45 protein-coding genes and 1 pseudogene (1 of these 46 running past the window's edge) are annotated in these 57,671 nt (G+C 47.1%); 6 read left to right on the top strand and 40 right to left on the bottom strand.

Going from position 1 to position 57,671, the window contains the following annotated elements:
• The 12 genes from AC58P7_RS24580 to AC58P7_RS24525 all read right to left on the bottom strand — a co-directional run.
• Positions 1-304, bottom strand: the beginning of a protein-coding gene (locus tag AC58P7_RS24580; RefSeq protein ID WP_497347613.1) for an MFS transporter. 1,076 nt of this gene lie to the left of the window's left edge; only the first 304 of its 1,380 coding nucleotides appear in the window; its start codon is at positions 302-304; its stop codon lies off the left edge, out of view.
• A gap of 392 nt (positions 305-696) precedes the next feature.
• Positions 697-1,230, bottom strand: a complete 534-nt coding sequence (locus AC58P7_RS24575) for a TetR/AcrR family transcriptional regulator (RefSeq protein WP_497347611.1) — start codon at positions 1,228-1,230, stop codon at positions 697-699.
• 657 nt (positions 1,231-1,887) lie between these two features.
• Positions 1,888-2,796: a methylisocitrate lyase gene (gene prpB, locus AC58P7_RS24570; protein WP_497347609.1), complete on the bottom strand. Its 909-nt coding sequence runs from the start codon at positions 2,794-2,796 to the stop codon at positions 1,888-1,890.
• Between the two features lie 30 nt (positions 2,797-2,826).
• Entirely contained in the window at positions 2,827-4,275 is a 1,449-nt protein-coding gene (locus tag AC58P7_RS24565; protein WP_497347607.1) for a bifunctional 2-methylcitrate dehydratase/aconitate hydratase, read from the bottom strand.
• A gap of 30 nt (positions 4,276-4,305) precedes the next feature.
• On the bottom strand, positions 4,306-5,424 hold the full coding sequence (gene mmgD, locus AC58P7_RS24560) for a citrate synthase (RefSeq protein WP_497347605.1): 1,119 nt from the start codon (positions 5,422-5,424) through the stop codon (positions 4,306-4,308).
• Positions 5,425-5,554: 130 nt separating this feature from the next.
• Positions 5,555-6,865 carry an RNA polymerase factor sigma-54 gene (gene rpoN, locus AC58P7_RS24555; RefSeq protein ID WP_497347603.1) on the bottom strand — a complete coding sequence of 437 codons (1,311 nt, stop codon included), beginning with the start codon at positions 6,863-6,865 and terminating at the stop codon, positions 5,555-5,557.
• Positions 6,866-7,493: 628 nt separating this feature from the next.
• A complete protein-coding gene (locus tag AC58P7_RS24550) occupies positions 7,494-10,766 on the bottom strand; it encodes a carbohydrate-binding protein (RefSeq protein ID WP_497347601.1) in 3,273 nt (1,090 codons plus the stop codon).
• 17 nt (positions 10,767-10,783) lie between these two features.
• Positions 10,784-12,112 (bottom strand): ABC transporter substrate-binding protein, encoded by a 1,329-nt coding sequence (locus AC58P7_RS24545; RefSeq protein WP_497347599.1) that lies wholly within the window; start codon positions 12,110-12,112, stop codon positions 10,784-10,786.
• Between the two features lie 22 nt (positions 12,113-12,134).
• On the bottom strand, positions 12,135-13,019 hold the full coding sequence (locus tag AC58P7_RS24540; protein ID WP_497347597.1) for a carbohydrate ABC transporter permease: 885 nt from the start codon (positions 13,017-13,019) through the stop codon (positions 12,135-12,137).
• A gap of 5 nt (positions 13,020-13,024) precedes the next feature.
• Entirely contained in the window at positions 13,025-13,930 is a 906-nt protein-coding gene (locus AC58P7_RS24535) for a carbohydrate ABC transporter permease (RefSeq protein WP_497347595.1), read from the bottom strand.
• 19 nt (positions 13,931-13,949) lie between these two features.
• Complete coding sequence (locus AC58P7_RS24530) at positions 13,950-15,224, bottom strand: glycoside hydrolase family 125 protein (protein ID WP_497347593.1); 1,275 nt, start codon at positions 15,222-15,224, stop codon at positions 13,950-13,952.
• A gap of 206 nt (positions 15,225-15,430) precedes the next feature.
• Positions 15,431-15,754, bottom strand: a complete 324-nt coding sequence (locus tag AC58P7_RS24525) for a GntR family transcriptional regulator (RefSeq protein WP_497347591.1) — start codon at positions 15,752-15,754, stop codon at positions 15,431-15,433.
• A 162-nt stretch (positions 15,755-15,916) separates the two neighbouring features.
• Here AC58P7_RS24525 and AC58P7_RS24520 point away from each other — a divergent pair, with 162 nt between their 5' ends.
• Positions 15,917-16,351 (top strand): hypothetical protein, encoded by a 435-nt coding sequence (locus tag AC58P7_RS24520; RefSeq protein WP_497347589.1) that lies wholly within the window; start codon positions 15,917-15,919, stop codon positions 16,349-16,351.
• Between the two features lie 322 nt (positions 16,352-16,673).
• Here the strand turns inward: AC58P7_RS24520 and AC58P7_RS24515 are convergent, their stop codons facing one another.
• From AC58P7_RS24515 to AC58P7_RS24470, 10 genes are all read right to left on the bottom strand, one after another.
• The gene (locus tag AC58P7_RS24515) at positions 16,674-16,859 is read right to left on the bottom strand and encodes a hypothetical protein (protein ID WP_497347587.1); all 186 of its coding nucleotides are present in this window, start codon (positions 16,857-16,859) and stop codon (positions 16,674-16,676) included.
• A gap of 321 nt (positions 16,860-17,180) precedes the next feature.
• Complete coding sequence (locus tag AC58P7_RS24510; RefSeq protein WP_497347585.1) at positions 17,181-19,061, bottom strand: glycoside hydrolase family 43 protein; 1,881 nt, start codon at positions 19,059-19,061, stop codon at positions 17,181-17,183.
• A 176-nt stretch (positions 19,062-19,237) separates the two neighbouring features.
• A complete protein-coding gene (locus tag AC58P7_RS24505) occupies positions 19,238-23,191 on the bottom strand; it encodes a LamG-like jellyroll fold domain-containing protein (RefSeq protein ID WP_497347583.1) in 3,954 nt (1,317 codons plus the stop codon).
• Between the two features lie 492 nt (positions 23,192-23,683).
• A complete protein-coding gene (locus AC58P7_RS24500) occupies positions 23,684-25,315 on the bottom strand; it encodes an extracellular solute-binding protein (protein WP_497347581.1) in 1,632 nt (543 codons plus the stop codon).
• 52 nt (positions 25,316-25,367) lie between these two features.
• On the bottom strand, positions 25,368-26,243 hold the full coding sequence (locus AC58P7_RS24495) for a carbohydrate ABC transporter permease (protein WP_497347579.1): 876 nt from the start codon (positions 26,241-26,243) through the stop codon (positions 25,368-25,370).
• Entirely contained in the window at positions 26,243-27,202 is a 960-nt protein-coding gene (locus AC58P7_RS24490) for an ABC transporter permease (protein ID WP_497347577.1), read from the bottom strand. Before AC58P7_RS24490 ends, AC58P7_RS24495 begins: the two co-directional genes overlap by 1 nt.
• A 204-nt stretch (positions 27,203-27,406) precedes the next feature.
• Positions 27,407-28,831, bottom strand: a complete 1,425-nt coding sequence (locus AC58P7_RS24485) for a response regulator transcription factor (RefSeq protein WP_497347575.1) — start codon at positions 28,829-28,831, stop codon at positions 27,407-27,409.
• On the bottom strand, positions 28,824-30,614 hold the full coding sequence (locus AC58P7_RS24480; protein WP_497347573.1) for a sensor histidine kinase: 1,791 nt from the start codon (positions 30,612-30,614) through the stop codon (positions 28,824-28,826). Before AC58P7_RS24480 ends, AC58P7_RS24485 begins: the two co-directional genes overlap by 8 nt.
• A 161-nt stretch (positions 30,615-30,775) precedes the next feature.
• A complete protein-coding gene (locus tag AC58P7_RS24475) occupies positions 30,776-30,952 on the bottom strand; it encodes a hypothetical protein (protein ID WP_497347571.1) in 177 nt (58 codons plus the stop codon).
• 57 nt (positions 30,953-31,009) lie between these two features.
• Positions 31,010-32,164 (bottom strand): family 43 glycosylhydrolase, encoded by a 1,155-nt coding sequence (locus tag AC58P7_RS24470; protein WP_497347569.1) that lies wholly within the window; start codon positions 32,162-32,164, stop codon positions 31,010-31,012.
• Positions 32,165-32,399: 235 nt separating this feature from the next.
• Between AC58P7_RS24470 and AC58P7_RS24465 the strand changes: the two genes are divergently transcribed.
• Complete coding sequence (locus tag AC58P7_RS24465) at positions 32,400-33,185, top strand: AraC family transcriptional regulator (protein ID WP_497347568.1); 786 nt, start codon at positions 32,400-32,402, stop codon at positions 33,183-33,185.
• 426 nt (positions 33,186-33,611) lie between these two features.
• Here the strand turns inward: AC58P7_RS24465 and AC58P7_RS24460 are convergent, their stop codons facing one another.
• From AC58P7_RS24460 to AC58P7_RS24415, 10 genes and pseudogenes are all read right to left on the bottom strand, one after another.
• Positions 33,612-35,156: a DUF5597 domain-containing protein gene (locus AC58P7_RS24460; RefSeq protein WP_497347566.1), complete on the bottom strand. Its 1,545-nt coding sequence runs from the start codon at positions 35,154-35,156 to the stop codon at positions 33,612-33,614.
• Between the two features lie 162 nt (positions 35,157-35,318).
• Positions 35,319-37,622 (bottom strand): beta-glucosidase family protein, encoded by a 2,304-nt coding sequence (locus tag AC58P7_RS24455; protein ID WP_497347564.1) that lies wholly within the window; start codon positions 37,620-37,622, stop codon positions 35,319-35,321.
• A gap of 38 nt (positions 37,623-37,660) precedes the next feature.
• Positions 37,661-40,183: a glycoside hydrolase family 3 N-terminal domain-containing protein gene (locus AC58P7_RS24450; RefSeq protein ID WP_497347562.1), complete on the bottom strand. Its 2,523-nt coding sequence runs from the start codon at positions 40,181-40,183 to the stop codon at positions 37,661-37,663.
• A 45-nt stretch (positions 40,184-40,228) separates the two neighbouring features.
• Positions 40,229-41,116, bottom strand: coding sequence for a carbohydrate ABC transporter permease (locus AC58P7_RS24445; protein WP_497347560.1), 888 nt, complete (start codon positions 41,114-41,116; stop codon positions 40,229-40,231).
• A 16-nt stretch (positions 41,117-41,132) separates the two neighbouring features.
• On the bottom strand, positions 41,133-42,050 hold the full coding sequence (locus tag AC58P7_RS24440; RefSeq protein WP_497347693.1) for an ABC transporter permease: 918 nt from the start codon (positions 42,048-42,050) through the stop codon (positions 41,133-41,135).
• A 109-nt stretch (positions 42,051-42,159) separates the two neighbouring features.
• Positions 42,160-43,680 carry an ABC transporter substrate-binding protein gene (locus AC58P7_RS24435; RefSeq protein WP_497347557.1) on the bottom strand — a complete coding sequence of 507 codons (1,521 nt, stop codon included), beginning with the start codon at positions 43,678-43,680 and terminating at the stop codon, positions 42,160-42,162.
• Between the two features lie 159 nt (positions 43,681-43,839).
• Complete coding sequence (locus AC58P7_RS24430; RefSeq protein WP_497347555.1) at positions 43,840-45,453, bottom strand: response regulator transcription factor; 1,614 nt, start codon at positions 45,451-45,453, stop codon at positions 43,840-43,842.
• A 17-nt stretch (positions 45,454-45,470) separates the two neighbouring features.
• Positions 45,471-47,210: a cache domain-containing sensor histidine kinase gene (locus tag AC58P7_RS24425; protein WP_497347553.1), complete on the bottom strand. Its 1,740-nt coding sequence runs from the start codon at positions 47,208-47,210 to the stop codon at positions 45,471-45,473.
• Positions 47,211-47,494: 284 nt separating this feature from the next.
• On the bottom strand, positions 47,495-47,623 hold the full coding sequence (locus AC58P7_RS24420; protein WP_497347551.1) for a hypothetical protein: 129 nt from the start codon (positions 47,621-47,623) through the stop codon (positions 47,495-47,497).
• 103 nt (positions 47,624-47,726) lie between these two features.
• A pseudogene (locus AC58P7_RS24415) lies at positions 47,727-48,698 on the bottom strand (Bcr/CflA family efflux MFS transporter).
• Between the two features lie 80 nt (positions 48,699-48,778).
• Between AC58P7_RS24415 and AC58P7_RS24410 the strand changes: the two are divergent.
• Positions 48,779-49,369, top strand: a complete 591-nt coding sequence (locus AC58P7_RS24410) for an IS3 family transposase (protein WP_497347549.1) — start codon at positions 48,779-48,781, stop codon at positions 49,367-49,369.
• Between the two features lie 140 nt (positions 49,370-49,509).
• On the opposite strand, the gene AC58P7_RS24405 is transcribed toward AC58P7_RS24410, so the two are convergent.
• Complete coding sequence (locus AC58P7_RS24405; RefSeq protein WP_497347547.1) at positions 49,510-50,835, bottom strand: UDP-N-acetylmuramoyl-tripeptide--D-alanyl-D-alanine ligase; 1,326 nt, start codon at positions 50,833-50,835, stop codon at positions 49,510-49,512.
• 29 nt (positions 50,836-50,864) lie between these two features.
• On the opposite strand from AC58P7_RS24405, the gene AC58P7_RS24400 reads away from it, so the two are divergent.
• From AC58P7_RS24400 to AC58P7_RS24390, 3 genes are read left to right on the top strand one after another with little or no spacing between them, the layout of a single operon-like run.
• On the top strand, positions 50,865-51,065 hold the full coding sequence (locus AC58P7_RS24400) for a hypothetical protein (RefSeq protein ID WP_497347701.1): 201 nt from the start codon (positions 50,865-50,867) through the stop codon (positions 51,063-51,065).
• The gene (locus AC58P7_RS24395; protein WP_497347691.1) at positions 50,990-51,931 is read left to right on the top strand and encodes a pyridoxal phosphate-dependent aminotransferase; all 942 of its coding nucleotides are present in this window, start codon (positions 50,990-50,992) and stop codon (positions 51,929-51,931) included. The genes AC58P7_RS24400 and AC58P7_RS24395 overlap by 76 nt, the downstream gene beginning before the upstream one ends.
• A complete protein-coding gene (locus tag AC58P7_RS24390; protein ID WP_497347545.1) occupies positions 51,928-52,866 on the top strand; it encodes a 2-hydroxyacid dehydrogenase in 939 nt (312 codons plus the stop codon). Before AC58P7_RS24395 ends, AC58P7_RS24390 begins: the two co-directional genes overlap by 4 nt.
• Before the next feature lie 159 nt (positions 52,867-53,025).
• Here AC58P7_RS24390 and AC58P7_RS24385 read toward each other — a convergent pair whose 3' ends face one another.
• The 7 genes from AC58P7_RS24385 to AC58P7_RS24355 form a co-directional block, all read right to left on the bottom strand.
• Complete coding sequence (locus tag AC58P7_RS24385) at positions 53,026-53,394, bottom strand: hypothetical protein (protein WP_497347543.1); 369 nt, start codon at positions 53,392-53,394, stop codon at positions 53,026-53,028.
• A gap of 156 nt (positions 53,395-53,550) precedes the next feature.
• Positions 53,551-53,793: a hypothetical protein gene (locus AC58P7_RS24380; protein WP_497347541.1), complete on the bottom strand. Its 243-nt coding sequence runs from the start codon at positions 53,791-53,793 to the stop codon at positions 53,551-53,553.
• A 172-nt stretch (positions 53,794-53,965) separates the two neighbouring features.
• Positions 53,966-54,355, bottom strand: coding sequence for a DUF5412 family protein (locus AC58P7_RS24375; RefSeq protein WP_497347539.1), 390 nt, complete (start codon positions 54,353-54,355; stop codon positions 53,966-53,968).
• A 170-nt stretch (positions 54,356-54,525) separates the two neighbouring features.
• The gene (locus AC58P7_RS24370) at positions 54,526-55,011 is read right to left on the bottom strand and encodes a DinB family protein (RefSeq protein WP_060647812.1); all 486 of its coding nucleotides are present in this window, start codon (positions 55,009-55,011) and stop codon (positions 54,526-54,528) included.
• 85 nt (positions 55,012-55,096) lie between these two features.
• Positions 55,097-55,759, bottom strand: coding sequence for a Nif3-like dinuclear metal center hexameric protein (locus AC58P7_RS24365; RefSeq protein WP_497347537.1), 663 nt, complete (start codon positions 55,757-55,759; stop codon positions 55,097-55,099).
• Between the two features lie 146 nt (positions 55,760-55,905).
• Positions 55,906-56,133, bottom strand: coding sequence for a DUF6199 family natural product biosynthesis protein (locus AC58P7_RS24360; RefSeq protein WP_497347535.1), 228 nt, complete (start codon positions 56,131-56,133; stop codon positions 55,906-55,908).
• Between the two features lie 237 nt (positions 56,134-56,370).
• Positions 56,371-57,396: a hypothetical protein gene (locus AC58P7_RS24355; protein ID WP_497347533.1), complete on the bottom strand. Its 1,026-nt coding sequence runs from the start codon at positions 57,394-57,396 to the stop codon at positions 56,371-56,373.
• Between the last annotated feature and the right edge of the window lie 275 nt (positions 57,397-57,671).

Below are 57,671 nucleotides of genomic sequence, written 5' to 3'. Positions count from 1 at the left end.
ACAACAGAAAGGTTGTCAATCCAAATGGTGCTGCACTAAGTATTACCCAGAATCTTGCCTTGCCCATTTTGGAATGGGTAATATTTATCAAATGCCCAACAAAGATATCCGCAATACCATCCAGAAATTTCGAAATCATAAGCAAGGTTCCGACGACAGTCGCACTTAGCCCCAAGGAATCTGTACAGAAATACATGAAAAATGACACAATCAACATATATGCCGCGTTACCGCCAAAACTACCCATGCCATAGGAGAACTTTGTCCACAACGACATTCTCATTTCATTCACTTTACTTTCCATAAAATTACCTCCTCATTTTTCATGACTCTTTAGTTTCTCTACTGATCCTGTGGTAGAATAAACAACACATGCAGAGAATCCTCCGTAGCTTTATAGCGTATTCCATTTGTTTCTCCTTTGAAATTGTAAACGGTTCCAAAAAGTGTCGAAATGATACGGAGGGCGATAAAATTAACAAGTGTGGACGCATGTTGAAAGTGTTTCTTTGGATTTCCTGCCGAGATTGGTTCGAACAAATGAACCGGCCACCAAGCCGAAAATCAGCTGGACGGAAGAAGAAAGAGATTCCTTGAACGATTCAGAACTGTCGTCGAATAGATTTCTTAATTTTCAGACGATTATAGTTTTAAAGTTTATGCAACGCTAGTGCTTGCAGTTAGTTAATGTTTGAGCTATTTTGTCATATTTGATAGGTATTCAATTACTTTTTTTCGAAATTCTTCACTTAAATCACCAATGCCAAATATTTCAGAAACCCATAATCCATCCGTCGCTAATCGGATAACGGTCGCTTGTATTGGGTCAATTCCATCTTTTTCTATTTTTTCTTGAATACCATGATACATATTTTTCCATTCATCAAGCAAATGCGGATTTGTGAACAAAGCCGTAGTCAGTGCTTCATAAATTCCGGCACTTTGTTTACCTTCTTTTAAACTTGCCGCGATATATCCTCGAGTCCACCTTCCTTTGCTTGGAGGCGTATTATCCACGTTATTATTTATTTCCTCAAGAAATATTGAGCTTGCCTCTTCAACCATCCCGCTAATTAATGCTTCCTTGTTTGGAAAATGATAAAGCAATCCTCCTTTACTAATGCCTGCCTCTTTGGCAACTGCCTCAAACGTCAGCTTCTCGACACCATACATTTTTACGGTTTCTGCAGCAGCCAATAAAATGTGTTTGCGTTTTGAATAAATGTTCATACATCTCCCATCTCGAATTTAGTGTAACGTATGGACGGCTTTCCTCAATTAAAATGTTAGAATTAGTTACACGAATGGCATTGTTTTTCTAACAACTTAATTCCGAAGTTCTTCTCAAGCGTTGAAGCAGTAACTAAAATGTTCTTACATTTTGAGTTAATATTCATACTCTCCACTTCGGATTTAGTATAACGTCCAGACGGACTTATTACGTCAATGAAAGCAATCAAGATAAGTACGTTAAGAAACTGACGACGATCTCGTATTTCAGGCTCTTTCTTCATGCGTAGCTGCAAGGACACGATGGGCTTCGCGACTGTCGTAAATATCCATAAAAGAATAAAATTACCAAATTGTCAGGGTTACCTTTAAGAAAGGCTTGACCTTTTGGTTTATGAACGAAAAAATAGATTTCTTAATTTTCAGACGATTAAGGTTTTAAAGTTTATGCAACGCTAGTGCGTAAATCCCCCAAGAAAACCCGCGTAAATGGTATAATTAATCCAAATAGTACGGTTCTCGGGGGTTAGTATCACATGGCCCGAATGGATTCCTTTATGTTCAGCAGCTCTTGCAAGAAGCTGACTCGTCTTGAACTTGTGTACAAAGTCGTTCAAAACAAAAGCTTACTCACCCATTCCCCTCCGCAATTGAGATTTACTCCTTGGTTGGCAAGAATGTCTTGGCTATTTTCCCATCCAACTTTTCGTAATCATAATACCGTATCGTTTCATACAGTTCTTTTCGGGTTTGCATATTATAGAGCGAGCCGAACTGCGTTCCCGTCTGACTGATCTCCGCAAATACACGTTCGTATGCCTTTGCGGCTACCCGCAGAGAAGTAACGGGGTAAATGACCATGTTGAATCCCCAGTCCTCAAACTGATCCGCCGTATAGTACGGCGTTCTTCCGAATTCGGTCATATTGGCCAGCAAAGGGCAATCTACCACGGCCCTGAATTGTCGAAACTCTTCCTCGCTTTCAAGGGCTTCCGGAAATATGCCGTCAGCCCCTGCCGCCACATATTGCTTAGCGCGTTCAATAGCCGCATCCATCCCATCCACGCTTTTCGCATCCGTGCGGGCGAGAACGAAGAGGCTAGGACTTATTTCTTTGATCGTGCGAATTTTTTGAACCATTTCCTGCGTGGAAATTAGTTTCTTGCCGTTCAAATGGCCGCATTTTTTCGGCATTTCCTGATCCTCGATTTGAACGGCGGCTACTTTCGCTTCCACCATTTCCTTTGCGGTTCGGGCAACGTTAAGCACGCCGCCAAAACCTGTATCTATATCGACAAGCAGCGGAAGTCCGGAGGCGCGGATAAGCTCGCGTGCGCGATCAGCTACCTCGTTAGAATAGATCAAGCCTAAATCAGGCAGACCGCGGCTTGCCGTATAAGCGGCTCCGGAAAGATAGATCGCTTTAAAATCAAATTGTTTGGCCATTCTTGCTGCCATTCCATCATGCGTGCCGGGGATTTTTACAATCGAACCGGCACTCACGAGTTTTCGGAATTGTGCAGCCAACTGTTTTTGTTCCGGTTCTTCTTCAATTAGCCACGTCATAGTACCCTCCAATAAGACTTGATTCAACAATTAGATTACAAACATGCTCATAAATTCTTGGACAGGTGTCTCAATCAAGCTGTCAAAATCAAGGGATAGTTGAAGGATGTCTGCCGTCTTTTTCCTAGGGAATCTTGTCAACAAATTGGATTCATACTTTTCAGCGATTTTCGGCAATCCTTCGGCACGGCGTCTACGATGGCCAATTGGATATTCACAAATCACCTTTTCAGTATGGGTACCATCTTTGAAATGTATTTGAATCGCATTGGCTATGGAACGTTTCTCCGGATCGAGGTAGTCTTTGGTATACTGCGCATCCTCTTCTACAGTCATTTTTTCCCTAATAGCATCAATTCTTGGATCATTCGCTACTTCATCCTCATAATGTTCGGCGGTTAATGTGCCAAACAACAACCCGATCGCAACCATGTATTGTAAACAATGATCTCGATCCGCAGGATTGTTCAGAGGACCTTTTTTATCAATGATCCGAATAGCAGATTGATGCGTGATCAGCATAATTTGACTAATATCGTCAAGGCGATTCTTCACCAATTCGTGTAATTCAAAAGCACATTCAACCGCTGTCTGTGCGTGAAATTCGGCAGGGAAAGAAATTTTAAACAGCACGTTTTCCATTACGTAGGAACCAAGCGAACGACCAAGCGTCAATTCTTGGCCTTTGAATAAAACATCCTGAAATCCCCAGTTTTTTGCCGAAAGTGCAGTAGAGTATCCCATTTCACCATTTACAGCCATCAAACCCAGACGGACTGCTCGGCTAGTGGCGTCGCCAGCTGCCCAAGATTTGCGCGATCCAGTGTTCGGGGCATGACGATAAGTTCTTAAACTGCCACCATCGAGCCACGCATTAGATATTGCATTAATAATCTGTTGCTTATTTCCGCCTAACATTGCCGTGATAACAGCTGTAGAGGCAACTTTTACAAAAAGCACGTGATCCAGACCTACACGGTTTAAGCTGTTCTCAAGCGCCAAAACACCTTGAATTTCATGGGCTTTAATCGCAGCCGTCAATACATCTTTCACAGTTAACGGCGCTTTTCCTTCCGACACATAGCTGCGGCTTAGATAGTCTGCCACGGCAAGGATGCTTCCCAGATTATCCGATGGATGCCCCCATTCCGCAGCAAGCCAAGTATCGTTATAATCGAGCCAGCGGATCATACAACCGATATTGAATGCGGCGTGAACCGGATCGAGTTCGAATCTCGTTCCCGGCACTCTTGCTCCGCCCGGATAATATGCGCCTGGAACTATCGGTCCCAAATGCTTCGTACATTCCGGGAAACGCAATGCTAAAAGTCCCGTTCCCAATGAATCCAATAAGACATGTTGAGCAATCCGATACGCTTCTTTACTTTCAACCGTATAATTCAATGCATAATCCGCAATGTCAACAAGAAGTTGGTCGGCTTTCAGATCTTTCGCTGGTGCATAATCAATAGTACTCATTTCGTTAGTTCTCCTTATCCGTTATTAGATTTATGAATGTTGGGGATGCAAATTGCGAGGTCCTGTGTAAAGGACGCGGGGCCTGAATAACCGATTGTTTTCATGTTGCTCGATAACGTGGGCACAAATACCGATGGTTCGTGCAGCAAGGAAGACCGGCGTGAACAAATCGATCGGAATTCCGAGCAGATGGTAAACCGGCGCCGCATAATAATCCAAGTTCGGATAAAGGCCTTTCTCGCGCTTCATCACTTCTTCCCCAATGACGCACATACGATACAGCTCTTCTTGATTCTTATCTTTAACCAGCTTTGCCAACGCTTCTTTCATAAGTACTGCGCGCGGATCGAGTTTTTTCATATAAACACGGTGGCCGAAACCCATAATGCGTTCTTTCTTGGCTAATTTCTCCAGCATCAGCGGTTCAATATTGGTTTCCGATCCTGCTTCCAAGAGCATTTTCATTACCGCTTCATTCGCCCCGCCGTGCAAAGTGCCTTTCAGCGATGCGACGCCGCCAGTTAACGCTCCGTAGATATCGGATTGCGTTGAGGTGATAACCCGCGCGGTAAATGTGGAGTTCGGCATTTCATGCTCGCTGTATACGATCAAGGATTGATCGAACACATTTTCCTCCATCTCCGTCGGAACTTGTCCTGTGATCATATATAAGAAATTGCCGGAATAGGACAGATCGTTCCGAGGCTCCAACAAAGGCTGCTTCGTTACTGCACGATACCCGTTAGCGACAATTTGTGGCACTTTCGCCAACAATCGAATCCCTTTGCGATAATTCGCCTCCCGGGAGCGGTCTTCGAGTTCCTCATCAAAACTGGCAATCGCAGAAATTCCCGTTCTTAAAACATCCATTATGTTCGCCTGTGGAGGAAGCAATTGCAGTATGGCGAGGACATCCTTCGGAAAATCATAAGCGGATTTCAATTTATCTTCTAGGTAAGCGCGCTGATCCGCAGTAGGCAGAGCGCCGTCGAGCAGTAATCCGACAATATCCAAATACTTCGTTTTCTTGGCAAGTTCGATCAAATCGTAACCGCGCAGTACAATTTCTTCATTCTCAACATCAAGATAAGAAATGGCGGTTTCGCTTGCAATAACATTCTCAAGACCGGGTTGATATTGCGTACTCATCGGCTTCAAACCCCTTTTAGTATCATTTTATCTATCATGGGCCAAGTGTATAATACATTCATTCACCCGTCTAATATACATATCGTCTCTTGTAATATGCCGAATATATGACGAGCAGCACGATAACTGATCAGCTTATGCTGCGTAGCCGAGATGACAACAGATGCAGCTCCTCCCGGTATTTCATCACGGTACGGCGAGATATTTCAATCCCATCTTGGCGCAGGATATCTGTAATCTTCTGATCCGAAAGTGGATTGCTCTTGTTTTCCTTGTCAATCAGCTCACGTATTTTTTCTTTGATGCATGTGGACGATACGGATTCCCCTTGCTTAACCGCCAGACCATTCGTAAAGAAAAACTTCAATTCGAACAGTCCTTGTGGCGTCTGGACCCATTTATTTTGCACGGCTCGAGAGATGGTAGACTCGTTTAATTCGAGCTTTTCTGCAATCGTATTCAATTTCATTGGTCTTAAATAAGCAATTCCTTTCTCCAAAAAGAGACTCTGATCGTGAACTATCGCTTCGATCACCCTGAGAATCGTAACTTTTCTTTGTTCAAGACTGCGGGTTAACCAATGAACCGACTGGATATGCTGATTAATGTAGGCTTTCACTTTGTAATCGCTTTCAATTCGGAGTTGTTGATAATATTGATTCATATAAACCTTAGGAATACAGCTTTTATTCATCACTATGGAAAAACCGTTGTCTCCATGCTGGATGAAAGCATCAGGTTCAATGTATCTGGCAGGTTGACGGTTAAAAGAAAGACCGGGACGAGGATTAAGTTTTCTAATATAAGACAGAGACTGTTGCACCTGTTCCAAGGAAATACCCAGTTCATCGGCAATTCGCTGCAACTTCCCCCTACCCAATTCACTTAAATAACCGCTCACAATCGGATAGGCCCAAAGATCTGCGGCCGAATCCCGGCGGATTTGAATCTGCAGACATTCCTGCAGGGTCCGCGCACCTACCCCTACCGGCTCAAGCATCTGCACGTAATTCAGAGCGCATTCCACAACTTCCAATGGTTCATGCAAATTAGTGCTTACTTCTACTAGGTTGAGATTCAAAAGGCCATCATCATTTAAATTTCCTATTAAATAGGCGGCTATTTTATAATGCCGCTCATCCAGCATGCTATTGATGCGAAGCTGGCTTAGACAGGCCGCTTCCAACGTCTCATCGGGGGCACTCGCGCGCTCGAAAAGAAAGTCGCGGTGATCCTCCCGATCATATTGTAGTGACTTGAACCTTTGCCGACTATACGAAACGGAAGCAAATTCCACCTCCATGACTGGATTATCCGCCATCTGCTCCTGAACGTAAGCGGTTAAATCCGCCGAAGCCATCTGCAAAATATTCAGTTTTTGCACAAGTTGGGGGGTGATCTGCAAAGACATGGATTGATTTTGCACTAATTTATGCTGCAAAAACATAATAAACACCCACTTTAATCGTTATAAAATCACAAACGATTGCTCTGTTCCGCGAGTTTCACAGGATGTCTTCAGGCCATACGATGCTTAATATAATCATTTAAGCGTATACGCTTGTGAAAAAAACTACAGTTGTCTCCCTTCCGTCTTTCATTACCATCAAAGCCAAACGTATCGCTAGGGTGACCACGTTTTCTTAAGTCTACAAACAAACTGACATTGAAGCTAATATTCGTTATATACTAGGTGATATGTATCAAATACTACGAGTGCCATGAAACAAGACTCCCGTTATATCACGTCCCATTGCATAGTAATACGTCCAATCAACATCCTTGTTTTATCGAATTCCGATTGTCCTACATGTGATCGGCGGTATGTATCCGTGCTGAGCACCTCCTTAACATGGCTTGGAAAAACGATCTTTCCTAATCTTATTGCAAATCATGCAGGTCAACTAACATTATGGCGACTATTTACTAGTCCTTTTTCGACTTTTTGCAAACAACGACGAATAAAACTAAACCCCTAGCATCTCTGCTAGGGGCATCTGTACTATTGGAAACCACTCCGACCACTTTAACAATTTGTTTACTTCTATAATAGGTTCATTCGTATCATTTCATCTATTTCCAAACGATTTTTGCCAGGTATTGATGAGGAATTGAGCATCCGTATTCAGAATCGCCTTAGCATGAGCTTTTACGTTATTGCTTAAGGCTTCATTATTTAAGTGCTTGATAAAATCCTGCATATGTTTTATCGCTTGATTTTGGTGGCCTATATCAAACTGATGTTGAGCCTGCTCAAGAGCATTGGTAAGCTGCGGGATGATCGCTCCGCTCAGTTCTCCGGAATTCACGAAACGGGTTATTAGATGCTGCATGGAATAGACGCTTGTCGTCACGCTGACATTCCATGTATGTTGAAGCCTGTTCCCTGAAGCGTCCTCAATAGTGACATCGGCCGTCTTCGTTCCTGGATTTCCGGCCATATCGATGTCAACACTTTGCATCGTCTGAGGATCAAACGTATATACGCTTCCATCGATTGCGATTTTAGCTGACCTTATGGCCGATAAGAGATCCCATGCTTTGAAGTTTAGAGCGGCATCGTCTTCAAAAGAATCACCGTCTTTTAAAATAATGCCGTTAGCGGATAGAACAAAATAAGGCAAATCCCTACTGTCTACGTTGATTCCCTTCGATACGTTCCCCGATTTGTCCACGTTCTTAAGCAAGATCGTATAGTTATTACTCTTATCGAGTCCCGATAAAACGGCAGTTTGTATGCCTCGACCGACAACGATTGTGTTTCCGACCGGTTGGCCGTTGCTGAATACCGTGATTTGACTCTTTTGACCGTCGATGTCGTAAGGGCCGTCCCAATACAATGTCATGGTATCGTTGCTGCGAATTACTTGCACGTTCTCTACCTCTCCCGGAGGCACACTGTCAGGTACGGGCACAGGCGGCAGAGTCGGCGCCGTAAATACCGCCGGGTCACCGAAAGTAAATTTATCGAAGTTGTATAGCCAGTCGCTGCCCTTGAATAGCATAAACACAATGTGTTTACCAGTTACGGGGGTGGTGACATCAGCCGAGGTAACCTTGAAATTTTGCCACCCTCCGGTTCCCGAAACAGAACTGGTTGCGATAACTGGGCCGCTCATACTGTCGATTCTTACTTCTATCGTTCCTCCTCCAGTAGCGCTTGCCGCATTCACATAAAATTTGGTCGGGCTCGCAGTTCCAAAGTCAATATAATTGTACATGGCATACGGCTTATTAGGACCGTATAATCCCGCCATGTATGTTTGACCGCCGCCGCTTTCTGTACCGAAGCCTACGCCGCTGGTATAGTTCTCTGCTTCCAGCTTGCCATAAGCATCCCTTGCTTTCCCTTTCAATGTCGTAAAGGTGAACCAATCCAAATTGCAGGGCGCGTCGCTGCCGTTTGTTCCATGGAATACGAGATACACATCGTGCACGCCAACCGCCTTGGTGTCATCGATATTGGCCATCAAGTCCACCCAATTATTCCAATTTCCTAATGCCGGAATCCCGATCACGCCTGCAGTCGGCCCGTCCAAACTGTCCAGCTTCACTTCGATCGTACCGCCTTGATTGCCGCTGGTCACATGAACGGTAACGCCGGCGGCGCCGGTTCCAAAGTCGATGCCTTTATAGGAGGCATAAGCGTTGTTTTTAATGCCGTCCAGGAAGCCCCAATCGGCATTTTTGCTGAGACCCGAACTACTATCGAAATTGCCGGCCTTCAGCCTTGCGTATGCATCCGATTTTGTCGGATCCGTTGTGGTGAATTTAAACCAGTTCATATTAAACAAATATTGATCGTTCGTCTTCGTAAAGACGAGATAGACGTCGTGAACGCCGGTTACCTTGCTCGGATTACCTTGATCGTTTTTAAGAACCGTCACGGCATCCGTAAAATTGTTCCATCCGCCTGTCCCTTGCACATTCAGGTTTCCGACTTTTGCGCCGTTCAAGGAGTCAAGCCTGATTTCGATGTTACCCCCGCCCGTTCCGCTTGCCGCTCTGGCTATAAAGCCTACAGCGCCCGCAGATCCGAAGTCGATATTTTTATAAGCCGCATAGAGTCCGGGCTGAATGCCGCCCAATTGCAGTGTGCCTTCCGTGCTGCCTTCCATGATAAATCCGGTTCCGATGTTATAGCTTTCCGCTTCTATTTTATTGTAAGGATTTTTTACCGCATATCCGGGAGCGACGTCCTGCGATTGCAAAACGGATAAAGCTTCGACGGCACCGGATGATGCCCAAGACTCATAAGTTCCGGAAAGCAGCTGCCCCGACCAATTGCCGTCGACGATATTGTCGGCGTTTCGATTGTTCCATGCCATTTGGGCGTTGAAAGCAAGCCAGTAGTTAAAGTCGGCGGCGAATTGCTTATATTTGCTTTCGTTTCGCTCATTGACGGCCTTTTGCAGATAGGCTAGATTGCGGAGCAGGATCGTTTTGCCGCCCTTCAGGTCGCCGTTCGGTCCTTCATAGTCGAGCAACCGATTCGCATCGACTTGATGATCCTTCGTAAAGTTCGCTGCTTTCACGGCATCGTCAAGATACACGGTATTTCCGGTTATTCGATACAATCCTACCGCTGCTCCAATGAAAGTGCCTTGATTATAATGAGTCGCATCCGGTGCTGCGCCTTTCTCCACCTCGATGCGGTCAAACACTTTCCCGTTGCCGTCTGTAAGCATCGTCTTGCCCCATCGGTAAATACGGGAAGCGGCATCCAAATAATGATCGTCCTTTGTAATGTTATACAGATAAACCGCCGCTTCGGCTGCCGGGAAGTTAATGCAGGCATTCTTCGTTGAATGATCCGTATTCAACCACCAGATACCGCCGTTCGCAAAGCTGTCGTCCCATTGCGTATTGTAGACAAAGTCGAAATAATACTTGGCTTTATCCAAATATTTTTGGTTTTTAGTTATTTCGTAAGCTCTCGCTGACGCCATCGCCCACCACATGATGTCGTCGTTGAAATGATTGTTCGTCCAATCCGACCCGTATTTCGCTACCGTTCCGTCAAAAACATCGTCAATCTGAGTCCGAAGCTTCGCTTTCAAGCCGCTGTCGGATGTATGAACATAGGCGTCCATGACCGTTTCCCAAAGCTCCGCTTCTACCCAGAAATCCTGATAGTTGTTGCCGCGATTCGAATTTTCCCAAAAATACTTTGCGCTGCTGTCCCAAAATTTCGCGTTAAATGCTTGTATGGCCGTATCTGCGTCCGACGAAGTAAATGCATTCGCTTTTGGGCTTCCCAGGGCAGAATATGATGTGAAAGTTAATGCAAACGCCGTTGTCAACAGTAAAAGTTTAGAGCGGATTCTTTTTGTCAGTACCATTACATTACCTCCCCGGATTATTTGGATGACGCTATCACTTTGTTCACCTTGTCGGCCATATCCTTCAGCTCGGCTTCGCCGGCTTTGCCGCTCAAGACATTATTCCAGACGGCGTCGATGAACGGGCCTGCTTTCCCGGACCAGGTCGTAAGGAACCGTACCGGCTGAATGTTCGGTGATTTTAGAATATAATCGATACCGTCCGCCAAATCCGGGTGCCCCGCTTTCTTGAGCGTATCGAAATAAGCGCCTGCGGCCGATTTGTAAGCGGCGGGAGCGACCGGTGTGGACGGCAGCACTTCCTGATACATCGACGAATCAAGATACATCAGCACTTTCCAGACCGCATCCGGATTCTTGATAGTGGCCGGGCTGCACCAACCGACGGCGTCATAAATCTCCGATTGCGTCTTCACGACAGGCTGAGGAGCATAGCCCCATTCCAGGTTCGGCGCATTGCGGATCAGGTCGTCTGCCACCCACTGCCCTTGCATCGTCATCGCAACTTTGCCGTCCTTAAATGACGCCATAACGCCCGATTGGTCGAACGTCGGCGGAATCATGGATTTGTCGGCAATCGCCTTCTGATACTTCTTCACGCCCTCGATAAATTGCGGGCTCACTTCCACCTTCGTCGGGTTTACGATCGAATCCGTAAAAGGAGCGCCCCCCGCCGATACCGAATACAGCGACATGTTGAACGCATCGGGGCGGCCATAATATCCGTATTGCTGAACGCCGCCTTTGTTCGATGTCAGTTTCGCCATGTCGCCAAAAAATTCATCATACGTCCAACCCTGCTTCGGCTCCGGAAGTCCGGCATCTTTGAACAGCTTTTTGTTGTAGAAAACGCCATATGTATTAAGAAGGCCCGGCAATCCGTAAAGCTTGTTATTCGATTTCCAACTGTCGACGACACCCGGATAAAATCCGTTCATAAAATCCTTATCCGAACTCGCTTTGGCCGACCAGTCGTAAAGGAGTCCTTTCGCGCCGTTTTGCAACGTCATGTCATTGCCTGTCATGAAAATGTCCGGGGCCTGCTTGGCCGCCATCATCTCGTTGATTTTAATGCCGTAATCCTGGAGCGGAGCCGGGAGCAGCTTAACGGTGATACCCGGGTTCTTTTCTTCGAACTTCTTCATCGAAGCCATGATCTTGTCGTTCATTGCCTGAGACTCCCAAGTCATCAGCGTGACTTCCGTCGTCGCCGCTTTGCTGTTGTTGCCGGACGTAGGCGCCGGAGCAGTCGTACTTCCCGAGCCCGTGCTGTTTGTGCAGCCGGCTGCCGTCCCCAATGCCAGCGTCAATACTCCTGCCAAACTAACCATTTTAATCGCTTTCATTTTATAGACCTCCTAGGATTGTTTATTTCAAGCCGGCGGAATTGACCGACCCGAGACCCTGCATAAAGTACTTTTGGCCGAAGAAAAAGATGATGATCATCGGAAGCATGTAGATTAAATCTGCCGCCATGAAATAGTTCCACTGTGTCGTCCAACTTGATGCAAAAGAGGCAAGAGCTACCGATAGCGTCCATTTGCTTTGATCCGCAATATAGATGAGTGGCTCTAGGTACTGGTTCCATGCTCCGTTAAAGGCGAAGATAATCATGGTGACGATGACTGGCAGCGACATGGGAACAAGCACATACCAAAGGATTTGGAAGTCTCCGGCCCCGTCGATCTTGGATGCCTCGTCGAACGATTTCGGAATCGTGCTCGTGAATTGGATGAACAAGAACGTAAAGGTGGCATTGCCGAGAAATGCCGGTACGATCAGCGGAAGATAAGTATTGTACCAGCCGAGCGAGACGAACAGATGGAAGATCGGAACGAGACCTACAAAGCCCGGCAGCATGAGGCTGCCGACGAAGAACGAAAACCACATTTTCCGCCCTGGAAAACGAAGCCTGCCCAAGCCGTATCCGACGAGGACCGAGCTGACGACCTGCCCGATCGTGCAGGCGACGGCGATGAAGATCGAATTGCCGAATGTCCGCCAAAAGTGAATGGTTTGCGTTCCCTTGACGAAGTTTTCCAGATGAAACTCCTTCGGGTACCAATCGGGCGGTATCTTGAATATTTCTTCATTCCCTTTCAGCGCTATCGTAATCATCCAGAGGAGCGGATACAGCATGGCGATGGAGCCGACGAGAAGAATTAAGAAACGAACCGTATCTTTCATCGGATATTTGGATACACGGACGGCTGTCCGGGAATTTTCAATTGCCGCAGACTGGGACATAGCCATTCGTTTCACCCCCTGTTGTCATTTTCGTAATACACGAATCGATTGGAATACCTATAAGTAAGCAGAGTGAAGAACATGATGATGAGGAACAGAACCCAAACCTCAGCGATGCCGTATCCGAACATTTTACCGTTAAACACATCTCCGTAAATCTTATAATTGAGCAGCAGCGTCGAGAAGTTGGGACCGCCATGAGTTAAGACAACAATTTGGGTGAATGCCTGAAAGGAGCCGATAATACCCAAAATGAGCTGCAGAAAAAGAATCGGTGTGATCATCGGCAGCGTCACACGGGAGAACGTCGTCCATCCGCTGGCCCCGTCCACCTCCACAGCTTCATACAAATCCTGCGGTACGGATTGCAGTCCGCTTAAGAAGATGATCATCCCCGAACCGACCTGCCACAAGCCGGACAGGATGATGGATAGAAGAGCCGTATTCTCGCTCGTGAGCCAAGGAGCGGCCGGCAGGCCGAACAATCCGAGCACCTGATTGGCCAATCCATACTGCGGATGATACATGAAAAGCCATAGGGTCAAGGTTGCCACCGCTGGGATAACTGTCGGCAAGTAAAAGGCAGTCCGGAAAAACTTGATGCCCGGCAGCTTGCGGTTGAGAAGCATGGCCAGCACAAGGCCGAATATGAGTGATGAAGGCACATTGAGCAGAACGAAATAGAAGGTCACTCGGAGCGACTTCCAGAAAGCCGGATCGACTGTAAACATGTAAGTGAAGTTATCGAATCCGACAAACTTAGGCTTATTGATGCCGTCCCAATCCGTAAGCGCATAATAAAGCGAAGAGATTAACGGATAGGCGACGAATACGCTGAAACCGATAATCGAGGGGAGGATGAACAAATAACCCTTGATCCATTGGCGGTAAACCCTCTTGCGGGATGCTGCAATCAAAAGTTCCGACCACCTTTCTTTATTCGGGTTTCTGTTCGAGCCATCGGCAAATAAACTCGCCGAACAAACTGTTCGCCCAAGCGAACCATTCTCTTGAGAACGTATCCGGTCTGTCGGGATGGAAGCTTTCGTGCATAAAGCCTGTGCCTGCGGTAGTGGAAACTAACATCCGTACCAGATCGTCCCGCTCAATCGGATCGATCGAGGTCAGCCCTTGGATGATGAGTCCGATCGGCCAAATGTGACCGGGCGGCGTATGCGGGCTGCCGACGCCTTGGGCGAAGCGGCCCGACGAGTAATACGGGTTATCCGGACTTAGAACGAATTTTCTTGTATTCCTATAGATCGGGTCGTTCGCGTCTCGGTAACCAAGGTAAGGAATCGAAAGCAGGCTCGGAACGTTGGCGTCATCCATCAGATTGTAGTTGCCGAAGCCGTCGGTTTCGTAAGCGTACATCCATCCGTGCTCAGGATGCTTGACCTTGCCGTATGTCTCGATACCGAATTCGATTTCCATAGATAATTTGTAAGCGCTTTCACTTAAACCGTGGTCATGATACATCTCCTTGGCCAACTGTCCAATATAACGAAGGATGATGACGGCGAACATATTCGAAGGGATCAAGAATCCGAACTTGCAGGCATCGTCGCTCGGTCGGAAGCCCGACCAGATCATGCCGGTATAATTGGTTCGGGTACCTCTTCCGCTGAAGGGCAGCGTGTCTGAAGGAGGGCAGCCCATTCTTTCGAAAGCGTACTCGGAATCTCGGTCGTGCCGCTGTTCTATGCGCATGATTTCAACAATCCGATGAATCATCGCATGTACCGTTTCACTGAATACCATTCTGTCCTGAGTAGCTTCCCAATAGTCCCAGCACAGTTGAACAGGATAACATAGTGAATCCAATTCGTACTTCCGTTCCCAAACCCAAGGTCCTTTGACCGTTAGGTCTCCCGAATGCCCTTGCCCATTCGGCTCCTTATTGAATGCGTTTGCGTATGGATCGAGCATCAGGTATCGAGCCTGCCGTTCGATTACCCCGCGTATCATCCGCTGTACATCCGGATCGTCGGCTGCCAGCTGAATATAAGGCCGAACCTGGGCGGACGAATCTCTGAGCCACATCGCCGGGATATCTCCGGTAATGACGAAAGACGTCCCGTCGTCCAACAGTTCTACAGTCGTTTCCAACGTATTCGGATAGCATTTCTGAAAGATTTCAGAAAGTCCTGGGTCGATCCGCTGAAGTCGATCCGCTGTTTCTTCAATTTTCCGATATACCGAACTATACATAACCACTCTCCTATTCAGCTTGTAATCGCTTCCTTTCATGGTTCAATATAACACCCTGAATAATATTATGTCAATATACTATTTATATATCAAGTATAATTTAATTATATCAACTCTTGATTGATAATCTCGAGATTATCCGCCGAATCAACTTGTACTTAACCAGGTGGTTTTCCGGGGTCATTTCACCAGCCCATTTGGAATGATCAAAGTCGGGTAAGATGAGGCTGACCTGACGATCCTCGGTCCCGCAGCGTGATCGCGTTCTCCCGGCCGTAGGGAACCGCTACCTGCTGTTCGTGGTAATCGAGAATTTTCTGGGCGACGTACGATCCCTTTCCCTGCACCCTCTCGATCCATTCGTGCTGCGCAAGAATCTCCAAAGCCTTTTTCGACGTAATGCGGCTGACGCTGAACTGAGTAGACAATTCGTTTTCCGAAGGAATACGATTGCCAGGTTTGAGCCTACCTGCCTTGATTTCATCCAACAAATGACTATATATCTTCTCGTATACGACATGACCTATCAATCATTAACCTGTAATATTATTGATATATTAATAGCGATATCTTCAAGTTATTAATATAACGATATATTATTTGTTGACAGATTTGCAAGTACGGTTTTATATTAAATGGTAAATATTTACAATTGTCAATAATCGGACGCGCGATAGCAAGGGAGGAATGTCATGAAATCATACTATACTCTCACATGGATCAGCTTTAAGAATAGGAAAGTGTATAAGCTGAATGATTTGTTCCGAGTCATCAGCTCAGTGTTACTAATCATCGGATTGGACATTGTGGCAAAAGAAAATATTCAAGAGTTTCTGAAACGGATAAACCGGGACAAGAAGATCACGATCATACTGACAACGTATAATTTGGACGATATCGAGCGGCTGTGTAAACGGGTAATATTCATCGATAAAGGACGGGTTCTATTCGACGGCAGTGCAGCAGGAATGACGGAACGCTTTGGAGGGCAGCGGTATCTTGTGGTGGAGACAGCACCGTTTAATGAACTAAATGCATCCTTGTGCAGCTTCAGTCTTCTTTGCTTTACGAGTGCGTTTATCGTGTCTGTAGCAATGTCCAGTGTAAGGCGATTGGAAAGGTTATAAGAGCTAAGCTGTTGGGAAGCGTTCGATGTTCTTGTGTTACTTTAGCCATACGTTTGTATGGATTGGGCTTTCTATGAGGACAGACGAGGTCGAATTTCTTCATAAGCCTCCGGATTCTCATCAGGTTGTAGATCACGCTAAACTCGTTCTCAAGCGTCATCTTAATAGAACGAGCCTTTTCTATGGAAGGCTTTCTTGATCAGATCTCCGGCTTGAACATCCGAAAGAGACCGCTCTTTACGGGTGTCTACGGCTTGTATGTAGTTGTAGTAGCCTGAGCGAGATATGCGAAGTAAATCGCAGAGGTAGCGAGTCGTACGTCCTAAACCTGACCTACAGTATCTTTAATCAGCTCAAATAACTTATTCTTGCTTAGATTCTTTCCTTTGACTACCAGCAACCTTTCTTTCGAGTCTAGCTTTTTTAACAATTCCACCTGAGATTCAAGGAGTTTAATTCTCGCTTCCTGTCTTGCAATGACTTCATCTTGCGTTAGTTCACGCTTCAAAGGACGCCCAGAAGCTTTTTTACGAGAGTCGGCTAGTCCGATAATTCCGTCTTTCCCATACGCTTTCTTCCAACGTTTGACGCACGCCTTTACACGTTGCCTTCCAATTATTAGACATGATGTAATCCCCTCCGATGCTTACTCGAGTATACAAAAAAAGATACCCACAGTCTGGACACTTTTTCAAAGTGTCCAGACTGTGGGTACCAGTGTATATTCAAGGTGGGGGCTATTTGACGCTTAGAAATATTTATAAGATTAATTGAATTTTATATTTATAAGTGGGGGAAGGCGTTTCGCCGCCTCGTTCAAGCAAATCCTCTAAAGCTGCACCTTCTTCATCAGCCCATCTTCGCCGAAGGTGAGCGGGTCTATGCAGACTTCGCGATGATAACCTTTTCCTTGTGTAAACCGGGTCAGCGGCGTGACAAACCGGTGATACGCAATCCAATACTTATCGGTGCCCGGCTCCTGGAGAATCGAATGATGAGCGGTGCCTAGCATATCCTTTTCCTTATTTTTGACAAGAACCGGGTAGCGGTAAGTTACCGGCCCGTAAAGATGCTCCGCCGTGCCATAGTTCACGTGGTAATCCTCGCTGCCAGTGTCATCGCAAGACCACGTGAAGTGATATTCCCCGCCTCGTTTGAGAACGGTGACCGCCTCCCTGAAGTCGTGCAAGCCGACAAGATTCTTCATCGTATGCTCAATTACGGATACCATATCTTCGCCGAGCTGTACGATTGCAGGGTGTGCATTTCCAAACAGCAGGTAAGCCGTACCGTCATCCTGGGTAAAGACAGATGGGTCAATGGCCTGGCCCATGGCGATTCCCAGACGCTTCATCTGTTCCATGGTAATAAGCGGCTCCGGTTGCGCGCGAAACGGCCCTGCCGGAGTTTCGGCAACCGCAACACCTATTGCGCTCACTTCGCTTTCCATTTTGCCACAGAAATAGAAGTAATATTTACCGTTTTTGCTGGCAATGGCCGGAGCCCATGCGCTGCCGACAGCCCAGGGTACATCTTCCGTCGCCAGATCTAGAATCACGCCTTCGTCTTTCCAAATACGCATGTCAGCGGAAGAAAACGCATGGAATTGCGTGCCCGACCAGCCCGTGAAGCCATCGGTTGTGGGATAGAGGTAATAACGGTCGCCGAACTTCGCCAGATCTGGGTCGGCGAATTGTCCGGGCAGCACCTGATGCCCATCGCCGAACGCCGCCAGAAGGCGGTTGCATTCATCATCGGTAATCGGGAGGACACCGCCATGGCGTTTCTTGTTTTTTCCTAAATCGAACGACCCTTCCGGCAGAACCCGGTATTCACCGCTTTCAAGGTCGGAGGTCAGCAAGGGGAGGTAGCCCTTTCCTTCCGCAAAGCGATCCACAATAAGGCACCACTCCTCGCGGTCGCCCAGCTTATAAATTTGCGGGCCTTCCACTCCTAACAATTCTTCCAAAACCGGAGCGTTCAGACTGGTGAATGAGTCTTTATCCAGTGATGTGCCTTTTTCGACCCGGATATTCTTCGTCGTTTCATCCTTGGAAAAACGGTAGTAGGCACCATTGTGGGCAATTATCGTGGTATCAATGATGTGGTTTTCCCGTTCAATATACTTTTCAGCCGCTGTAAAGCTGCGAAAGTCTCTGGTACGAGCGCTATAAATTTTTTGTTTCCGCTCTTTTTCCTGCGGTTCCTGCGTCGCGGAGGCCCAAAACACCAAGAAATCGTCCGAGGCTTCGTCATAAATAGCCTCAGGCGCCCAGACGCAGCCGGCACCCGGTACGCCAAGCGTGACTGCCCATGGTGAAGACCAATGCACCAGGTCGGCGGATTCCCAAATGATCATGTCGCGGCTTCCTTCAGTCACCGCAGCGGACCAGCCCTTTCCGTTTGCAATGCGGAGATCCGTGGCAATCAGATAAAACTTGTCCTCTTTGGGCGAGCGCACTAAAAACGGATCCCTCACGCCTTTTTCCCCCAGTTCGGAACGCAAAACCGGCAAGCCCGCGTTCAGGTCTTTCCAATACAGGCCGTCCTCACTGTAGGAGAAATAGACCTGCTCGCCGTCAGGCTGTTCCCCGATAAAATGTACCAAAAGATAACCTGAATAACTGCCATTATGTACTGACAAAATAAAGCCCCCCTTGCTGCGATCAAGACGCATAACTTCATGTATTTTGAAGTCTGATTTTATCATATTACCATATATCGTAACTGCTCAGCACTGCTGCATGAGATGACCACAGAAATTGCGGTGAATAGATACAGCGGCATCTATGGAACTCGAAAATAAGTCCTAGACAGCCGCTGTATTATTGAGCTATCGTTTTCCGATAGTTAACATTTTAAGAACCGTTGACCGAATAGCGAATTCTACTCGTTCATCACTGCCAATACTTCCGACGCAGATAGAGCACGATTATAAATGCGGAAGCCATCCACCAGTCCATTAAGATAGGGATCTGAGGAGAATTCGGAGCGGCCGATCCAATTCTGTGTAGTGTTACCGAGCATGGTAGGTGTTATGGTCAAGGCGGTATTCGTGCCTACCTGCACGCCATCGACGTAAAGTGTTCCCGTAGAGCCGTTCAGGGTAACTGCCACATGGTGCCATCCGCTCGCAGCCAGCCCCACAGTTCCGTCGATAACTTGCTCAGTGGATGAACTGGATTTGATCGCAAAGCGAACTTTGCCGGGGGTCCCGTTTTTCGGCGTCAGGAACATGTAATTGGACGTTCCAGAACCAAAATCGAATATCCTTGTCCAGTTGGTCACAGTATTCAGATTGACCCAGGCAGTTACGGTCATCGTGTCAGCGCTGGAAACAACACCGGTTGGCAATGCGACATATTGATTCGTTCCGTTCAGGCTCACTGCGTTACCGCTTTTTCCTGTTACCCAACTTGCACCGTTGGCCAATCTGCCGTCCCAGCCATTGCCGGAAACATCGGTTGCCGTCGTACCTGCTGTTGCGTCAAAAGGAAGTTCCACGATCGGGAATACGGATTGCCCGTTCTTTAAATGCATGATTTCGGAAGAGGTTAAAGCACGACTATAGATGCGGAAGTCGTCCACCCGCCCGTCGAGATAAGGATCGGCGGAGTATTCGGAGCGGCCGATCCAATTTTGCGTGGTGGCTCCTAAATCGGATGGTTTCAAGGTCATCGCGGTATTGATCCCTACTTGAGCGCCATCAACGTAGAGGGTACCTGTCGAGCCGTTTAAAGTGACGGCTACATGATGCCAGCCTCCTGTCGGCAGCGCAGCCTGCCCGTCAATTCTTTGTTCACTTGAGTTATTGACCTTGATCGCAAAGCGGATTTTACCGCTGGAATTTTTCGGCGTGAGGAACATATTGGTAGATGTTCCGGTACCGAAATCAAAAATTCGCGACCAGTTGCTTACAGTATCCAGATTCACCCATGTCGCAATGGTAGCTGTGTTGGCATTGGAGGAGATAACGCCGGTCGGAAGAGAAACGTAGCCGTTCGTTCCATCCAAATCAACTGCATTTCCGCTATTACCGGCTACAAAACTAGCGCCGCCCGTCAATGTGCCATTCCAGCCATTGCCCGTCGCATCGTTTGCCGTCGTTCCGCTTGTCTCGTCAAACGGAAGTTGTGCCACTGGCACGGTTTCGCCTGTGTCTCCAAATATCTTGAAATCGGAAATGCCGGCATTAATACCGCTTGGCAACCCGGTCGCTGTAACACGGACATAACGTGCGGTGCCGGTAAAGAAATTGTTGTAGACCTGAGCATCGTTCATATTGTTAGTCCGGTCAATCACTGTAGTCCAATTCGTATTATCAATTGATGTTTCGATCGTATAGGAATAAATTGAACTAGGCTGTTGCCACATCACCTTTGCGCCACCGGTAATAGTCTTGCTTGAGCCAAGGTCTACCATCCACCAATGGCCGGTAAGTCCGTCATTTGCAATCCAGCTGGTTGCAGTATTACCATCGTTACCATTGCTGGCCGGATTCGTTGTCTGAGAACTATCGCTACTTGCGGTCTTGTTCAATGCCAGATTAGTTGGATCTCCAAATACTTTGAAATCGTAGAAGCTGGCATTAGAACCGCTTGGCAATCCGGTCACGGTAATACGGACATAATGGGCGATACCGGTAAAGTAATCGTTTTGAACCTGGTCCGTGCTTGTATTGGCGGTCTTGTCAATGACTGTAGTCCAGTTTGTATTATCCGTTGATGTTTCAATCTTATATTGATAAACTCCACTCTTTTCCCACGCCACCTGGGTACCATTGGTGATATTCATGCTTTGGCCAAGGTTTACCGTCAACGAATGGCCGGTATTTCCATCATTCGCACTCCAGCGGGTTGCAGCATTTCCGTCCACCCCAAAGGAAGCCGGGTTGGATGTCTGAGAGCTATCGCTACTTGCGGTCTTGTTCATCGCAAGATTGGCTTGATCTCCAAACACGTTAAACTCGTAGAAACTGGCATTAGCACCGCTTGGCAGTCCGGTCACGGTAATACGGACATAACGGGCGGTATCGTAGAAGATATCGGATTGAACCTGATCCGTGCTGGTATTAGAAGTTTTGTCGACCTTTAATTTCCAGTTGGTATTGTCATTTGAGGTTTCAATCTTATACTGATATCCTCCGCCTCCGAGCTGCCACTTAACCTGAGTACCGCGGGTGATATTCATGCTTGATCCAAGGTCTACCGTCCACGAATGGCCGGTATTGCCATCATTCGCAGACCAGCGGGTCGTATCGTTACCATCGTTCCCGCTGGCAGCCGGATTGCCTGCCTGCGAACTATCAGCGCTGGCGGTCCTTTTCAAGGCCAGATTGATTGGAACATAATGCGGAATCGGTGTCGTTGATGGCGGAGTAGCACCGGAAGCTATGAAATTAATGTTGTTGGCATAGTTGCCGATTGAAAAATTCCCAGCACTGGCACTCAGAACTGGATTCCCGTTTACTGTCAAATTTTCAAATGTAACGTTCTGAGTTAATTGGGTGGAACTATTGCCGAAAATATCGTTCGTGTTGCTATTAGCGCCGGTATAGGAAATATTCTTGAAATAGACATTATTAATTCCACGCCCCACTCCAAGACCATAACCCGGATTTTTAAAAGTTTTGATATCTATGAACTTATTTACAACGGCATCGTCTATCCGAATATCCGAGAAAGTGGTATCGGATATCAGACTGCCATCGCTGGCGGTGAAGGACATCATTAATGGGAAACCGGCACTTTGCGGGTTATACGTCAAGATGTCCAGATTCGAAAAGTTGAGTGTATCAATGTTATCTCCGCCGCCAGCAGCACCCGGATTGCCATGGGTCCCTATATTGATCGGATGGGCTTTGCCCGGCATGAGAATCGAGTTGGTGACACTGATATTGGTCGTATTTCCTGAGAACCCCCAACGAGAAGCGTATACAGAAATTGAATCATCGCCGGAGCGAACAAATACGTCATTGATGGAAACATTGGAAACGCAGTAACTATCAATACCATCGGACCATCTCTGGAAAGCTAATACTTTAACATTATTTATGCTGACATTGGTGGAATTTCCGATAAGAATACCGTTGCCGCCGCTGTTCGCGTTATTGTAGTCGTTAAGTATGATACCATCAACTGTGATATTGTTGGCAAAACTGAGATCTACGGCAGTTGATGAGGGATGATCCAGAACTCCACGCCCAAGAACCCTGGCATTCGTGGCATTATTGAAATTCACTTGGCCTTTGACGACCGCTCCGCCTGCGACGTAAAGAGTCTTGCCGCTAGGCACGGTGTAGCTCTGATTATAAACACCGGGACCAAGGTAAATGACATTGGGGTCGGTAGGGCTTGGAGGATTCACTTCTACCGGATTGGCAAAAATCATCAGGTCATTGTCAACATTGCCATTAACATCAAATACAAGCTTCTGGGGACCGGAAATGCTAAAGGTCATTGTATTGCCGTTGATGGCAGGAGTAATACCAAGATTGTTAGGCTTAACTGAAGCCGATGTTACCGTTCCGGCATTATAGGTCACAGATAGATCTACCGGACCGTCAGTATCGAAATAAACAAATGATGCATAGGTGGCTCTAGTTGGCGCCCCAATTCTCGTTTGATATTCATCCAGATTCTGCCACGCTCCACCCGGTACACGCACTTGTACAGTAAAGGTAGTGTCCAATGTAACACCCGATGGGGCCGGATATGTTTTTAAAGTAGTAGCCGCTTGAACATTTGTCGGCAAGGTGAACGTCATTGGAAAGAAACATACTAAAAATGCAAGCAAAATAGATAACACTGTAGACCTTTTTTTACTTCTGTTAAAAAACATAATTTCACTCCCTCAATACATGAATGTTTTCTCCGTTTTTCTCGTTAAGGAAAACGCTTTCGATTTTACGCAGCGTAGCATTTATCTGGGCGAAAAGATTAGTAGCGACGCTTACAACTCCTATAACGCGCTCGCTAAAGAATACGATCATCCCGTTTTCCCAAAATCTGTTGCACCCCCCTTTCCCTAAGTCTACTTTCGTTTACAATCAAGCTGCTGTCTCTCTCACATTGATGGTTTCCCGCTCGCTGTAACATTAAGAATAAATGATTTATTTCGACACGAACATTCACGCATCTTAGATAATTTTGCATGATAGTTAGATTGTAAACGCTTTATTTTCGAGTTGATACTAAGAATAATCCATTTATATCTAACAATCCTCTATTATTTCTTTAACAGCTCATATGTAATCACATTCTCGGAGAAAAAACCGAAGTTGACATGCAACTTCGGCCTGAACTACTACTAGGTGATAAATCGTGTTTAAGCTTATTTAATACCCAATTCCTTAGCCTTCGCATTCACTTCGGCAATGGCCTCTGGCAGCCCCTTGGCATCGTAGCTTTTAATCGCATCCTGCCACATCTTTGCAGGATCGTCTTTCCCCAGAATGACTTTGATGAGATCGTCCTTAGCGCCTGAGTAAAATGCTCCGAGTTTGTCTTTCGCCGGTGTGGACATTAACATAACATCGAAGTTGATTGGCGCTGGTTTGTCTTCTTTCTTCAATTTCACAAAAGTATCATGATCATAGGACTGCCAAGCAGCCACCTCCGGATTGGAATTGACGACGTTCTTACCAGATTTTGTGAATCCACCGCGCCATGATGCCAGCGGACCCATTCCGATTGTGATCGGGTATTTCTTATTGAGGGCCTCGTCGCTCTTAAGCAGCGATATAGCTTTATCTCCCTCAATCTTGTAATCTACACCTTGAATACCGTTTACCGCTAAAGCATCATACTCCTCTGAAGCCATATAATCAATCAATTGAAGCGCTCTGTCGAATTTGGCGTCATCCAGCTTGTTGCTGAAGAAAGTCTCGGACCAGTAAGGCGTTTCGACGAACGTATATCGGTTCCCGTCCGCTGCAGGCCAAATATTCATAAATCCAACCGCATCTGCAACCTTTACACCAGGATTCGCTTTTTTAAATGTATCGACGTTAGCGGGAATGCCAAAAAACGATGAGCCAAAAGTAATGAAGGCTTGGCCGTTCATAAACTTCGTGAAGCCGTCCCCTTCCTTCTGGATCGCGAAATCCTTATCCAGCAGACCCTCCGAATAAAGCTGTCTCAACTGTTTGATTCCGTCATATGCTTTGGGTGAGGCAAAGGAAGGCATCCATTTTCCGCCATCATTCGTCCAAGACTTGGTGTTCGATAGTTCAGGGAAGCTTGAAAGAAATATCGTGTTCAAAAAATCCTTGTTTTGAATCGCAATTCCAACAGTACCGGGATGCTGCTTCTGGACGGCCTTGATCATAGCGACAAATTCATCAAAGCTTTTCGGTTCGGATGTGAATCCTGCTTGCGCCGCCCAATCCTTACGATAAACAATCTGTCTATCCATAACCCAATCGCTTGAATCGTTATATGTCATTCTTGGAATCATATAGAATTTGCCATCCACCTTCAGCGGCTGAACCGAAGGCAGCTTCATGATTTTGGCAATATTCGGATATTTGCTTAAATCTTCCGGAAGTGCTTTAATAACACCTTGTTTAGCCCACGAAGCATACAGGCTGGGATTTTCAACCGCAATAACGTTCGGGAAAATGTCAGGAAGTTGACCGGAAGCCGCCCACACCTTCGCCTTGTCCTGCCAGTCGTTCCAGGTGACCTGTACCGGATTAACCGTAATGTTGAATTTTTTCTGCATATCATTGAATATCGTATCATCCTTGGCGCCGGAAGCGTCGAATCCATCTTTAATCCCCATCCAAGAAACGTTGAGCTCCAATTGCTTCGTGTTTGCTTTGGTCGCAGATTCGGAAGCACTCGGCGTGTTCGAAGAGGAAGTTAACTGGTCTGTCTTTGCATTACTGCTGCAGCCGACGGCTACCATAGCCAGCACAACGAACATTACGGCCGGCACCATCGCTTTTTTGCTTTTTTTCATACAAACTCTCCCTTTTATCATTTTTTTATAATAATAGCTTTCGCTAGTATTATTAACCTTTAATGGATCCGATCATGATTCCTTTGGCAAAATACTTCTGGATAAACGGATAAACCATTATAATGGGGACTGCGGAAATCACAATCATGGCGGATCTGACCGAATCTCCGTAAATATTCTGTGTTCCCTTTGCCAATTGAGCGCCTGCTGCGTTGTTAATAATTGAGGTTATGTTCGTCAAGGCATTTCGCAACACCAATTGAAGCGGATACAATTTCGTGTCGTTAATAAAAAGCGTAGGCAACCACCATTCGTTCCAACGGTCTACAGCATAAAACAATATCATCGTCGCGATGATCGGCATGGATACAGGTACTATAATCCGTACCAGAATCGTAATATCATGGGCGCCATCGATTTTGGCCGATTCCTCCAACGATGGTTCGATCGTATTAAAAAAGTTTTTCATCAGAATAAGATAAAAGGTATTGACGGCAAGAGGTAAGATCATCACAAGCAGACTATTTTGCAAATGAAGCTTTTGCAAGGTAAGAAAGTATGGGATCAACCCTCCGGAAAAGAACATCGTAAAAATAATACAATTAAAGATAAGATTTCTTCCCGGCAATCCCTTTTTGGACAAGGCATAGGCTCCGGCGGTAGTTACGATCAGACTGAAAACGGTTCCTGATATGGTTACGATTACGGATATGAATAACCCTCGAATGACCTTTCCATCGATAATTAAATACGTATAGGACGACAAATCAAACGTTGACGGATACAAGAACAATCTGCTCGAACCGACATCGGTTACAGTCGAGAACGACAACATCAACGTCTGATAAAAAGGAAATAAAGCAAGAAGAGCAAGGATAGCTAGGAAAAGAGTAATGATAAGATTGGTTAGATTAATTCTGTTTCTCACTACAAGCCCTCCTCCTTTCCAATGGTTTTGACGAGGTAGTTGGCGCCGAATAACAAAGCAAAATTAATAACAGACTTCAAAAGGCCAACAGTCGTAGCAAAACCGAATCCGGTCGCATCCGTAAATGCGCTGCGATATACAAAAGTGTCCAGAATATCCGTATATTTATAGACGGCAGAGTTGTACATGTTAAAGATCTGATCGAAACCGCCGTTCATAGTTTGACCTACGGCCAAAATCAAGAGAATAGCCGCAGTCGATCTCACAATCGGCCAAGTAATCGCCCTCATTTGTTGGAACCGATTGGCGCCATCGACGGCTGCTGCTTCGTACAGCTCCGGATTTATTCCTGCGATAGCTGCCAAATAAAGAATGCACGACCAACCTGCCTCTTTCCATATATTCGACAGGAACAAAACGGCCGTAAAACTGGGACCATCCGTTAATACGGACCTTTTTTCAAGTCCAATAACCGTAAGGATTTGATTGTACAAGCCTTGATCGCTAAATATCCCAACAATAATTCCGCTTAGAACGACCCAGCTGATAAAATGTGGAAAGGTGAAGACGGTTTGATAAATGCGCGTCATTCGGCCTTTCGAAATTTCATTGAGCAGCAAGGCCAGAACGATTGGAATCGGAAACTCAATGATTAACCTGCCCAAACTGATCAGAATCGTGTTGCGAAAGGCGACCACAAAATCCGGATTACCGAATACTTCGCTAAAGTTTTGAAAATGATTCCATGGACTTCCGAGTATTCCTTTGGAGTAGTCAAATTCTTTGAAAGCGAGTACAATTCCATACATGGGAATATAGGTGAAAATAATGTAAAAAATAACGATCGGCGCTACAAGAACATAAAGGTACTTATGTTTTACGATTTCTTTCCACAATTGTTTGATCGACGGGCGCAAGGCTATGCTGCTTTGTAGTTCGAGTGACTCCTGCTTCTCCAATCCGTTTCACCTCTGTCTTTTTCTTTTACAAGTTTATCATAAGAGAATTTTGTCGAGAGGAACATTCACACATCTTAGACAAAGTTGCACAATACGAATGAAATATAAACAATTTATTTCGAAGGATTCTAAGAAATATCTATGGACATCTAAGTACCGTCCATAAATAACAGAAAATCCCGGCTTGATAGCCGGGATTTTCCGTTATTGTCCAGCACGATAGGCGCTGGGCGTTTTCCCTTTCATTCTTTTAAAAACCCGACTAAAGTAGAAGTAATCGTCATACCCCGCTTTTTCGGCTATCTCGTTCATCGGTAAATCTGTGGTCGTCAGCAATTGACATGTGTAATCGACTCGGAGCTTTGCCAAATATTCCGTAAACGTTGTCCCGACTTCCTTCTTGAACAACTGGCTTACATAGTTTGCATTCACATTAAATTGTTTGGAAATGCTCGGAATCGATATATCGTTACAATAATTTTCGTTGATATACTTAAATATGGCGTTGAATGTTCGATTTCTCGCATGAAGCGGTCTCCATTCATTATTCGTTTTGAGCTTTTCCGATAATAGCCCTTTCAGGAACTGCAGCATGTCTGAAGCGGTGCCGAACAAGCTTGCCAATTGGTCATAGGAATAAATGAATTCTTCGTATTGTTCTTCTTCGCTGTTATGGGCGAATGACATGATATGATTGTACACGATTAGGGCATGCTTCATATTCAAGTACCCGTTAGCAAATAAGGCCCCCATTTCGTCAAGCAAATCACAAAGCGCAACCCTATCGCTTTTCCAAGTGGCTTCAATCAGTTTATTAATGGAATAATCTTTCTCCTGCAGGTCGGGTGATTCATCTGAGAACCTGTATTCTTTACCTTTTGTAAAGTATAGGTACGCTTTGATTTCAGCCTCATGGATGGCTGTTTTGATCTGATTGACCGTATGGATAACGCCGCTGACTCCGATCACCTGGATTCCGTTCGTTGCAGCTTCCAGCGAATCGACGTTTAAGCGATTTTCAAGGCTATCCTGAATAAGATATGCGTACTTGCCAAAACCCATTCTCAAGGTGATGCAGCCTTGCAATCCATCAAGCTTTAGCTTGTTTCTTCCGATCGAAACGACGGCCCTCATCCCATTCGCCGATTCCATATCGATTCCCGAAGAGATAAGCGACTTACGTAAACCTTCCCTGCCATATTCATTATTTTCCTCAATGAAATCCAAAATATCTGTTGACATGGAGGTTTCGCGATCTTCCAGAATCACCTTGGCTTTTTTTAAGTAACCAATAATCTCCGCATCATCGAACGGCTTCAGACAGTAACCAAAGGCGCCGTAATTAATCGCTTTTTGTGCGAACGCAAATTCAGCGTAACCACTCACAACGATGAACAGAGCACGACTGAACGTATCCTTTACATTTTTAATGAGTTCAAGGCCGCTCATGCCGGGCATCCGGATATCCGTAAACACGACATCCGGTTTGATGTCCGCTATCCCTTTGAACGCTTCCGTACCACTCAAAGCATAGCCGGCAACTTCAAATCCGTATTCGTTCCAATTTACGCTTGCTTTTAAACTCTTGATCACCAGTTCTTCATCGTCCACAAAGTAGACTTTAAACATCTGAGCCACTCCCATACGGTATCATGATGACAACTTCTGTTCCTATACCGCTCTCGCTTTTGAGCATAATGCCATACTCGTTCCCATAATTCAACTTTATCCGATTGTTTACGTTAGCCATTCCAATATTGACGGTCCGATCATGGATTTTGCCTGCTCCCCCCTCCTGAGCAGACAAGCTTTCCTTAATCGACCGAAGTTTTTCAGCTTCTATGCCTGCTCCGTTATCTTGAACGGATAGGGAGATTATATTCTCTGAAATCTCTCCTTTAAGCTGCAGCAAGCCTTCTCCGATTCTAGGTTCAATCCCGTGGAAAATCGCATTTTCCACGATCGGTTGCAGGATCATTTTCGGCACCTTACACTCCAAAATCGCTTCGGGAAAATGATATTTCACTTCAAACCGATTTCCAAACCGGATTTTTTGAATAAAGATAAAACTTTTGATAATCGTAAGTTCCTCGCGAAGTGGGACCATATCTGTCCCTTTGATGCTATAACGAAAAACAAGGGCAAGAGCTTTTGTCATATTAAAAATCTTGTCAACCCCTTCTTCCGCTGCAATTCCTTTGATAGACTCTAGTGTATTGTATAAGAAGTGCGGATTGATTTGACTTTGCAAATACGCCAATTCGGACTGCTTTTTGACCAATTCTGCCTCGTACAGTCTTGTATTGCTTTCCAACAGCCGATGAGTTAAATCGTCAATTTCATCCAGCATCTCGTTAAACTCGTTTGCCATTACAATAATTTCCGCATATCCCTGCAAATTGATTCGCTTTTGAAGGCTCTTCGGTTTTCCTAATTTGATTTCATTCATTAAACGCATCAGCTTCTTCAAGGGCTGAAGAATATTATTGATCACTAGAAAAAACGGAATGGCTAATAAAAGCATGGAGATAAAAAAGATAAAAAATGATTGTTTGCGAATATCACCTATACCACTCAGCAGCTCGCTCTTTGGCAGCTTAAAAATAATTTCCCCCCCGAAATCGGCAATCACGCCTTTCTGGACGATATACGCCCTATCTTTTTCCAAAGACAAAATGTCTGAGTAGGCGCTTCCGGGTTTTACGGAGTCGTCATTGGTAAAAAAAACGTTACCTATACGATCCACCACGTATATTTTACCCCCGCTTGGACGCATCACTTTATTTGAGGAACCCAATAAAGCGTTTGCATCCATAACAATCATGAGAGTGCCGATTTCTTTGGTGTTTTCAAAGTTCGCAATGGAATAGATTTGAGCTCCCGCAATAAATACATGTTTGTCCTCGTTATTGTAAGGGAGGATTTTCAGTCCTGAAAAATAGTAAAGCTGTTTTTTCGGTATTTCGTCTTTTAGTGGAAACAAGTTATTGATGTCGCCGTTAATGTTGAATTTCGTACCTTCGCTTCCGATCAGAGCGATATCCAAAATACCGTCTTTCATGCTGATCATGTCTGAAATATAGCTTTTCAGTTGTGTATATTCCTCATATTTAGCTGTTTGATCAGTCTCGGTCAAATATTGTTGGACAATGGGTGAATTATAAGAAATATTTTGAACGATCCTCTTCACAACATCGCTGTTGGATGATATGGTTTGATTCATTTGAGAGATCATTTCCGTAAAATATTCGTTATTTTTCTTTTCCACGACATTTGCCGCTTTAAAGTAATTGGTAAAAATAATAAAAATAACGATAACGATAATTAGAATGACCAATACGGATAACTGGACTCTTATCGGCAATTTTTTCAGGTATGCCATATTTTCACGACCTCTAAATGATGTTGCCAATGGGTCAAATACTTCCGGGCGGGTTGAGGAAATGACCTTCATATTCCGGAAATTTTTCTTTGATCGCATTGTGGAAATAAGGATACCATTCAAAAAATCCCATGTCTACTTCTTAATTACCGATATCGATATACTCCAAATCGGGGGGTTCCGCACCAGTTCTACTCTTCCGGACACAGCGTTACGTTCGGTCCCTCATGCTCGCGATGTGTCAGGATGGGACCGATTACCTGCCAGTCATAAAGATTCGAGCTGTCTGCGGCATAGGTTACCGAGCTGAGCTTAATCGCGGAGCGGAATGTCCATGCTAGCAGATCGGGACTCGTATAGTGAAGCATACTGCGCTTATTGCCGGCCCAGCGATCTGGTACAATTTGATTAAAAACGGATGAATATTACTGTATTGTCACCTTTGCTCTTACCTTGCGATCTGTCGGATCTAGCCCCCATCCCGGCTTACCGAAGAACGGCATGCCGTCCGGCTTCCAGAATAATCGCTGAACGCGAGAATGACGATTGGGATCGTAAAGCGGATCGCCGATGATCTCTTTATAGGGACGAGCATGATACACGATAAGATCGGCGGAGCGGTCCTCGGACACCGTGAAGCTATTATGCCCTGGACCGTACTCGGAAGCAGCATCGTTGCTGACGAATACCGGCTCCTTCGATTTGGTCCATGAAGCAGGATCGAGCAAATCGCTCGTGTCGGCCGCCATTAACAAGCCCATACAATAACGGTCATCCGTACCGCTTGCGGAATAGGCCATATACAAGTGTCCGTTCCGCTTCAGCACGGCTGGGCCTTCATTCACGCGATGCCGTTGGATTTCCCAGTCGTATTCTGGGGATGAGAGCTTCACCGGTTGACCTGAAATCGACCACGGCTTGTCCATAAGTGCGATGTAGAGACAGGATTCCTCAAAAATCTGGGCCCATACCAAATACCTACGCCCCTCATGCTCAAAGGTTGTCGCATCCAGAGAGAAGCTCTCGACCGGGAGCTCGATTTTCCCCTTCTCCACCCAATTCCCTGTAAGTGGATTCTCATCTGCACATTCAAGCACGTACATACGGATGTCCCATTTGTTTTCCGCAGTGCCAGCTGCGAAGTAGATGTACCATTTTTCGTCGATCCTATGAAGCTCCGGCGCCCAGATATGGTTGCCCATCTCTCCTTCTTCGTGCTTGGTCCAGATGACAGTCTCCTCAGCGGTCGAAAGACCGTCGACGGTTCGAGATCTCCGCAGCACTAGCCGGTCATACTCCGGTACGGACCCGGTAAAATAATAATATGCGTCCGTATGCCTCAGCACATAAGGATCAGCACGATTCGGAACCAGCGGGTTCGGATAATTGTCCCCCTCCACGGTCCCCGCTACGATAATGCTTCCCGACTTCTCCAAAAGCGATGGGTTCACAGGCTCCCAGCTGACCGGAAATCTTTCAACCATTCCGCCCTCCAGCTCGACCTCGACTAGTTGCGGCAGGTTCAGAGGTTCGCCTGCAGCCATTTTGATATTCGTTTCCTTTACACCCACTATCCTCACGCCTTGTCACCTTCCTAGCTCTAATGGAATTGTATTTCTACCAAAACCGCTCCCGATTTCACATTATGGAAGACAATCTGGAATTGATCATAATGTCATCCTCTTACTTCCAAGTGTTGAAATAGAGAGAACGAGTTGTTCTCCTATATCCCGGTATTATAGATGGTTGTTCCTTCGCATTCAATGAACTATAATAGTCAAAAACTAACCTATCGTGCTCTTGGGGAGTGTTCGTATGCTTGAGTTGATTACTTGCGGGTATCATTTCGTTCACTATGACGGTATCATGATTAACCGACCGAATGGCTCGGGAAATTACGCCTTTGTATTCTTTAAAAGCAGTGCCGAGGTGAATCTGCACGGCAGCTCTTTTACCGTCGATAAAAACTCGTTCATCTTATTTCAGCCCGTTTCGTCCTATTACTACCGTGATTTTGAAAACCCGTTTATCAATGACTGGTTTCATTGCAAGGGAGATGACATACAAGAATTTCTTCTACAATTGAATCTCCCCATGGACACACCGATTAAAGCTCCTGATCCACTGCTGATCTCCAAATGCATAATGGACTTGCAGAGTACATTACGTCTAGGCGGACCACTGCGCGACAGGATTATCGACTGCGATCTACGATCCTTTTTTATGAAGCTGAGCGATTTGCGGGAACGAACCGCTCATCCCGACAAACTTAACCGGTATTACTCTCAGTTCTCCGAGTTGCGTAACGAGTTGTACAGTTCTCCCAATAAGAACGTTTCCGTGCCTGAGCTGGCTTCCCACTTAAATATGAGCAAATCGTATTTCCAGCATATCTATAAGAACTTATTCGGATGCTCCGTGATTACTGACATCATTAATGCCAGACTTGATTACGCGAAGTATCTTTTGGATCATAGTGGATTATTGATTACCGACATTTCCAAAATGTGCGGCTATGAGAACGACACCCATTTCATGCGTCAATTTAAAAAATTCGTCGGCATCTCGCCTCGACAATATAAATTCAGAAACCAAGCCTGAAAGCTTCCGACCGGTTGTTGGCTTATTACTTTTCGGCATTTCTCGGTTATCTTAGAGTGTATTTTTTCCATAAATGTCTAATATATTTTAATTCTTCGAATATTTTCCATTCGGACATGTTCAGATTCTATACATTGACATTTCTCACCAAAGCTCAGTAAAAAACCATACCCATAGTCATTTTCTATGAATGGAAAGTGAAACTATGAATTTATTATTTTCGTAGGACTCCACGCTTTCTTCTCCGCAAAAATCCACCATCAAGTCTCACAGTGATTCGTCAATAAGAAGTTTAATTTTAATAGTCCTTTTCTCTGAGGTCTCTAAAGGGCCAAAATCAAATTCCCTAGGAACAAAGGTCACTTTTAGCAACCTGCCATCAGAAGCTGAAATGACTTTTGGTCCACCACTATTTGCTCAGATCCACTATCGGTATTGATACATCTCCACTCGCAACGCGGCAGGATTGTTCCCGATTTTCATTCTATAAGCAGCTTCGTCACCATTAAGTACGCGTCCGTAAACCCATTCATCTTGTACAAACGTTCCTTCTTCAATTCGGATAAAACTTACCTTCCCTGAATCCCCGCGTTTCGGCAAAAACTCTACTGAAAATCCGATCCCGGCGAAAATAAATTCATGGTCTGAGACCTCAATCACAAGTCCACCTGATACCGGCTTGCCTTCTTGCTGACGATTGTAGGACACTTTTATATCATATTTGGAGAAGGATAAAATACACCCTCGATCATGGTTTTGGAGAAATCCCGTCATTTTGCCTGTTCCGCGATACTTCTGAATGACACCCAACATATTTCCTAGTAACTCATAACTGCGTGCAAGATAGGGACCGGTTCCATTCAGGTTAAAGCCGGACATGTCTATATTGAGAGCCATCAGAAGACCTATATCGATCTGACTGCCGTCATCCAAGGGTGGAGCGAGGAAATCTTCAATACCGAAAGGCGAATAACATAAAGCATCATGCTTTCCAATCGCATAAAAAACATTCGTAACCGATTCAATATCCCTTCTAGCTTCGGGTATAAATAGAGGATTGTCATTGTTTGCCGTGTATTCCTCGCAAACCTCGGCGAAATTGGGCAAATAGATATCCGGTGCATACAGACAAAGGGTCGGAGCCATTGCCTTCCATAGATTCATCACCTTTGCAATCGGTCCCCCGCTCGGGTATGTCCCGGGTCTCCAAGGAAATTGCTCCAACCAAGCGTTGACAAATAGCGGCAATGGGTAGACCTTGGAACCCGCGCTCGCTATTTGTTCGACCGCTCGGGCATAATAATAAGCCATGAAGTATTCTGCCGCATCTTCCGCGAATGCTTCCCCCCACGTACCGCCAATTCCGTAAAGAGATCCAACCTCGGTTGGGATCGTACGATTGAATTCAGCGTTCGCATGATCGGAATAATCCCGGTCGCTGCCGAGAAACCCGATTTCATTCTCCACTTGAACCATGATGACCGTATGCCGGTCACCGTCTACCTTTTTCAAATGAGCCATAAGCTGTGAGAAAGCATTCGCGTCGGCTTCTACCGCATTCACGCACAACGGCGAAATAGTGTCAGACGGTTCATTATTTTTATATACGGCTCGGAAATAGGTTTGGTAATCCTTCTTCACCCAGCCAGGGACATAACTGGAAATTCCATTCTTCCATAATCCGAACCACAATAACACCAAACGCACATTCTCTTCCCTTGCTTGATCGATGATTCCATCTACCAAATGAAAATCGAATTCTCCTTGATTGGGTTCAATTAATTCCCAAAAAACCGGCAAAATTACTGTATTTAGATGTAGGCCTCTGAGATGTGGCCATACCTTTTCTTTCATGTAGTTCAGATTTGAGGAATTGGAATTATGAATTTCGCCAGCTAAAGCGATGTAGGGTTTACCATCAACATAAAGGTTATAGACTCCGTCTTCTTTTAACAATTGTGGCAATGTCATCAAATTTTCTCCTTTTAGAATTGATATGAAAGTCTCTGAATCTTCGACAGCCGGTTCTCGAACTATGGCGAATGGCGTTCGCTTCAAGAACGGAAAAGCCCCCACGCACGCGAAGAGGCTTTTCTCGTTTATTGATTTCAATTTAGAAAAATGATCTTACGCTCACCGGCGACTCGAGTCACCTGAAGCCAACTCGACTTCTCCGTTCAATTGCGCCAAGATCCGCTCAAGATGCTCCTCTGTCATGGCACCGCCGCTGAATGCGATCAAGGCGCGCAAAGGCAAATACTTCATGATCGCCTCCATCATGTCTGACGCATCGCCGGCATCCTCTCCTGCAGCGCCGAATGGATTCCGCTGCTTCAAGATGTGCTCGATGACCGGCTGCGTTGCCGGATCCGCGAGCAAATCTCCGACAGTCGAGTTGCGGGTCGCCTTCGCCCGAATGGCCGCCGTCGATTCGATGCGAACGGTATCCACTAGGACGATGTCCCGCGAGGACTTCCCGATCAGAATCTCGAACTCGCCCGTCTCGACGCGCCAATCCTTCGAATCGACGTCGTAATAGGCGAACGAGCGCTTGTCGAGCGTGATCGTCACGGTCTTCTGCTCGCCTGGCGCAAGCTCTACCTTCGCAAAACCCTTCAGCTCCTTCATCGGCCGGATCACCTTGCTTTCTACGTCGCGGACGAACAGCTGAACGATTTCTTTACCGGAACGATTTCCCGTGTTCTTCACCTTCACCTGAACGTCCAGCGGCTCGTCGTCGCGGATTTCCTTCTTCGCGATCGAAAGATCGGAGTAACCGAATGTCGTGTAGCTGAGGCCATGGCCGAATGGGAACAGCGGCTCGACTTTCTTCGTGTCGTAGTACCGGTACCCAACGAAGATGCCCTCCCGGTATTCCACCCGGTCACCTTCGCCGAAGTAGAATAAATAGGACGGGTTGTCCTCAAGCTTAGTTGGGAATGTTTCGGCCAGCTTGCCGCACGGGTTCGCGTCCCCGAACAACAGATCGGCGATCGCGCCGCCGAGCGCCTGGCCGCCCAGGTACGCCTCCAGCACCGCCTTCGCGCTTCCGATCCAAGGCATCTCCACCGGCGAGCCGTTGCTGAGGACGACGACCAGCTTCTGCTGCGCAGCAGCCACCGCTTGAATCAGCTCGACCTGGTTGGCCGGCAAGCGCAGGTGCGTCCGGTCGTACCCCTCAGACTCGTAACGGTCCGGCAAGCCGACGAACAGAACGGCAACATCCGCTTGCGCTGCGGCACGGATCGCTTCCTCGACCATCTTAGCGTCAGAAGCGTCGCTGTCCAGATCATAGCCTTGAGCGTAGGAAATCTGCGCCCCACTGCCGGCCGACTTCGCGAGCTCTTCACGGATATCCTCCAGCTTCGTCGGCTTGATATGCGAGCTTCCGCCGCCTTGGTATCGGGGCTTCACAGCCAGCGCCCCAATGACAGCGATGCTGCCTTCTTTAGCCAGAGGAAGAGTGCCGCCTTCGTTCTTCAGCAGCACCATGCTTTCTCGCGCGACGACTCTGGCAAGCTGATGATGCGCCTCGGGATCGTAGCTGGCGTTCGGCTTTTTGCTGTCCACCGCTTTGAAAATAATCCGCAAAATCCGCTCAACCGCCCGGTCCAGCTTCTCCTCGGACACCTTCCCGGCGCGAACCGCTTCGACGATCTTCCGGTCTCCCGCCCCGCCGCTCGCCGGCATCTCGAGCTCGAGGCCCGCGGCCAAACCGTCCACTCGCTCGTTGACGGCGCCCCAGTCGGAAACGACGAAGCCTTCGTGTCCCCATTCATTCTTCAGAATGTCCGTCAGCAAATATTCGTTCTCGGAAGCATATTCCCCATTCACTTTGTTGTAGGCGGACATGACTGTCCACGGCTGCGACATCTTGAGCGCGCCCTCGAAGCTCGCGAGATAAATCTCGCGCAGCGTCCGCTCGTCGACAACGGAATCACTTGTCATCCGGCGATGCTCCTGGTTGTTGGCGGCGAAATGCTTGAGGGACGTACCGACGCCCTGGCTCTGCACCCCACGGATGTGGTGCGCGGCCATCTGGGAGGACAAGAACGGATCCTCCGAGAAGTATTCGAAGTTCCTGCCGCACAGCGGCGAACGCTTGATGTTCGCACCGGGCCCGAGCAGGACGGCAACGTCCTCGGCCTGGCATTCCTCGCCGAGTGCCTGCCCCATCTTCTCAATCAGCTCGCGGTCCCACGAGCTCGCCACGCCGGACGCGGACGGAAAGCAGGTCGCCGGCACGCTGTCGAACAGGCCGACGTGGTCGGCGCCTTCCTTCTGCTTGCGCAGGCCGTGCGGGCCGTCGGTCACCATGATCGACGGGATGCCGAGCCGCTCGATCCCTTTCAGCCGCCAGAAGTCTTGCCCGGAGCACATGCCGGCTTTCTCCTCCAGCGTCATCTGAGAAATCAATGTCTTCAAGTCGCGTTCCATTTCGTTTCCTCCCATTATATCTGCTTTGTCATGCTTGATCAGCTTTCAATCAGCTTGAAAGCCGCTTCCTTCACGTCTCTGGAGTTCGGTCCGACGTACAACCGGAACCCACCAGTCTCCGCACGGAAGCTTCGGTCCGGCAGGTAGTACTTGAGATCCTCTTCGGTAATAGTGAACACGACCTCGCTGCTTTCCCCCGGCTCCAGCCGTATTTTTCGGAAGCCCTTCAGCTCCTTGACCGGCCGCACGACGCTGCCGTGCACATCCTGAATGTACAGCTGGACGGTTTCTTCTCCCGCTCGATCGCCGGCATTGGTTACACTGACGCTTAACAACAACTCACCGGAACGGGTCAGCTCAGCCTTGTCCAGACGAAGCTCCGAATACTCGAAAGTCGTATAGCTGAGTCCGTAGCCGAACGGATACAGAGGTTCGTTCGGGCAGTCCAAGTATTTAGAAATGAACTTCATATGCTTGTTTTCCGGCGTGACAGGACGCCCGGTGTTGAAATGGTTGTAATATATCGGTACCTGACCCGCATGCTGCGGGAAGCTCATCGTCAGCCTGCCGGAAGGATTGTAGTCGCCGAACAGCACGTCGGCGATCGCATGGCCGGCCTGCGAGCCTAAGAACCACGTCTCTACGATCGCGCCCACGTTCCGCTCATACCAATCCAGCACGAGCGGGCGGCCGTTCACGAGCAAGAGCACCGTCGGCTTGCCCAGCTTAACGATCTCTTCCGCCAGCCGTTGCTGAACCTTAGGCAGCGCGATGTTCGTCCGCGACGCGGCTTCGCCCGACATGTTGCTGTCCTCGCCGAGCGCCAGAATGACGACGTCCGCCTCCTTCGCGCAGGCGATCGCCCGTTCGAACCCGCCTTCGATTTCGTTGTCGACACCGCAGCCCGCCGCAACGAGCAGATGGTGCTGATCCAATCCTTTCCCGGAGATCCCTTCCTTCACGGTGATCGTCTCGATGCTGTATCGGGAGAACTGCCACGGGCCAAGCAGATCCTTGCTGGCAGCGAACGGTCCAACGAGCGCGACTTTACGTCCGTCGTTCGCAAGAGGCAGCACACTGTCGTTCTTGAGCAGGACGACCGACTTGCGGGCGAGGTCACGGCTCGCTTCCAGGTGCGCCGCGCTGAAGTGATACTCCATCTCTTTCTCCGGCTGCACGTACCGGAACGGATCGTCCATGATGCCGATTTTGTACTTGTAAGTCAGGATCCGCCGCACGGCCTCGTCCAGCTGTTCTTCCTTCACGAGGCCTTTATCGATCAGCCCGGGCAGATGCTTGTAGTACAACCGCGTCACCATCTCGATGTCCATCGTCGCGTTCAAGGCGAGCTTGGACGCTTCTTCCGCGTCTTGGGCCGCGCCATGGACGAAGATTTCCTCGATCGCTCCGTAATCGGATATCAGGATGCCGTCGAAACCGAGTTCATCCCGGAGCAGGTCTTTCAGCAGATCGGAGCTCCCTGCGACCGGAACACCTTGATAGATGTTGAAGGAGTTCATGACCGAACCCGCACCCGCATCGATTCCCGCCTTAAACGGCGGCAAGTAAACGTTCCGCAGCGTCCCTTCGGAGATGTCGACCGTGTTGTAGTCACGTCCGCCCTCCCCCGCGCCGTAACCGATAAAATGCTTCAGGCAAGCGATGATCGTCTCGCGGTCGAACAGGCTGTCTCCCTGAAATCCTTCGACCTGGGCTTTCGCGATAAGCGCGCCCAAGTAAGGATCCTCGCCCGCTCCTTCGACAACGCGTCCCCAGCGGGGATCCCGCGAGATATCGACCATCGGACCGTGGTTGTACATGGTCCCGGAAGCCGACGCTTCCTTAGCCGCGATGGCGCAAGCCTGCTTGATCGCATCCATGTCCCAGCTGCACGCCCAGGCTAGCGGCACGGGAAAAATCGTCTGGAAGCCGTGGATAACGTCGGCATTAAACAGGAGCGGAATGCCGTGCGGCGATTGCTCAACGGCGATTTTCTGAAGCTCTAATACCCGTTTGCTGTCGAAGGCGCCGAGAATCGATCCAGCTTTTCCTTCCGCCACCATTTTCTCCGTAGGCTCGGATTCTACGTCAGAGCCGAAGGAGAAGTCGGACGCCCCAACCTGGCTCATCTGCCCGATCTTATCGGCGATGGACATCCTGGTTAGCAGCCGGTCAACTTCCCGGCGAATATCCTCGTCCGACCGCGGTTTCACGTCCGATTTCCGGTACGGAGCCACAAGAGGAATGAGCTCCGCAGCCAAGGACGCGCCCCGCCCCCTCACGCCGCGAACTTGAATCTCGCCCGCGAAAGGGAGCGTGACCGTGCCGCTGAACGTCTCTTCCTCGAACTCAAGCGAGACGATCACCGGATCGGTCGAGAAAAAAGTGCGTCCGGACGCCGTCAGTTGATTCCCTTCGACGGCCGCGTCCATCGGCTGGATGAAGGACGGGGTCGGCTCCATATTCACGATCAGCCTGTACCCTTCGTTCACCTCCACCGAAAAAATCATTTTTACTGTCGACCCATTCAACTTGAGTCTCGCGTTCCAAATCCCAATCATCCATCACCACTCCTCGAATAAGTCGACTTGCCTTGAACAAACCCTTTATTTCACAGCGCCGATCGTAATGCCCTTGATAAAATACTTCTGAAAAAACGGGTACGCAATCAGAATCGGAAGCACCCCGACGACGGCGATCGCCATCCGGACGGACGTGCTCGGCAGCTCCGCCATCTTACTGCTCGCAGTCGACGAAAGGTTGCTGTTGCTCGACAGGAACTGAATGTCCGAGATGATGCGGTTCAGAATGTTCTGGATACTGAAAAGCTTCGGATTGGTTACATACGTCATGCCGTTAAACCAGTCGTTCCAGTAAAGAATCGCTTCGAACAAACCGATCGTGGCCATGATGGGCATCGAAAGCGGGAGGACGATTTTGTAGAACACCTTGATCTCTCCCGCACCGTCGATTTGAGCGGCCTCGATCAAAGCCGGCGGAACTGAGGTCATGAAGAACGTCCGGACGAGCAGCACGTTGAAGCCATTCATGAGAAGGCCCGGCACGAGCAGTGCCCAGATCGTGTTCTTGATCTCGAACACCTGCGTGTAGATGATATAGGACGGGACAAGCCCTCCGTTGAACAGCAGCGTGAAGAATACGAGGAATGCCCAGAAGTTCTTCATCGGGATATCCTGCCTCGACATCGGGTACGCGAGCATTGACGTCATCGCGAGGCTGGCCGCGGTGCCGAATACCGTAATGAACACGGTCACGCCGTACGCGCGTCCCAACTCTCCCCTGTGTGCCCATAGGTATTCGAACGCCTTGCCGCTGAAATGTTCCGGGAAAAATGAATAACCGTGCTGGATGATGCTGTCTTCGCTCGATACCGAGGACATGATCAGCAGAATAAAGGGAATGAGACAAACGACCGAGAAGCCCAAAAGTGCGGTGTGGGCGGTCCACCTGATCCATCTGCTATCGTACGCCATTGTTTTTCACCTCCGTCTAGAATAGAGCATTATCTTTGCTGAATTTGCGGACCGTATAGTTAGATAAGATCACGAGCAAGAACCCGACGATCGATTGATAGACGCCCGCGGCCGACGACATGCCAATATCGCCCAAATTCATCAGCGCCCGGTATACGTACGTGTCGATAACGTTCGTCGTCTCCGACAGGACGCCCGAGTCCATCGGCACCTGGTAGAACAGACCGAAGTCGGAGTAGAAAATTCGGCCGATCGCCAGCAGCGACATCATCGTGATGACCGGTGTGATGAGCGGGACCGTGATGGAGCGGATTTGCTGCCATTTCGACGCACCGTCGAGGGTGGCAGCTTCGTAATACTCGGGATCGATGCTGATGATCGATGCCAAATAGACGACGCTCAGATAGCCGATGCCTTTCCAAATGTTTACGGCCGTCAGGATGTACGGCCAATATTCTTTACTTGAGTACCACGAGATATCTTCCATGCCAAGCAGCGGGAGAATCGATTTGTTGATCAGTCCCGTGTCGCTGCTAAGCATGGCGTACACGAGATAGCTGACGATAACCATCGAGATCAGGTGAGGCAGGATGATGATGCTCTGATAGAATCGTTGGAAAAACTTTCTCCGGATTTCATTCAGAAGGATCGCAATTCCGACTGCCCCGATCGTATTGATGACAATGAACAAACCGTTGTACAGGATCGTGTTTCTGGTAATGATATAAGCGTCTTGCGTCTTGAACAAATATTCGAAGTTTTTAAACCCTACCCAATCGCTGCCGAAAATTCCTTTGGCGAAATTGATATCCTTAAAGGCGATGATCATCCCGAACATGGGCAAGTAGTTGTTGATGATCAAATACGCGAGCCCCGGCAGCATGAGCAGGAACAGCGGTGCGAACTTTTTCCATCGTTTGGCCGTGGAGCCCATGATGTTCACTACCCTTTCATGAGTTGATTAGATTGCCGGAAAGAACGCAATCCAATCAACTATGCAGCTGATTGGATTGCATATACGTCATAGAGTTATATGATTTTGCTTAATTGCCTTTGGAGGCAGCCCATGCGTCCAGCTGCTTCTGCTTCTCGGCGATGATCTTGCCGATGCCCGCGTCCTTCAGCTTCGCGATGAAATCGGGGAGCACTTTATCCGGATCCAAAGCTCCGCATTCGAGCGCGATCCGGTATTGGCTGAACACGTTAGTAACGGCGGCAAATTCCGTTTTCACCGCGGACGAATCAAACGTAAAGCCAAGCGCCTTCGACTTGATCGCGTTCGCGTTGAATTGCTTCATCTTCTCCCAGAGCTGCTCGTCGTCTCCCTTGAAGATATAGGAGAGAAACTGATTGCCGAACAACCATCCCAATCCCGAATAGCCGACGTTGCCCGCGTTTACGCCTTGCGGGTAATCAATGACGTTATCGGATACTTTCACGTAGTGTTTGCCTTCGATTCCCCAGTCCAGCAGATTGACGAGCGCCTTGTCCGAATACATCAGATTTAGGAATTGCATCGACTTCTTCGGGTTTTCCGAGTTCTTCGCAATTCCCCACATAACATTCGTGACTGTGTTCGTCTTCGCGACCGGCGGCATCATCTCGACGGAAACGATCGGCATTCCGGATTGACGGGTTTCTTGGACATCGTAGCCCGGTTTCATGTTTGCCAGGTTGCCGGCGCCTTTGCCGCCTTTGATGATGTCAGACGAAGATTCCTTGTTGGTGATCGCGTCCTTGGCGATGTATCCAGCTTGGTACCATTCTCTCATCATCTTCAGGCTGGCCGCGTACTCTTCCGTTTCGAACCAGTTCACGACTTTCAAGTCCTGGCCGTTATTCAGCAGCACGCCCATATCGTCGCCGAGCGAATCCCGCGTGCTGAAAGGAGTGATCGGTGAATTGCCGGCGGAGTTGATGAGCGGAATCATTTTCGGTTCGTTTTCCTTGATCGTCTTTAGAATCGGCACCAGGTCGTCCAACTTCTTCACTTGACCCAGATTCAGATTGTATTTGTCCACGAGATCCTTACGGATCTCGAAGCCGTAGCTTTGGGCCAAATCGCGGATGGAAGGTACGGCATAGGTTTTGCCGTTGATTTTGGCCGCGTTAACGTAATCCGGACCGAGCGCCTTCTCAATCCCCTTCCCATACTTCGAGAGCAGATCGTCGATCTGAACCATTTGGCCTTTCGAGACTTGATTCGCGTACGAGCTCCCGAAGAGCGGCAACACATCAAGCTTCTCGTTGCTCGTCAGCATCAGGTTGACTTGGTTTGTCCAGGCGCTAATGCTGATCGGCAGCAATTTCACGGTCGTATTCAGCTTGGCTTTCGTAATCTTGTTGATTTCTTCCTCCACGAGCAGTTGGTCTTTCGGTACGCTGCCGAAGGAGAAATACGCCATCGTCAATTGGTAAGGTTCTCCGGCGTCCTCGCTCGCAGCCGGAGCCGCCCCGCTTGATGTCGAGCTAGCCGCTTCGTTCGAGCCTTTGTTCGTACTGCATGCGGCAAGTAAAAGAGTGATGGCGAGTAAAGCGCTGATCCAACTTAACTTCCGTTTCATGTGACCCCTCCGTTACTTTGTAATTGGATTCGGTACGGTTCGTTTGGCTCTCGGCCGTATTCCCGGTTCGAATCTATAACCATCATAATTCATCGCAGAAACGTCAACTACCGAGATGTCGACTTTCGAATGACATGTGGTCGACCTCTATCGATTCTCCTATCGGTCATTGGAACGGATCAATTCTTCATGCCGGAATTCGAGCGGACTGCGGTTCGTATATTTCTTGAAAATGCGCGCGAAATGCGAGAAATTCGTGAATCCGACCTGCAGCGCCACCGCATATACCGGGAGATTGGAATTGCTTAGCAGCCGACGGGCGACAGCCATCCTCTCCTGGACGACATATTCTGTGACGGAAATCCCCGTCTCTTTCTTGAAAATTCTATCCAGGTAATCAGGATTCAGATAGACATGTTTGGCGATGTCGTCCCGCGTCAACGACTTGTCCAGATGCTGGGCGACATAGCCTGTCGCACGGTCGACGACGGACGCGGATCGTTCAACCGACCGGACGTATTCCGTCGCTTTGGCGACGATTTGGCGGCTCCAATCGATCATATCCTTAACCGAACGAGATGCATGCAGCGACATCTCCATCGACTCATCGTCACCGAACAGCTGACGGGCTTGAATGCCTTTCGACTGCAAGAAAGAATACACCATCTGCATGAAATCCTGGAGGAACTGGTGCAGCCGCTTCGCATCCAACCCGGCGACCTGGGTTAACCCGTTCAAGTAGCGGGCGACTTCTTCAGCGAGCTTCTCAGGGGAACCCTCCGTCAGCATGACGGACCATACCTGCAGCTCCGGCTCGAATAGGGCGGACGGCGCGGACGGTTGTCCTTCCAGCAGAAGGACGAGGTTATCGAACGCGACATTGTTTCGATCAAGCTCCTGCAGCCGATCGGTCATCGCCGGTAATTCGTGCGCATGGGCCGGATTGCCGACATAGCAGCTCAGATCGCAATAGAAATATTGGCGGCACGAGCGAATGTACGCCTCGCAGCTTTGCCTTAGCCGCTGCGCTTCATTGTCCGTCCACGACTCGAAGGAAAGGATGGCAAGTAAGCTGCCCTTGCTTAAGGGAAGGAGCTGTCCGTAACTGCCCAGCTTAAGAAGCAGTTCTTCAGCGGAATTCCGGAGCGCGTATTCAAGAATCTTCTCATCTCGCATATTCAAGCTTTTGTGCCACCGCTTCACAGTGATCATTACCGGTACGAATCTCATTTGCTCCGCGTAGGGGATGTTCCGATCCTCCGCGGCGATGCGGATCGTCTCCGGACGTGAAGGAATCGACCGGTACAAGATGTCCAGCCAGAACCGTTCAATGAGCAGCGGCTGATGCTGGATCCAATACTGGCCGTATTGGCTGAACTCCGTTTTTTTGCTTTCCTCGGCCTTCTTATCGATTGCTTTAGCGATGACGCTTTCCAGTTCGGGGATCGGCACCGGCTTCAGCAAGTAATCGAAGCTGCCGAGCTGGATTGCCTGCTTGGCGTAATGGAAATCCGCATGGCAGGTCAGAAAAATCGATTCCGTATCGGGAGAATGCTTCTTGACCCAGCCCAGCAGCTCCAGGCCGCTGCCCATGGGCATTTCGATGTCGCACAGCATAATGTCTATGGGGCTATTTTCGTTATAGATTTCTCTTGCTTGATGGATGTCGTAAGCAGTAAGCACCTCGGAGATGCCAAGCTTCTCCCAGTCTACAGCCGCTTTGATGCCTTCCACAGCATGAACTTCGTCGTCTACGAGCAGCAATCGGGACATGTTCGTTATTCTCCTTTCTACGATTCCGGGTTCAGGGGGAGCAGTATCTCGACGAGAGCTCCTGATGGCTCGACGTTCGAGAACGATATATGGGCTTCGTCCCCGTATAGCAAGCCGAGCCGCCGCTTCACGTTCCAAATGCCGATATGATCTCCCTGTTCGTCTTCTATTCTTTTTCCAGCGCGAATTTGCTCCAAGATCTCCTCCGCGAAGCCTTTGCCGGTATCCCGAATCTCGATCAAAAGCCGGGGATCCGGGCCGGAATCGTCCAGATCGATCCGGATGGCGCCCTGGATCGAAGAGCTGACGATTGCGGCATGCTTGATCGAATTCTCGACGAACGTCTGGACGATCAGCGGCGGAATCCGCGTATCCAGCAGGAAATCGGGAGCCGATACCTCGAAGACGAGCTTGCCGGGAAACCTCAGCTCCTGGATGCGAATATAATTGCGTACATGCTGAAGCTCGTCTTTCAGGGGCACGAACGTCAAATTGCTTCGGAACATGTAGCGGAAATATTGGACCAAGCTGAGTGCCATCTCCTGGATCAGCCCGTAATTTTTGACAAGAGCCAGGTTATAGATAATGTTCAAGGAATTCATGAAAAAATGAGGGTTGATCTGCAGCTGAAGGTGCTGAAGCTCGGCCTTATGCTTGCTCAACTGTTCTTCATAGACGTGAATGCGCAGCTCCTGAACGTGTTTGATCATCTTGTTGAACGTTTCGTTCACGATCCGGAATTCATCAGACGTCGGATACGGGTCGATCCGGGTGTTCAAGTTCCCTTCTCCGATTCTTCTCATGGCCGTCATTATCCGGTTGAGCGGCCTTAGCACCATCTTCCGCAGCAGAAGCAGGCAGGCGGGCACCAGGATGATCGCGGCGATCGGGATCATGGAAGCTATTTTCCTTAGATAAGGTAAATTCTCCAAAATATACTTGTCCGGAATGAGGGCAATGAGACTGAAATTGCCCTTGGCCGACTTCTCGCCTACGACCAGGAATGGATTGGGTTTTCCGGATAAATAATACTGCTGGATGCCGCGAGTTAAGTCGATGCCGTTCTCCCGCACGGCGTCTGCATGCGTCAACGGCGTGCCGTTCTCGTCAGTGAGAAGGGAAACCCCGTTCTCCCCGAGTTTGAGCAAATCCAGCGGGATCGACAACTTATTGATATTTACCCACGCGCCCACATAGGCCTCGCTCGTCTGCAGCACCCGAAATAAGTAGTAGCTCTGGCCGATTTGTTTGACGTACCATTTTCGAATCTTGAATTCACCTGTACTTTGAAGCTCGCGAAGCAAGCCTCGAATGTAGCTCCTGACCTCTTCCCTCTCCTGCACGCTCTCAAAATCCTGAAACACCTCGAAGTAATCCTGTCCGGGTATCGAATACACGAACATCGAATCAACAGACTGGAACGTCGCGATATCTCCGTTCAGCTTGTGGTCCAAACGGACTTTGGCCAAGGTACGATCCTGCTCCGAGGAACGGTATTCCATTTCCTGAAGATCCTTGTCATTCACGACGAGGTTCGTCAAATACTTGTCGACGTCGTTCAAGTTATTGTCGATTTGGGCCATATACATCGAGATCAGACTGCGGCTGGATTCCGCAACCTGGTTGTGGACGACGCGGATCGCATAGTCGTTGTTGTAGATTAGGAACGCAACCGTCGGCAGCGTGATCAGCAGCAAACCGGCGACCAGCTTGAAACGAATGGAATTCCAGGTGAGCCGAAAAACACTGTTTGTCATCGAGATCGCTCCTTTTTTTGTCTCAAATGCCCATGATACCCCATTATAGACTATCTTAAAGGATTCCTACTTCTATCATCCAACAGAATGTCGACTTATTCGTGATATGAGGTCGACCATTTGCATGCTCGCATCGACTTGCCGACAAAATAAAAGACGGTTGCCCTCGAGCATCCGTCTTGTAACGTTACGATTCGGTATAAATTGTCCTTAAGATTTGTCTTAACCTCGCGAAAATGAGTGTCTTTTGCCCTTATCGACTGCAGGGGATTGATGCTGTAAAACTACATCCGGTTACACTCCAGATAGCTGGCGACCAGCTCTTCGCAAACGTCCCTAACATTGCTTGAATACGTTGTAGCAACCATGAAGGTAATGAGGCCGAGCATGTAAATTTTCCATGTGTTTCTCATATTTTTACAGCCTTCCTCTACAAATAATTCGATACTTGTGATTTCTTCATTGCTTTATTACGTCAATTGGTTGGTTGTGGTCTGCTGCAGAATCCATTCATTATTAACCTTCACTTAGATTAGAAGAGGTTATTGTGTTAGACTTTTTAACCAAAATTACATAGGAGATGATGGACAATAAGCTGGTTATAAAAATAATGACTCCAAATGGTACGGCAGAATTTTCACCCGCAATTCCCACTAGCGGGGAAGTAACGGAACCTAATACAAATGGAAGGGTACCTAGCACTGCGGAAGCACTCCCTGCAATATGCCCTTGCGACTCCATTGCTAATGTAAAAGAAACTGGTCCAATGATTCCGTTTGTTGCAGCAAATAAAAAGATCGAAATAACCAGCGCAAATAATGGTCCATGAGAACCGACTACAATCAGTACTGTAGCGCTAGAAATAAAGGCTAATGACAACCCTATCAGAAATATACCTCGTTCGGTCATCCGTCCTGCCAGTTGTTTAACTAGTTGAGATCCTAAAATTATTCCAATACCATTCATGGCAAATATCACCGAAAACACTTGAGGTGACATACCGAAAATGTTTTGATAAATAAATGGAGTTCCAGAAACATAAGCAAACACACCTGCGAACAAAATTCCATTTACGAGAGCATAACCCATAAATGTCCGGTTTCGAAGTAAGCTTTAAGTTTCTGAGTAACTCCATGAAGTTACTCGGGACACGATGCTGTTCAGGTAAGGTTTCCATTACTCCCCCTATTGTCATGCCCGTTAAAATACTCCTAGAAGTGCTAAAAAGATAAACACGCCAACCCATGAAGTGAAAGAACTGACCGTACTCCCAGCAGTCGGGGAAACTAATGGAGCGACATTACTTATCGTTGTAAGGAGTGCAATAAACTTAGTCATTTCAACTCCACTATACATATCACGAACAATCGCGCGGGAAATAACGAGTCTGGCAGAAGCTGCAAATCCTTGGATGAATCGTAAAGCAATAAACATTTCAATATTTAGTGCAAAAGCACAACCGATAGAGGAAATGAAATATAGAATCATTGCGATCAACAAAGGTTTACGTCTGCCATGAATTAGGAGAGGCAGGTCATCTCGTCAAACACAAGAAAGCATGGCGGCTTATGAAGGAACTTGGTATCCAGTCGGTTATTCGCAGGAAGCATAAAGTGTCCAATTACACGCCTTCTGTCGTGTATCCAAATCGTTTAAAACGCAAGTTTCATGCAACAGCACCCCAGCAAAAAATGGTTACAGATATTACTTATATTTCAGATGGTTCGAAGTTCTATTATCTATCTGTTATTCAAGATCTATTTAATAATGAAATTGTCGCTTGGCAATTATCTGAACGAAACGATGTGGAACTTGTGCTTGGTACTGTTGAACAGTGGACAAGAAAAAGAGACGTAGCGGAAGCTGTTCTCCATTCGGATCAAGGCTTCCAGTATACGTCTCAGGCGTACAACACACGATTAGAAGCATTCGGCGTTAAAGGCAGCCACTCTCGCAAAGCAACCTGCCTGGATAACGCATGCATCGAATCCTTTTTTTCGCATCTCAAGACTGAGAAGTTGTATCTTAACCAGTGTAAATCAGGAACTGACATTCATCAAGCCGTGGAAGATTATATTTACTTTTATAACTACCAACGGTTTCAATCCAAACTGAAAAAACGCGCACCGATTGAGTATCGATGCGCTTTGGCAGCATAGCTTTTTTCATTTGTCCACTTGACAGGGGTATGAACAGATAGCAGGTTTTATTATTTCACCTGTCTACCGTATGGGGAGCATATCACAGCTCCGGCAGTCTTTCTTGCTTTGTCGTCTGTAGACAAACATTCTGGTATATCTCAAGACCGTTTCCGGGATAGACTGCATTTCAGAAAGGAGACTGTCTTCTCCAGCTTCAATAAATGAGTGCCTTTAACCAGTATTGCAGTATCCGGCTTGATCGCCTTTGCAAGCGCTTTATGAAGCTGCGGCCTGGACACGAAGCTGCGAATGTGGGTTGCGGGGAATCCGGCTTTCTTGGCTCCCACTGCTACGTGTCGTGCGAGCGTTCCAATCGTATACAGCAGGGTGAGCTCTTTCTTGGCCGCGTATTTCCCCACCTCAACATGCGCTTGGTGGGCGCATTTTCCCATGTCCTTCATATAGCCGATGACGGCGATTTTATGCTTTCTACTCATCGAAGCGAGCGTGTCGAGGGCAGCCTTCGTTGCATCGGGATTGGAGCTAAACGTATCGTCGATCAAGGTGATTCGCCTCGGAAGCTGCGTGCTCACTAATCTTCGGTACGGAATTGAATATTTTGCCAGTCCGCTGCGGATTTTACCCACTGACAACCCTAAGCTGTGCGTAACGGCGATCGCGTTCAGCGCATTGTAAACATTATGAACCCCCAGACATGGAATGGAGAATTCCTCCTCTTTCCCGTCCAGCCGAACCCGGAAAGCAATCCCCCGACTCGAGGATCGGATGTGGAGTGCCTTGTAGTCAGCTTTGCTGTGGATGCCGACTTTAAGCAGTTTTCCTTGAAAATCTTTGACGGACAGCAGCTTGGAATTCGCGTCATCCGCATTCAGGACGAGCGTTCCGGTTCCCTGCATGTGCCGGATCAGCTCCGATTTCGCGCGTGCGATGCCTTGAACCCGGTTTCCGACATTGCCGATATGCGCCGTTCCAACATTGGTGATGACGCCGAAGCTCGGTTTGATCAAACGGCAATGTGCCCGGATATGGCCTTTGCGGAGCATTCCGAACTCGAGCACGACTGCCCGGTGCCGCGCATTGATCCGCTTGGCGTACTTGCGGGTACTTGTAGGCAAATTCCAGTTCGACGGAGATTTGAAAATCTTCCACCGTCTCCGCAGGATGGAAGCGATCATTTCTTTAGTGGTCGTTTTTCCCGCGCTGCCAGTCACGGCTATGACGGGGATGTTCTGATCCGGCATGTACAAACCACCTTTAATAGCGAATATATGCTGTAGTCTACGCTGGAAGTAAATAGATAGAGTGGGTATTTGGCGGAAAATAGGCGTTTGCACGAGGTCGGCGTCAGGGGAACTCCTATATAGTGTAGGGTGAATGATTCGTAATGCTGTTAAGCGGAGCGTGAGACGAGTGAAATCCATAGAACGACTGCCCAATCTAACGAGATACGAATCGATAGGCATCAACCAGCTGTTTAATGTAGCCGACGGTCATGCCCATCAACCGCAAACCAATGCGCAGAAGAAAATTATCGGGCAGCTGCCCGACTTGTTCGATCGGGCGGAAGCGGCCAGGCAATCAGATTTGGAAGACGAGTTCCGTCACCTCTTCTACGCCTTGGCTGGACAACAGACTGCTGCCGGTCTTAACCGGACGTTGTTTTGTTATTCCGCTTCATTATCGATTGATTTGATCGCCACATTTCTGGCTTCGCGGGGGCTGACCGCCGCGTTGCTGCATCCCTGCTTTGACAATCTGGCGACCCTGCTGCGGAGGAGAAACGTGGCCTTGACGCCGTTGCATGAGGAGGACCTCAGCCTTGACCGGATGGAAGAGACGTTCGCAGGTCTCGCGGCGGACGCGGTGTTCATCACGCTTCCCAACAACCCCACAGGTTTCGAGCTGTCGCGGGAAGAGTGGGAGAGGTTGGTTGCGCTCTGCGGCCGACACGGAAAGCTGCTCATCGTCGACTGCACGTTCCGATTTTTCTCAAGAAAACCTTTATGGGATCAGTACGAACTGCTGGAGAGATCGAAAATCAGCTATTTGTTGGTTGAGGATACGGGAAAGACGTGGCCGACCCAGGATCTGAAATGCAGCATTCTAGCGATAAGCGAAGATTTGGCCGATGATGTGCTCGAGCTTCACAATGACATTCTACTGAACGTTTCCCCGTTTATCCTGAAGCTGTTGATCGAATATTTGAAAGATACGGCGCAGGAAGGACTGCAGTCCGTCATATGGGAACCCATTGACCGAAACCGCAAAACTCTGCGGGAAGCGATTCGTTACTCCGAGCTAACCGTGCGCAATACGGATTCCACGATTAGCGTCGAATGGCTTCGCATAACGGATCCCAATTTTCGCAGCGTGGACCTGGTTGACCGTATGCAACGGCTAAGACTAGGGATATTGCCGGGGGACCACTTCTACTGGCATGACCACGGACAGGGGGAGCGATACATCCGGATTGCGCTTGCCAGATGCCCGGACATGTTTGCCGAGGCCTGTAAAATCCTGGAATTGGCAGCAATGACGAACAGGATGGATCCGGCATGAGAATAATATATCTGGATGAGCCTACCTACCTGCCGGACGACTTTGTGCGCGAGATGGAGAAAATCGGAGAGTTCGAAGTTTATTACGATAGGCCTGACCAATCGACCGCCGTTCAGAGATTGTCGGGTGCAGACATTGCGATTGTGGAGTGGACGCCGCTTCGGGAATCGGCGTTTTGGAAGCTTCAGAGGCTCAAACATATCGCCCTCGTCATGACCGGATGCGATTTGGTTGACATCGAGGTTGCAGGCGCTGCAGGGATATCAGTGTCGAACTGCCCGTCATATTCGGCACAATCGGTGGCGGAGCATGTGTTTGCACTCATGCTCACGGTCAATCGGCGCATCATTCAGGCGGATCGTCTTGTCCGGCAGGGGGAGAGCCATGTGTACGGCCCCTTCCTGGCAGGCGAGTTGGCAGGCCGCACGTTAGGGCTGATCGGTACTGGCCGCATTGGGCAGGCCGTGGCGCGAATCGCCCACGGTTTCGGGATGCATGTAATCGGCGCGAATAGATCAGGAAGGGCAGTCCAGGGTGTGGAAGTGGCGGACATCCGCGAGGTGTTTCGGCGAAGCGACGTCATCTCGCTGCATGTGCCATTCCATTCAAAGACGAAAGGCATGATCACCCCCGAACTTCTGGCTTCGATGAAAAGGACGGCCCTGTTCATCAACACGAGCCGGGGCGGACTGGTGGACGAAGAAGCATTGTTCACTCTTCTACAGGACGGAAGAATCAGGGGAGCGGGCCTTGACGATGTGGCACAAGTCGCCGGAAACCCCTTATACACGCTCGATAACGTTGTGTTTACGCCGGGAACGGCGTGGTATACGGATACCGCTCGGAAAGCTAACATGACGGAATTGCTTGACAACATTCGGGCGTACGCGGACAGAACGCCTCGGAACATCGTGAATGAGGGTTTTCTAGCATAGGAGAGATGCCGCTTGAAGTCGCGAAGCACTCTACAAAAGAGGACGTCATCCTATTCCAATGGGAAGTCGTCCTCTTACCTAGCGGCTGCCTTCATGTCTTCGTTGAACTATCGTTCACCGTTAGTTGAATGACCTCATCATTAACTATGATAATAAATCTTATTTGTACTCCCAACTTTTTAAAATATTATATGTATATTTTGAAAAATTCTCATAAGTTACACTGCCATAATACACAGAAACCTTTAACTTTTTTGTTATTAGCTCCCCTTGCTCTTCTACATTTGAAGGTAAATTTTTTAATAACAATATCACAGGACATTCGTATTTTCCATGCTTCCAATTGTGTTCTCTTGCGATATCAAAATAATTATTAGTTCCATTTCGCTCTCTAGATACAGCTTCACACCATTCCCATGTATCCTCATAGTCACTATAATAGTCTGGTAACTTTAGACTTAGTTTCAGGTCTTCAGTAATCTCTGGTAGTTCTCTTTTACTAAAAAACCAAAATTGATTTTCATTCACTAGTTATCCTCCTAATAATGCATTAGATCGGCATCCATCTCCTGATGCATTATGCTATAGTCCCCCATTAGCGAAATGATTCATGCCGAATGTCAAAGTGTGAATACGTTGTTATACCATGTCCCTACCTCTACCATCAAAGCAAACATACAATCACTACTTAATCTTTCTTGTGATGATTTCATAATTCTTAGCCAATACCCAACCGTTCATTCCATATGCTGACATAAGAATAATGTATTTATAACCACCTTCAATTAAGGTTTGTTCCATTTCATCAATTGAATCATACATCACTGGCCATCCATAGGATTTCTGCTTTCTTAATAGTTCAGAATTTCCTTTAATAAATTTAGGAATATCTGATTCATAAATATCAAGAATAATACTGCCTTTCAATTGGTGTTCAAAAAAATGATTAAACACTTCAGTAAAAACAATATCTGTTTCCTCAATTATTCTATTATCATCATATTTAGTATGTAATTTGATTTGATCATTTTGTAAATCGACTTCATAAGATAAGATTTCATTATCATGTACTTGTTACAAAATTTATCTCTCCCTTTGTTCAACTATAGTTTCTCGTTAGCTGAATCAACAACTTGTCGTACCTAAAGTCATAACTATCCGTTTGTACATTCAACTTTCTTCCGTTTATTTCAACTAATTCATTATCTAACCAATTCACCGAAGCAGAATCTTCATGATAATTCCAATATATATTTCGGGATTTTTTTAATGAGAAGTTGTAGGATATTTCTCCTCGTATGGCATAGTCCACAGTAGCACCGCCATTAACTAAGTAAATTTTGACTGTATATTTGTTATTTGGAGAAGGAAAGGATTGTACAAAATTCCCCTTTGGTAAATCCGAAAAACTGCTTATTTTAACAAAAATAAAAACAACAAAAATCAAGATAATCAGGAATGGTAGATACTGCTTAAAAAATTTCTCCATTTTGGCTCACCTCAAATTTAACACTTCTTGTCAAAGATTACTGCCCGTAATGCTATAACACTATATTTATTCCCGATTACTATTACGCAATCCTGCCCGTTACTTGAATGAACAAAAAGAGGAGCTGCCGCGTTGCAAGCTCCTTCACTAATTATTCTAGGTATTTTTTCTTAGTTTGCATCTACTCTCCAGCTCTTTTGTAGCTTCCGAATGTAACAGATTTGACCAATGTGATATGCATTATGAGTTGACACATTTCCGAGTATCTCCCACCACTTGGCAGCCATTGGGAAACCATTCACATCACTTTCGACTTTTTCTTCAGTAAGTAGATCTTGCCATTTTAAAAGCACCTCTAATAATCGTTCTTTTAAATCAGTGAAATTTTGATCTTTGGGAACTATAAAACTTTTATTATTATTTCCTATGGAAGGCACAGCATTGACATGAGATTTCTGGTATCTAGTTTGCCAAGTTTCATTCCAATAAAGTAAATGCTGCACAATTTCAGCGATACTATTACTATCTTCACTAGGTTTCCAAAACGCTACTTCCTCTGACAAATTTTCAACTGCGTCTGAAAATGGTAGGTACCAACTAGGGTCATTAGCATTTGCTAATAACTGATCGGATAAAATATCCTTTACATGAAACATACTTTCCACACTCCTTCTTATTGATATGCGGCGGCCTGTTAATTTTCATGTTGAGTTAACGTTAACCGTTACTTTATCAACAAATCTATTCAATATGATCTTCTACTAATTCAATAATCTCTAATGAGTCATATTTTTCTTTAATTTTTTCAGACAGGGATTTCACACCAAAAATCTCTGTGAAAGTGTGACTTCCAACGATCAGGTTCATTTTAATGAACTTTGCATACTGGATTGTGTATAAGATTTTCTCTCCAGTAATATAGACATCGCATTCTGAATTATGGGCATCACGAAGACATTTTGTAGAGTTTCCTGCCCCTGTAATAATTCCCACTCTTTTTATTAGCTTTTCGGAGTTTTTCCACGATTTTATGGTTTCGCATAGTACCGTAATAACATTATTTATTCCAATTGCCTTGAATAATGAAGTACACGTGCCAAATTCAGCATAATCCAATGGCAAATGCACGAAAAAATGACTGATTCCATAGGATGCCAGAAGTATATGACATTCTTTTTTCATTCCAAAGACAAAATCCCATGCATCATGGTGGGTAACTATAAGATCAACTTTCTTTTGGGCGGCTTGTTCAATAAGTTCAGGAGTAATATTTGTTGCATACCCAATTCGATGAATTAAATCAGTACCATAGTTATAAAATGCAAATTCCTCTCCATAATCAAATTGTTTTAGGAGTCCACCAAATAGGGTTTCGATTAATTCATTAAATTGTTCTGTATTCACTCGTATCCCCCCAATAATTAACATTTCATATTAATACTTCTATTCGGCGAAATACTCAACAAACCTGCGCGTTACTAAAATAGGCTACCGAAGAACTCGGTAGCCTATTTTTTTTGAGCAAACGTTTTCCGATATTTGAGCGAACCTTAACCAGACTGCTTTAAATAAGTGTCGTAGAAGACAATTAGACTAAGGATAATAAAAATAATTCCTATAACTCTGTTCAAAATAATACCAAGCAAAGTCGGCTCTTCAGTGCCAAATTCCATTCTTCCATTTTTAATTCGAAGCATATACCGCGATAATATTATGGGGACTTTAGGAAAAATAATGTTAAGTAATCCTACTAAAATTAAGATGATTATCGCTAACAAATCATATACTCCTCACTCGACAGCTTCTACCATAAACATTCCTGCCTGTTAGATTTATGATTCTGCCACTCGTTTTCGCATATTCAATCTATATATTTTAACATATGTTAGTGGAGATAACTGCCCATTAAGTTAATGGAGGCTGCCGTTTGTGCTGGCAGCCTCGTTCGTTCTGAGCTATAGTCTCCGTTAGCGTAGCTCCACGCTAACTGTATAGAGACTTGTTATTCTTACAGATCACTTGGGACTGTAGGTTCCATTTACGTACACGTTATGTCCGAAGTATGGCTGGCCATTGTCACGAACATAAAGATCTGTGCTGGATATCATGTAGATAGATAATTCATACTTCCCATCTTTGAAAATCATATCCGCATCTGAGAGAGTAGCTTTTCCCGACTCAATGGTGCCGATATTGACCCCTCCTTGCTCCAATACCTCTTTATTTGTTGCATAAAAAGCATCGAGACTGAATAAAAGACCATCACCAGAAGCTTTTTTGATGGTTAACGTTGAGCCAGCAAGCTCACCGGAGTCCTCCAACCTATATTTTCCAAGATGGATGCGTTGCCATGCGTTAGGTAAGCTTTCTTTCGGGTCAGTTTTCAGGCCGATCATCACATCTTGAACCGTCAGTATTCGGTATGGGACCCCAGATCGTGCTCTGTCTTCAATGGAGTGATCCTCTGAAAACCCGGATTCGGTTTGCTTGAAGATTATTAATTGCGAAATAGGGATTGCACCCATGTACCCAAATCCTGTTGTGTAGTCGGCGATCACGATAATGTCCTTCTTTCCGTCACCACTTACATCCCGGAAAGAGACTGCAGAGACATAATAGAAGGACTCTGGCGATTCTGGTTCATACTTTAATTCCGCCACCGAATCCCCTTTTTTGTAGTAAAAATGCTGCCGGTTCTTACCATTCACTTTTTCTTCAGTGGTTATAAAGTCAAAATCACCAAAATTCTCGTTAATTACTTGGAACGACTGATCTTTCAATGTATCCCCTATAATAGGGTCCGATTTCGTTGGGACAGACGGCTTCGTTGGGGAGGTGCTGGCTGAAGAAATAGCCCCATTTGGTATTGATTGTCCCGTAGTAGGCGTAGAGGATGGAGACGCTCCTTTGACAGCAGTTGATACCATCGAATCGGCAGCCCTTGCGGTGACCTGAGATGGCTCGGAAAGTGTACTGTTGCCGTTGCAGCCTGACAATACTAGAAGAATAATAATGAAAAGAAATAAAATGTGTCTAGTCAACCTTAATGGCCCCCGGTTCTCAAAGATTCTCTAATTATGGTTTCAAAGTAATGTTCAATAACGATGATCAATATCCTTTTTTTGTAATTGCAGATAACAGCGCTTTGCTTCAATAAACAAAAGAGGGTCTGCCGCGAAGCAAGCCCCTCAACTATCGTTTTCCGTCCCTCGGTTTTAAGGGTTTATCTCACGTATGCTCACTCACTCGCAGGATTTCATCACCTTATAAATCAGTATTTTTCAGAAAGTAAGTTGATTAAAACCGTTGATTCATA

It is taken from the genome of Paenibacillus sp. J22FR5 (assembly GCF_059691975.1).
This window is presented reverse-complemented; position numbering and strand designations above follow the sequence as displayed.

Bases quoted from the DNA above. Each gene is read 5' to 3' on its own strand.
- AC58P7_RS24505 (WP_497347583.1), bottom strand. From the start codon at position 23,191: ATGTTTTTTAACAGAAGTAAAAAAAGGTCTACAGTGTTATCTATTTTG.
- AC58P7_RS24425 (WP_497347553.1), bottom strand. From the start codon at position 47,210: ATGACAAACAGTGTTTTTCGGCTCACCTGGAATTCCATTCGTTTCAAG.
- AC58P7_RS24375 (WP_497347539.1), bottom strand. From the start codon at position 54,355: ATGGAGAAATTTTTTAAGCAGTATCTACCATTCCTGATTATCTTGATT.
- AC58P7_RS24420 (WP_497347551.1), bottom strand. From the start codon at position 47,623: ATGAGAAACACATGGAAAATTTACATGCTCGGCCTCATTACCTTCATG.
- AC58P7_RS24475 (WP_497347571.1), bottom strand. From the start codon at position 30,952: ATGCTTCACTATACGAGTCCCGATCTGCTAGCATGGACATTCCGCTCC.
- AC58P7_RS24445 (WP_497347560.1), bottom strand. From the start codon at position 41,116: ATGGCGTACGATAGCAGATGGATCAGGTGGACCGCCCACACCGCACTT.
- AC58P7_RS24575 (WP_497347611.1), bottom strand. From the start codon at position 1,230: ATGAACATTTATTCAAAACGCAAACACATTTTATTGGCTGCTGCAGAA.
- AC58P7_RS24550 (WP_497347601.1), bottom strand. From the start codon at position 10,766: ATGGTACTGACAAAAAGAATCCGCTCTAAACTTTTACTGTTGACAACG.
- AC58P7_RS24455 (WP_497347564.1), bottom strand. From the start codon at position 37,622: ATGGAACGCGACTTGAAGACATTGATTTCTCAGATGACGCTGGAGGAG.
- AC58P7_RS24435 (WP_497347557.1), bottom strand. From the start codon at position 43,680: ATGAAACGGAAGTTAAGTTGGATCAGCGCTTTACTCGCCATCACTCTT.
- AC58P7_RS24540 (WP_497347597.1), bottom strand. From the start codon at position 13,019: ATGGCTATGTCCCAGTCTGCGGCAATTGAAAATTCCCGGACAGCCGTC.
- AC58P7_RS24400 (WP_497347701.1), top strand. From the start codon at position 50,865: ATGCCCATCAACCGCAAACCAATGCGCAGAAGAAAATTATCGGGCAGC.
- AC58P7_RS24545 (WP_497347599.1), bottom strand. From the start codon at position 12,112: ATGAAAGCGATTAAAATGGTTAGTTTGGCAGGAGTATTGACGCTGGCA.
- AC58P7_RS24485 (WP_497347575.1), bottom strand. From the start codon at position 28,831: ATGTTTAAAGTCTACTTTGTGGACGATGAAGAACTGGTGATCAAGAGT.
- AC58P7_RS24440 (WP_497347693.1), bottom strand. From the start codon at position 42,050: ATGGGCTCCACGGCCAAACGATGGAAAAAGTTCGCACCGCTGTTCCTG.
- AC58P7_RS24520 (WP_497347589.1), top strand. From the start codon at position 15,917: ATGAAATCATACTATACTCTCACATGGATCAGCTTTAAGAATAGGAAA.
- AC58P7_RS24390 (WP_497347545.1), top strand. From the start codon at position 51,928: ATGAGAATAATATATCTGGATGAGCCTACCTACCTGCCGGACGACTTT.
- mmgD (WP_497347605.1), bottom strand. From the start codon at position 5,424: ATGAGTACGCAATATCAACCCGGTCTTGAGAATGTTATTGCAAGCGAA.
- AC58P7_RS24565 (WP_497347607.1), bottom strand. From the start codon at position 4,275: ATGAGTACTATTGATTATGCACCAGCGAAAGATCTGAAAGCCGACCAA.
- AC58P7_RS24410 (WP_497347549.1), top strand. From the start codon at position 48,779: ATGAAGGAACTTGGTATCCAGTCGGTTATTCGCAGGAAGCATAAAGTG.
- prpB (WP_497347609.1), bottom strand. From the start codon at position 2,796: ATGACGTGGCTAATTGAAGAAGAACCGGAACAAAAACAGTTGGCTGCA.
- AC58P7_RS24465 (WP_497347568.1), top strand. From the start codon at position 32,400: ATGCTTGAGTTGATTACTTGCGGGTATCATTTCGTTCACTATGACGGT.
- AC58P7_RS24510 (WP_497347585.1), bottom strand. From the start codon at position 19,061: ATGATAAAATCAGACTTCAAAATACATGAAGTTATGCGTCTTGATCGC.
- AC58P7_RS24430 (WP_497347555.1), bottom strand. From the start codon at position 45,453: ATGTCCCGATTGCTGCTCGTAGACGACGAAGTTCATGCTGTGGAAGGC.
- AC58P7_RS24530 (WP_497347593.1), bottom strand. From the start codon at position 15,224: ATGTATAGTTCGGTATATCGGAAAATTGAAGAAACAGCGGATCGACTT.
- AC58P7_RS24370 (WP_060647812.1), bottom strand. From the start codon at position 55,011: ATGTTTCATGTAAAGGATATTTTATCCGATCAGTTATTAGCAAATGCT.
- AC58P7_RS24500 (WP_497347581.1), bottom strand. From the start codon at position 25,315: ATGAAAAAAAGCAAAAAAGCGATGGTGCCGGCCGTAATGTTCGTTGTG.
- AC58P7_RS24405 (WP_497347547.1), bottom strand. From the start codon at position 50,835: ATGCCTATCGATTCGTATCTCGTTAGATTGGGCAGTCGTTCTATGGAT.
- AC58P7_RS24460 (WP_497347566.1), bottom strand. From the start codon at position 35,156: ATGACATTGCCACAATTGTTAAAAGAAGACGGAGTCTATAACCTTTAT.
- AC58P7_RS24450 (WP_497347562.1), bottom strand. From the start codon at position 40,183: ATGATTGGGATTTGGAACGCGAGACTCAAGTTGAATGGGTCGACAGTA.